Annotated in this window: 47 protein-coding genes and 2 tRNA genes (2 of these 49 only partly in view); 22 read left to right on the top strand and 27 right to left on the bottom strand. The window is 39.9% G+C overall.

What is annotated here, in order from left to right; all coding sequences use genetic code 11:
* The 3 genes from M1D52_RS15540 to M1D52_RS15530 form a co-directional block, all read right to left on the bottom strand.
* A protein-coding gene (locus M1D52_RS15540) for a retropepsin-like aspartic protease (protein WP_013666347.1) crosses the window boundary here: on the bottom strand, positions 1-513 show its 5' portion. It extends 339 nt beyond the left edge of the window; 513 of the gene's 852 nt are visible here — the first part of the coding sequence; the start codon lies at positions 511-513; its stop codon lies beyond the left edge, outside the window.
* A 15-nt stretch (positions 514-528) separates the two neighbouring features.
* On the bottom strand, positions 529-951 hold the full coding sequence (locus M1D52_RS15535) for a GNAT family N-acetyltransferase (protein WP_013666348.1): 423 nt from the start codon (positions 949-951) through the stop codon (positions 529-531).
* A 76-nt stretch (positions 952-1,027) separates the two neighbouring features.
* Entirely contained in the window at positions 1,028-2,299 is a 1,272-nt protein-coding gene (locus tag M1D52_RS15530) for a retropepsin-like aspartic protease (protein ID WP_437392933.1), read from the bottom strand.
* Between the two features lie 281 nt (positions 2,300-2,580).
* On the opposite strand from M1D52_RS15530, the gene M1D52_RS15525 reads away from it, so the two are divergent.
* From M1D52_RS15525 to M1D52_RS15505, 5 genes are all read left to right on the top strand, one after another.
* Complete coding sequence (locus M1D52_RS15525) at positions 2,581-5,751, top strand: TonB-dependent receptor (RefSeq protein ID WP_437392932.1); 3,171 nt, start codon at positions 2,581-2,583, stop codon at positions 5,749-5,751.
* 206 nt (positions 5,752-5,957) lie between these two features.
* Positions 5,958-8,111, top strand: a complete 2,154-nt coding sequence (gene pnp / locus M1D52_RS15520; protein ID WP_041388329.1) for a polyribonucleotide nucleotidyltransferase — start codon at positions 5,958-5,960, stop codon at positions 8,109-8,111.
* 95 nt (positions 8,112-8,206) lie between these two features.
* Complete coding sequence (gene rpe / locus M1D52_RS15515; RefSeq protein ID WP_013666352.1) at positions 8,207-8,878, top strand: ribulose-phosphate 3-epimerase; 672 nt, start codon at positions 8,207-8,209, stop codon at positions 8,876-8,878.
* Between the two features lie 354 nt (positions 8,879-9,232).
* The gene (gene serC, locus M1D52_RS15510) at positions 9,233-10,300 is read left to right on the top strand and encodes a 3-phosphoserine/phosphohydroxythreonine transaminase (RefSeq protein ID WP_013666353.1); all 1,068 of its coding nucleotides are present in this window, start codon (positions 9,233-9,235) and stop codon (positions 10,298-10,300) included.
* A 155-nt stretch (positions 10,301-10,455) separates the two neighbouring features.
* The gene (locus tag M1D52_RS15505) at positions 10,456-11,403 is read left to right on the top strand and encodes a D-2-hydroxyacid dehydrogenase (RefSeq protein ID WP_437392931.1); all 948 of its coding nucleotides are present in this window, start codon (positions 10,456-10,458) and stop codon (positions 11,401-11,403) included.
* Between the two features lie 361 nt (positions 11,404-11,764).
* Here M1D52_RS15505 and M1D52_RS15500 read toward each other — a convergent pair.
* The 6 genes from M1D52_RS15500 to M1D52_RS15475 all read right to left on the bottom strand — a co-directional run bounded on the left by M1D52_RS15500 (position 11,765) and on the right by M1D52_RS15475 (position 17,561).
* Positions 11,765-11,852: transfer RNA gene (locus M1D52_RS15500), tRNA-Ser, on the bottom strand.
* Positions 11,853-12,104: 252 nt separating this feature from the next.
* A complete protein-coding gene (locus tag M1D52_RS15495; RefSeq protein WP_437392930.1) occupies positions 12,105-13,079 on the bottom strand; it encodes a polyprenyl synthetase family protein in 975 nt (324 codons plus the stop codon).
* Between the two features lie 84 nt (positions 13,080-13,163).
* Complete coding sequence (gene rnr, locus M1D52_RS15490) at positions 13,164-15,299, bottom strand: ribonuclease R (protein WP_437392929.1); 2,136 nt, start codon at positions 15,297-15,299, stop codon at positions 13,164-13,166.
* Positions 15,300-15,401: 102 nt separating this feature from the next.
* Positions 15,402-15,854 (bottom strand): Fur family transcriptional regulator, encoded by a 453-nt coding sequence (locus M1D52_RS15485; protein WP_013666357.1) that lies wholly within the window; start codon positions 15,852-15,854, stop codon positions 15,402-15,404.
* Between the two features lie 34 nt (positions 15,855-15,888).
* Entirely contained in the window at positions 15,889-16,755 is an 867-nt protein-coding gene (gene lgt / locus M1D52_RS15480; RefSeq protein ID WP_242627321.1) for a prolipoprotein diacylglyceryl transferase, read from the bottom strand.
* Between the two features lie 101 nt (positions 16,756-16,856).
* Positions 16,857-17,561, bottom strand: a complete 705-nt coding sequence (locus M1D52_RS15475) for an LOG family protein (RefSeq protein WP_041388330.1) — start codon at positions 17,559-17,561, stop codon at positions 16,857-16,859.
* A 126-nt stretch (positions 17,562-17,687) separates the two neighbouring features.
* On the opposite strand from M1D52_RS15475, the gene recR reads away from it, so the two are divergent.
* The 6 genes from recR (at position 17,688) to trpA (ending at position 23,244) form a co-directional block, all read left to right on the top strand.
* Positions 17,688-18,302, top strand: a complete 615-nt coding sequence (gene recR / locus M1D52_RS15470; RefSeq protein WP_437392928.1) for a recombination mediator RecR — start codon at positions 17,688-17,690, stop codon at positions 18,300-18,302.
* Positions 18,303-18,367: 65 nt separating this feature from the next.
* Positions 18,368-19,183, top strand: a complete 816-nt coding sequence (locus M1D52_RS15465; RefSeq protein ID WP_437392927.1) for an SDR family oxidoreductase — start codon at positions 18,368-18,370, stop codon at positions 19,181-19,183.
* A 292-nt stretch (positions 19,184-19,475) separates the two neighbouring features.
* A complete protein-coding gene (trpD, locus tag M1D52_RS15460; RefSeq protein WP_130857401.1) occupies positions 19,476-20,480 on the top strand; it encodes an anthranilate phosphoribosyltransferase in 1,005 nt (334 codons plus the stop codon).
* A gap of 28 nt (positions 20,481-20,508) precedes the next feature.
* Positions 20,509-21,105, top strand: a complete 597-nt coding sequence (locus M1D52_RS15455; protein WP_437392926.1) for a phosphoribosylanthranilate isomerase — start codon at positions 20,509-20,511, stop codon at positions 21,103-21,105.
* Positions 21,106-21,250: 145 nt separating this feature from the next.
* Positions 21,251-22,435: a tryptophan synthase subunit beta gene (gene trpB / locus M1D52_RS15450; RefSeq protein WP_130857402.1), complete on the top strand. Its 1,185-nt coding sequence runs from the start codon at positions 21,251-21,253 to the stop codon at positions 22,433-22,435.
* A 23-nt stretch (positions 22,436-22,458) separates the two neighbouring features.
* The gene (gene trpA / locus M1D52_RS15445; protein ID WP_013666366.1) at positions 22,459-23,244 is read left to right on the top strand and encodes a tryptophan synthase subunit alpha; all 786 of its coding nucleotides are present in this window, start codon (positions 22,459-22,461) and stop codon (positions 23,242-23,244) included.
* Between the two features lie 42 nt (positions 23,245-23,286).
* On the opposite strand, the gene M1D52_RS15440 is transcribed toward trpA, so the two are convergent.
* Positions 23,287-24,489, bottom strand: a complete 1,203-nt coding sequence (locus tag M1D52_RS15440) for an MFS transporter (protein ID WP_130857403.1) — start codon at positions 24,487-24,489, stop codon at positions 23,287-23,289.
* Between the two features lie 430 nt (positions 24,490-24,919).
* On the opposite strand from M1D52_RS15440, the gene M1D52_RS15435 reads away from it, so the two are divergent.
* The 6 genes from M1D52_RS15435 (at position 24,920) to M1D52_RS15410 (ending at position 33,254) form a co-directional block, all read left to right on the top strand.
* Positions 24,920-26,290, top strand: coding sequence for a dipeptidase (locus M1D52_RS15435; protein ID WP_437392925.1), 1,371 nt, complete (start codon positions 24,920-24,922; stop codon positions 26,288-26,290).
* Between the two features lie 162 nt (positions 26,291-26,452).
* Positions 26,453-29,068, top strand: coding sequence for an alanine--tRNA ligase (gene alaS / locus M1D52_RS15430; RefSeq protein ID WP_437392924.1), 2,616 nt, complete (start codon positions 26,453-26,455; stop codon positions 29,066-29,068).
* A 25-nt stretch (positions 29,069-29,093) separates the two neighbouring features.
* The gene (locus M1D52_RS15425; protein WP_013666370.1) at positions 29,094-30,182 is read left to right on the top strand and encodes a peroxiredoxin family protein; all 1,089 of its coding nucleotides are present in this window, start codon (positions 29,094-29,096) and stop codon (positions 30,180-30,182) included.
* Positions 30,183-30,286: 104 nt separating this feature from the next.
* Positions 30,287-30,973 (top strand): response regulator transcription factor, encoded by a 687-nt coding sequence (locus M1D52_RS15420; protein ID WP_013666371.1) that lies wholly within the window; start codon positions 30,287-30,289, stop codon positions 30,971-30,973.
* 274 nt (positions 30,974-31,247) lie between these two features.
* The gene (locus M1D52_RS15415; RefSeq protein ID WP_130857406.1) at positions 31,248-32,453 is read left to right on the top strand and encodes a GAF domain-containing sensor histidine kinase; all 1,206 of its coding nucleotides are present in this window, start codon (positions 31,248-31,250) and stop codon (positions 32,451-32,453) included.
* Between the two features lie 63 nt (positions 32,454-32,516).
* A complete protein-coding gene (locus tag M1D52_RS15410) occupies positions 32,517-33,254 on the top strand; it encodes an RluA family pseudouridine synthase (RefSeq protein WP_013666373.1) in 738 nt (245 codons plus the stop codon).
* An 87-nt stretch (positions 33,255-33,341) separates the two neighbouring features.
* On the opposite strand, the gene M1D52_RS15405 is transcribed toward M1D52_RS15410, so the two are convergent.
* Entirely contained in the window at positions 33,342-34,244 is a 903-nt protein-coding gene (locus tag M1D52_RS15405) for a 3-hydroxyacyl-CoA dehydrogenase family protein (protein WP_013666374.1), read from the bottom strand.
* Between the two features lie 36 nt (positions 34,245-34,280).
* Positions 34,281-35,051: an XRE family transcriptional regulator gene (locus tag M1D52_RS15400; RefSeq protein ID WP_437392923.1), complete on the bottom strand. Its 771-nt coding sequence runs from the start codon at positions 35,049-35,051 to the stop codon at positions 34,281-34,283.
* Positions 35,052-35,151: 100 nt separating this feature from the next.
* Here M1D52_RS15400 and M1D52_RS15395 point away from each other — a divergent pair, with 100 nt between their 5' ends.
* Complete coding sequence (locus M1D52_RS15395) at positions 35,152-35,496, top strand: GIY-YIG nuclease family protein (protein ID WP_013666376.1); 345 nt, start codon at positions 35,152-35,154, stop codon at positions 35,494-35,496.
* A 48-nt stretch (positions 35,497-35,544) separates the two neighbouring features.
* On the opposite strand, the gene M1D52_RS15390 is transcribed toward M1D52_RS15395, so the two are convergent.
* From M1D52_RS15390 to M1D52_RS15330, 13 genes are all read right to left on the bottom strand, one after another.
* The gene (locus M1D52_RS15390) at positions 35,545-38,565 is read right to left on the bottom strand and encodes a basic secretory protein-like protein (RefSeq protein WP_437392922.1); all 3,021 of its coding nucleotides are present in this window, start codon (positions 38,563-38,565) and stop codon (positions 35,545-35,547) included.
* Positions 38,566-38,750: 185 nt separating this feature from the next.
* On the bottom strand, positions 38,751-41,081 hold the full coding sequence (locus M1D52_RS15385; protein ID WP_437392921.1) for a transglycosylase domain-containing protein: 2,331 nt from the start codon (positions 41,079-41,081) through the stop codon (positions 38,751-38,753).
* A 186-nt stretch (positions 41,082-41,267) separates the two neighbouring features.
* Positions 41,268-41,879 (bottom strand): HAD family hydrolase, encoded by a 612-nt coding sequence (locus M1D52_RS15380; RefSeq protein ID WP_013666379.1) that lies wholly within the window; start codon positions 41,877-41,879, stop codon positions 41,268-41,270.
* A gap of 99 nt (positions 41,880-41,978) precedes the next feature.
* Positions 41,979-43,304 carry an ABC transporter permease gene (locus M1D52_RS15375; RefSeq protein WP_437392920.1) on the bottom strand — a complete coding sequence of 442 codons (1,326 nt, stop codon included), beginning with the start codon at positions 43,302-43,304 and terminating at the stop codon, positions 41,979-41,981.
* A 7-nt stretch (positions 43,305-43,311) separates the two neighbouring features.
* The gene (locus M1D52_RS15370; RefSeq protein ID WP_289552950.1) at positions 43,312-44,223 is read right to left on the bottom strand and encodes an ABC transporter ATP-binding protein; all 912 of its coding nucleotides are present in this window, start codon (positions 44,221-44,223) and stop codon (positions 43,312-43,314) included.
* A 114-nt stretch (positions 44,224-44,337) separates the two neighbouring features.
* A complete protein-coding gene (locus M1D52_RS15365) occupies positions 44,338-44,940 on the bottom strand; it encodes an acyloxyacyl hydrolase (RefSeq protein WP_130857413.1) in 603 nt (200 codons plus the stop codon).
* A gap of 381 nt (positions 44,941-45,321) precedes the next feature.
* Positions 45,322-46,467 (bottom strand): molecular chaperone DnaJ, encoded by a 1,146-nt coding sequence (gene dnaJ, locus M1D52_RS15360; protein ID WP_013666383.1) that lies wholly within the window; start codon positions 46,465-46,467, stop codon positions 45,322-45,324.
* 2 nt (positions 46,468-46,469) lie between these two features.
* The gene (locus tag M1D52_RS15355) at positions 46,470-47,084 is read right to left on the bottom strand and encodes a nucleotide exchange factor GrpE (protein WP_013666384.1); all 615 of its coding nucleotides are present in this window, start codon (positions 47,082-47,084) and stop codon (positions 46,470-46,472) included.
* A 152-nt stretch (positions 47,085-47,236) separates the two neighbouring features.
* Positions 47,237-47,920 carry a cell division ATP-binding protein FtsE gene (locus tag M1D52_RS15350; protein ID WP_013666385.1) on the bottom strand — a complete coding sequence of 228 codons (684 nt, stop codon included), beginning with the start codon at positions 47,918-47,920 and terminating at the stop codon, positions 47,237-47,239.
* A gap of 1 nt (position 47,921) precedes the next feature.
* Positions 47,922-48,125 carry a hypothetical protein gene (locus tag M1D52_RS15345; protein WP_013666386.1) on the bottom strand — a complete coding sequence of 68 codons (204 nt, stop codon included), beginning with the start codon at positions 48,123-48,125 and terminating at the stop codon, positions 47,922-47,924.
* Between the two features lie 290 nt (positions 48,126-48,415).
* Positions 48,416-48,901 (bottom strand): YdeI/OmpD-associated family protein, encoded by a 486-nt coding sequence (locus tag M1D52_RS15340; RefSeq protein WP_437392919.1) that lies wholly within the window; start codon positions 48,899-48,901, stop codon positions 48,416-48,418.
* 165 nt (positions 48,902-49,066) lie between these two features.
* A complete protein-coding gene (locus M1D52_RS15335) occupies positions 49,067-49,534 on the bottom strand; it encodes a VOC family protein (protein ID WP_437392918.1) in 468 nt (155 codons plus the stop codon).
* 72 nt (positions 49,535-49,606) lie between these two features.
* On the bottom strand, positions 49,607-50,452 hold the full coding sequence (locus M1D52_RS15330) for an AraC family transcriptional regulator (protein ID WP_437392917.1): 846 nt from the start codon (positions 50,450-50,452) through the stop codon (positions 49,607-49,609).
* Positions 50,453-50,619: 167 nt separating this feature from the next.
* Between M1D52_RS15330 and M1D52_RS15325 the strand changes: the two genes are divergently transcribed.
* Complete coding sequence (locus M1D52_RS15325) at positions 50,620-51,090, top strand: DinB family protein (RefSeq protein ID WP_013666390.1); 471 nt, start codon at positions 50,620-50,622, stop codon at positions 51,088-51,090.
* Positions 51,091-51,103: 13 nt separating this feature from the next.
* Here M1D52_RS15325 and M1D52_RS15320 read toward each other — a convergent pair whose 3' ends face one another.
* The gene (locus M1D52_RS15320; RefSeq protein WP_130857415.1) at positions 51,104-51,547 is read right to left on the bottom strand and encodes a DoxX family protein; all 444 of its coding nucleotides are present in this window, start codon (positions 51,545-51,547) and stop codon (positions 51,104-51,106) included.
* 179 nt (positions 51,548-51,726) lie between these two features.
* Here M1D52_RS15320 and M1D52_RS15315 point away from each other — a divergent pair.
* Positions 51,727-51,798, top strand: a tRNA-Arg gene (locus M1D52_RS15315).
* 334 nt (positions 51,799-52,132) lie between these two features.
* Here M1D52_RS15315 and ychF read toward each other — a convergent pair.
* Positions 52,133-53,233: a redox-regulated ATPase YchF gene (ychF, locus tag M1D52_RS15310; RefSeq protein WP_130857416.1), complete on the bottom strand. Its 1,101-nt coding sequence runs from the start codon at positions 53,231-53,233 to the stop codon at positions 52,133-52,135.
* Positions 53,234-53,438: 205 nt separating this feature from the next.
* Between ychF and M1D52_RS15305 the strand changes: the two genes are divergently transcribed.
* Both M1D52_RS15305 and M1D52_RS15300 read left to right on the top strand, forming a co-directional pair.
* Positions 53,439-54,626: an ROK family transcriptional regulator gene (locus tag M1D52_RS15305; protein WP_437392916.1), complete on the top strand. Its 1,188-nt coding sequence runs from the start codon at positions 53,439-53,441 to the stop codon at positions 54,624-54,626.
* Between the two features lie 103 nt (positions 54,627-54,729).
* Positions 54,730-57,671: the 5' portion of a SusC/RagA family TonB-linked outer membrane protein gene (locus tag M1D52_RS15300; protein WP_437392915.1), read on the top strand. 367 nt of this gene lie beyond the right edge of the window; the window shows 2,942 of its 3,309 coding nt (coding positions 1-2,942); it begins with the start codon at positions 54,730-54,732; its stop codon lies beyond the right edge, outside the window.

The following is a 57,671-nucleotide window of genomic DNA, read 5'->3' as shown; positions in this document are numbered from 1 at the left end:
ATATGTGAAAATATCTAAAGCCTTATCTGCATGGTTTGCTATTTGAATATCAATATACTTTTTTTTATCCTTTATATCCAGCTCGCCTAAAGAGATTGTCTTATTTTTATAGTCAATGGTAATGGGAGTATTCTGAAAAGCTTGAAGTGAAATCAAACCATCAATCCCATCCAGCGTTAAGTCGAACGTACTGTAAATTTGATTTTCGAATAGTTGATTGCCAATCCTTAAATCTTTGGCATAATAAATTGGTGTTGTTATAGCTTCGCCGGTTGCCCGATGAGCGACGAAGATATTATAAGAATCTTTTACTTGCAGCTTTTTGGCGAAATCTTTAAAAAACAGATGAAGGCCGGCACCGGTATCGAAGATGAATTTTCCTTTAATGCCATTCACCGTTGCCTCGATCACAAGGTGTCCGGAAGAAGTCAACGTAAAAGGAAGAATGTCTTTTGTTTGTGATCGAGCAATTAAGCCATTTAATAACAATAATAAAATCAGGATTCTTTTCATACTATGCGGAAATACTTATTTTTTTAAGAGGGCCATTCCTCGTGATGTAGGCCAAACCTCCTCGAAACCATATTGAGCGTATAGCTTATAAGCGTCGCCATCTGCCACTAAGCTAATATAACAAGAAGCAGGCAATGCATTGTCTATATATTCTTTTAGTTTCTTCATAATCCGCTTACCTAATCCGTTTTTCTGATGGGAGGGAAGTACACAAATATCAACGATTTGGCAATGGCATCCTTTATCGCCAATAATACGTCCCATACCCACCGGTTGATTATTATCGATATCTAACGCGATTACCGAACAAATTGAGTTTGCCAATCCTATTTGAGCTGCTTCCAATGTCTTGGCACTTAAGCCGCTTGCGGTTCGTAGGTGAATATAAGTGATGGGATCAAGGTCACCAAAGTCAACTAAATAGTTATCTGCTTTCATCTTTTTCAAACTTAACAAAAGGGTTGTTAATAAGCAATTGGAGGACTATAAAGCTATTGTTTTTTTGGGGACTTGGTTAATTGAAGTCTATATACATAGATTGAAAATTGATAGTCATTTTATTGAATTGATTTATAATGTCTTGACCGATGTTGCCATAAAAATGCGCATCAAAGTCGCCAACAGATTCGGTTAACACCGGCAAATTAGCAAGTGCCACTTTTTTGCCCTGAATAGTAAAAGTTGACAAAGGTATTTTGTAGACCTCAATTTTATGCACACCGCCTGCGCCGCCTCTACCGATACTGTCGATCTTGCCTTCGCTTTCCACTTTTGATTTGTTAGCATCATAATATTTTTTAAAGAGCTCTGTTTTCATTGCTCCGGTGTCGAAGTGGCAAAGTAAGGTGTCATCTCCTACTTGCAATTGAATAACCGGAGTTAGCTCGTCTAAGAATAGGTTTTGACCAACATTGGTAGAAACAGATGGAGGGATATAAAATTGGCCATCTCGTGCAATTTGTACTTCCCGTAAAAGGTTCATTACCGGAAATCCGATAATCCCGTGAATAGCAAAGTCGAGTTGAGGGAATTGCAAGTTTTTATCAGGAAGAACTAAAAAAACCACATTTTTTAACTCAGTTTTATCAATAAAAATACTTGGTGCAATGGCGAGCATAGCTTGGTTTTGTATGGAAGTGCTACTTCCCAAATCGATGCTTGTTGCTATGATTTTCAATTTCAGCTTTTGCGCATAACTTAAACTAATAGTAGATAAGTTCGCGCCTGTATCAAACACGAAATCGCTCACTTGATTTCCTATGCGGATTGGAATATTCATTAACCCTATTTTGTCTCTCGTCCATTTTACACGACTTTCTACTTTCGTAATCTGCTGAGGGGGGACATTCTCCAGTGCACGCCATAGTTTTATTGTATTTTTCAAATCGGCAACTTTGGCTGAGTCTAAAAAAGTGCTATAAGAGGCAAGGATTTGCTCGCCCACTTTTGCCGCTTTGCGATACGCATTCAATTTAACGAAATTGTCCATCTGTACGTTTAATAATGGAGGTGCAGTCTGCGGTGTCAGTTCACTTTTATGGTATTTTAGTAGACTTTCAATTTTTTTCGCAGATTGTGTACAGCGGTTTGAAGCATTGTCAATAAATGCTCCGTAATATAGGCTGTTGAGTTCAGAAAGCGTGTCCTTTTGTTGTCTGTAGCTTGCTTCTAGTTTTAAAAAGTCTTTCTCCTGAAGAAATTTTTCAAGAATTGACGTTCCCGTCTGTTGAGCGAGTGCATAGTTACTAAGGGAGAGAAAAAAAACTGAGAGCCATTGTGTTTTCATTGCCTTGAATCGATGTTTTGAACTAATTGCCTTAAGACGTAGAAATACCCTAAAAGGTTGCATAAGTCGCTAATTTTTCTGATACGAATTAGCGAAAGTAAGAGGTTATCGGTTGAGAAACTAGCAGCGGATCCTGCTGAGTGCTTGAGCGGTTATACTGATGTAAACAGCCAAAAGAGCTGACTCGTCTAAATCGCGCTGATGATTTGTTAATATAAAAGCATTAAAGAATTAACACAGAGAGAATAGTTTTGTCGAATACTATATCGCAAAAAATTGAGATGAAACAGCTAATTCTTCTACTATTTATTTTTTTAATTGCTAAACAGCCGATCCTTTCACAGACTACGCAAGCCTCTATCGCCGGAAAAGTCAGTGACGAAACCGATCAACCCATAGCGGGTGCCTCGGTTCAGGTGCGAAATGAATCAACCGGATTTACGACAAAAACGTCTACCAGCACAAGCGGTGATTTCAATTTTAAAGAACTGCCACTGGGAGGACCCTATACGGTACGTGTACAATTTATAGGTTATGGCGAGCAAATCCGTACAGGGTATACCCTCAATCAGGGAGATGTGGTTCGTATTAGTGTAAAAATGGCTGAATCTTCCCAAAACTTAGATGCGGTAGAAATAACTGCTGCCACCGGTTTGAAGGATAAGATTGAGAATCTGGGAGCGGCAACCGCGGTTAGTGCTAAGGATGTGACCCGCTTGCCGGTTAATGGGAGGAATTTTACTTCACTTACCGATTTATCGCCCTTGGCAAGTGGAGGAAGCATCGCCGGGCAATTGGGCTCATCAACCAACTTTACAATTGATGGGATGAATTCGAAGAATCCCACCTCGGCGGGATCTACAACCAGTCGAAGCGGTGCACCCTTTTCAATTTCCATTGAAGCGGTACGCGAATTTAAAGTTGTGACCAATCAATATGATGTTACATTGGGGCGCGCTGGAGGTGGTACTATCAGCGCTGTAACCAAAGCTGGTACGAATACACTGAGTGGTAGTGCCTGGAATTACATGCGTGCCGACTGGTTATCGAGTCCTTATGACATCCGTGGCAATAAACGCAACGATGATTTTTCTACTTATCAATATGGTTTTACCTTGGGAGGGCCCATTGTTAAAGATAAGGTTCACTTCTTTGTAGCTTGGGATCATCAGCGGGATGCAAGACCTTTAATTATTGCAGATATCAATTCCCCTACAGATGAAAGACGTTTTAATGTTACACAATCGACATTGGATGAATTTGTCGAAATCGGTCGTTCAAAATACGGTTTAGGTGCTGGTCCGCAATACGGTTCTTTCGGTAAAAAAAGAGGATCCGACGCTGTTTTTGCTCGTATTGATTGGCAGTTGAATGATCGTAACTTATTAACAATCCGTGATAACTATACCAACGACCGAAATAAATTAGGTTTAGCCGATAACACGCGAATTAATTTGTATGAGTCTTATGGAGATGATAAGAATATTGACAATAGCTTTTTGGCTACTTTACGTACAACACTAAGTCCTCGACTTACAAATGAGTTGAAGGTACAGCATTTATATACGCATCAAAAAAGTAGTCCGGGTAGTCAATTACCGGAAGCCAATATTCCACGTGCTATTGTTGAAAACGTGGCTTCCCAGGTTGGCGAAGACAACTTGTTCACCAACATTCAATTAGGTGGCCATCGCTTTGCGCAAGAAGGGTTTACAAATAATGTGATTCAATTGATCGATAACATTTATTATAATACCGATAAAATCAATTATACATTTGGCGTCGACTTGATGTATACGCATGCCAAATCATTATATGGTAGTGAGGTGAATGGACGTTTCCAATTTAGGCCAACAGCGGCAACGGAGACTACCCCCGGAGCTACGGCTTTAGAGAATTTTAATAATCTCGCTCCTTATGCGTTCTACCGTGAAGTCCCTTTGGTAGCAGACCCAACTGTTGTTGGAAAGATTTTTAATGCAGGTATATACGGACAAATGCAAACAAAGTTAGCCACAGGTCTGGAAATGATGGCCGGTTTGCGTGTGGATTACGGGCATTATCCAAAATCACCTTTAAACCAGGAATTATACGATGCCTTAGGCGTACGTACCGATCATAAGTTGAAATCTTTTGTAATACAGCCACGCTTCCAGTTTACCTGGGATGTTAATGAGGAACATAGGGATTATATTCGCCTAGGAGCAGGTGTCTTTGCTTCGGATATCAATAATTACATGACCATTAATAATTTAACATTTGATGGTCGACATTTTGCTACGGTGGATGTAAGGGATGCTTCTATATTAAGGCCCGATTTCATTGCCTATAGAAATGACCCGTCTACTATTCCGACTTATGCAGACTACCAGGTGCCAACCATTAATACCTATTCGTCAGATGCAAAAATTCCAATTGTTTACAAGGGGAACATCTCTTACACCCGTTTTATTACCGATAAACTGAAAGTAGGTGTGACGGGTTATGCTACATTAGGAAGAAACAACTATATGTATGTAGATCGTAATATGGTAGCTGATCCGTTTTTTCGCTTAAGTAACGAAGATAACCGTGGCGTGTATGTACCAGCGAGTGCCATCGTCAATGGGGCTGCCGATTGGAAAGCCGGGCGAATTAGTGATCGCTTTGGCCGCGTGCTCGAATTGAATAGCGAAGGGAAAGTAAATCAATTTGCGGTGGTGGTTGACGGTACCTATCAATACTTTAAAGATGGAGAGATATCGGTAAGCTATACATGGAATGATGCCAAGGATAATACATCTTATAATGGAAATGTGGCAAATTCAGCGACCTTATCCCTTCCGGTGAAAGATGATCCGCGTGATCTTAGCGTGATGAGTTATTCGAACAGTCAGTTTAGGCATAAGGTGGTTTTCTATGGTACCTCACCTAGTTTCCATGGTTTCAATATCGGCATTCGTTATTCCGGTGTTGCAGGTACCCGCTACAGTCTTCTGGCTGGTGGTAATACCAATGGTGACTTTGTTACCAATGACAATGACTTAGCGTTCGTTTTCGATCGGAACGACCCGAGCACTGCCGAACAGATACGTACGGGTTTACAAGCTTTATTGGATAATCCGGAAGCAAGCCAAAGTTTAAAGGATTATATCAACAAGTATTCGGGTAAGATTGCGGAGCGAAATGGTGGTGTTAATGGGTTCTATGGAGTGATTGATTTAAGGGTAACAAAAAAGTTTATGCTCTACAAAACACACTCTTTGGAATTATCATGTGATATTTTTAATGTCGCTAATCTGTTTAAAAAGACTTGGGGAGCAAACGAATCTTTAGGAAATCAAGCTTTGTATGCCTTGACTGGTTTTAATGCAGCAACGCAACAGTATAACTACCGTGTAAACAATACAGGCATTGTGAATCCTTCAGGAAATCCTTACCAATTCCAATTAGGTGTACGTTATGGATTTTAATTGCAAATACAAATATTAAGAAGCTTTTATGGCCGATCGAGCCCATAGTTATAATGAGGGTCCGATTGGTCAAATCCCTATACATTTTACAGAAGCCACACTATAAAGTGATGGCTTTTTTTATTTACCTTTGTGGCAAAATAAGAGTCTAATAATTAAAAATGGATGCGTTTTTTAAGACGACCAACGCATCACTGAACGAAAACATGAGTTATAACGCAATTAAAAAAACATTCGATATTGGCGATGGCCGTCAGATCGAAATTGAAACCGGTAAATTAGCGAAACAGGCTGACGGTTCCGTTGTGGTTAAGATGGGGAACACCATGCTTTTAGCCACCGTGGTATCCGCTCAAGAAGCAAAACCAGGAACTGATTTTCTACCTCTATCTGTTGATTATCAAGAAAAATATGCGGCAACCGGTCGCATTCCCGGCGGATTTTTGCGAAGAGAAGCACGCTTATCCGACTATGAAATTTTAATTTCACGCTTGGTTGACCGAGCGCTACGCCCTTTATTCCCTGATGATTATCATGCAGATACACAGGTTATGATAACACTGATATCAGCTGATAAAGATATTATGCCGGATGCATTAGCGGGATTAGCGGCATCCGCAGCTTTAGCTGTTTCCGATATTCCTTTTAACGGACCCATTTCGGAAGTCCGCGTAGCAAAAATTGACGGTAAATTCGTAATTAATCCATTATTAAGTGACTTGGAGAGAGCTACGCTTGAGTTTATTGTTGCAGGTTCGGCCAACGATATTGTGATGGTAGAAGGCGAGGCTAAGGAGATTTCCGAAGAAGAAATGGTGGAAGCCATTGCTTTTGCCCATGAGGCTATTAAAGTGCAGGTACAAGCACAACTCGAATTGGCAGAAATGGTTGGTAAACTTGAGAAAAGGGTTTACAACCACGAACCTAGTAACCCGGAATTAAAAGAACGTGTTTACGCAGCTACTTACGACAGTGTGTATGCCGTTGCTAAATCCGGTTTGTCTAAAAAAGAGCGATCAGCCAAATTTGCTGACATTGCAGAGGCTTTTGCCCTTACATTGGGCGAAGATGTGGATGAAGAAACCGTATTCTTAGCAAAGAAATATTTCCATGACGTACAATATGATGCTGTGCGAAACCTCATTCTTAATGAAGGTATACGGCTCGACGGACGTGATGTGCGTACCGTGAGACCTATTTGGAGTGAAGTCGATTATTTACCTGCCGCACACGGATCGGCAATTTTCACCCGGGGTGAAACGCAGTCGCTTACTTCAGTCACACTAGGAGCGAAGGAAGATGAGCAAATGATCGATGGTGCATTTATTAATGGCTATAGCCGATTTATTTTACACTATAATTTTCCTGGTTTTTCCACCGGTGAAGTGAGACCAAATCGTGGCCCGGGTCGTAGAGAGGTTGGACATGGTAACTTGGCGATGCGTTCATTAAAACAAGTGCTGCCCAGTCAAGAGGAAAATCCTTATACGATACGAGTTGTTTCTGATATTTTGGAATCCAATGGTTCGTCCTCTATGGCTACCGTTTGCGCCGGAACATTGGCACTTATGGATGCAGGTGTAAAAATCACAGCGCCTGTATCAGGAATCGCGATGGGACTTATTACGGATGAAAAAACAGGTAAGTATGCGGTATTAAGTGATATTCTTGGTGATGAGGATCATTTGGGAGATATGGACTTTAAAGTCACTGGAACTAGCAAAGGTATCGTTGCTTGTCAAATGGACTTGAAAATCAATGGGCTGAAATGGGAGGTTCTAAAAGAAGCACTATATCAAGCTAAGGAGTCACGTTTACATATCTTAAACGAGATGCTCAAAACGATCGAAGCTCCTCGTGAAGATTTTAAACCACACGCTCCGCGCATTGTGAGCTTAACAATTGATAAAGAGTTTATTGGTGCTATTATCGGCCCCGGAGGCAAAATCATCCAGGAAATGCAAAGGGAAACCGGTACTACCATTTCGATCGAGGAGATTGAAGGTAAGGGCATCGTACAAGTCTTTGCAGACAATAAAACTTCTATCGATGACGCTGTTAGGCGCATTAAAGCGATTGCAGCAAAACCGGAAGTAGGCGATGTTTACGAAGGCAAAGTGAAATCTATTATGCCTTTCGGTGCCTTTGTCGAAATCTTACCGGGTAAAGATGGATTGTTGCACATTTCTGAGATCGATTGGAAACGTTATGAAACCATGGAAGGAATTTTTCAAGTCGGTGAAATTGTTAAGGTTAAACTGTTAGATATCGATAAACAAGGTAAATTGAAGCTTTCCAGAAAAGCACTTTTGCCTCGTCCCGAAAAAAAGCAGGAACCGGAAAATAAACAAGAACAATAGTTAAATACTAGAAGCCATTGCTTTCTTTGCGTTTGAGCATTTAGCAATGGCTTTTGCTTTTCTACCGTTTTGGTCCTTCACAAAAGATTTTACCAATGAAACATTTAGTAGCTCCTTCAATTTTGTCTGCCGATTTTGCTAATCTTCAACGCGATATTGAAATGCTCAATAAAAGCGACGCTGATTGGATCCATGTAGATATTATGGATGGTGTATTTGTTCCCAATATTTCTTTTGGGTTTCCTGTTGTAAAAGCCGTAAAGCAACACGCCCTTAAACCTTTGGATGTGCATTTGATGATCGTAGATCCGGATCGTTACTTAAACGAATTTAAGGAGGCTGGCGCAAACAACATTTCCGTTCATTTTGAAGCCTGTATCCATTTGCATCGCACTATACAAAAGATTAAAGAATTGGGATGTCGAGCAGGGGTAGCGATTAATCCTCACACACCGATCGCCCAATTGAGCGATATTGTTGAAGATATTGATTTAGTCTGTATGATGTCCGTGAACCCGGGTTTCGGGGGGCAAAAATTTATAGAGAGCACCTACCGGCGCATTCGCGAATTGCGTTTGCTTGCTCAGGATAGAAATCCAAATCTGTTAATAGAAATTGATGGCGGTGTAAACCATCAAAATTCGTTATCTTTATTGCAAGCGGGGGCCAATGTATTGGTGGCTGGTAATACTGTTTTTGGCGCAGATGATCAAATGGCGTCCATAAAACAACTTAAAGACGTGTCGATAACAAGAAAAGCCGTTTAAAGACAATACAAAATGTAAAGGGGGCCGATGGCCCCTTTTTAGTTTTTGGATAAAATACAGAATTTAATTTTGTTATCTATTTAAGCCAACGAAAAGATTGTCATTATTTTGACAATAAAACCTCAAAAACTTTGAATTTTTTTTATAAAAAGTTTACATTTGCCAAACATAGATGAATTCGTTTATATGCAGTATCTACTGCATTGACATGTAAAATGAATCTGTTTAATTTTCCTCTGCCATTGAAGGCATTTTTATAGAGGAATAAAATGATTTATTGCTATACCAGTATAAAAAGCTATTTTAAGTGAAATTGTTAATTAATGCTCATTTTTTAAATCTATAGAAAGAATAATGAAACACAATTTTGGTGCGGGGCCATGCATACTTCCTTCAGAGGTCTTCCAAGAAGCTTCTCAAGCAATAATTGATTTTAATAATTCCGGTTTATCCATTTTAGAAATTTCCCATCGTTCCAAAGCCTTTGAAGCCGTTATAGAAGAAACTGAGGCGTTAGTAAAGGATTTATTATCTGTCCCCGATGGGTATTCGGTGTTGTTTTTGCAGGGGGGGGCTAGCCAACAGTTCGCAATGGTGCCGATGAATTTACTTCCTCAAAATGGAAAAGCAGCTTATTTAGACTCAGGAACCTGGGCGTCAAAAGCTTATAAAGAAGCTCAGAAATTCGGAGCTATTGAGGTGGTCGCTTCGTCCAAAGATGCGAATTATACCTACGTTCCTAAGGAGTATACGATACCGGCGGATGCGGCTTATTTTCATTATACTTCTAATAATACAATTTATGGAACTGAGCTCTTCGAAGCACCACAGTCGCCTATTCCATTAGTCTGTGACATGTCGTCCGATATCTTAAGTCGTAAGATTAACGTTGCTGATTACGGACTCATTTATGCAGGGGCACAGAAGAATATGGGGCCTGCGGGAGTGACGCTCGTTATTGTTAAAAACGATATTTTAGGAAAAACCGGTAGGGATATCCCATCAATATTCGATTATCGTAAACATGCAGAAGCCGGATCTATGTATAATACACCGCCGGTTTATGCTATTTATGTCTCCTTATTAAATCTCCGTTGGCTGAAGGCGAAGGGTGGTATAGAGGAAATCGAACGTGAGAATATTATCAAAGCAAGAACATTGTACGATGAAATCGATCGTAATCCATTGTTTAAGGGAACAGCCAAGCTAGAAGATCGCTCAAGAATGAATGTTACTTTTGTTATGGAAAACGCTGAACTGGAAAAATCATTCCTTGCCCTAACGGAAGAGCGCGGGTTAGTCGGGTTGAAAGGACATAGAAGCGTAGGTGGTTTCCGGGCATCTATTTACAACGCGCTTACTATTACTAGTATTAATACATTAGTTGATTTGATGCAAGAGTTTGCTGAGAAAAATGCTTAGTGAACATAACTGCCCAAATTAATGATGAATGGCATATAGATAAAGGTTTTGATAAAATTGCTGCCGAATTCTCTATGCTATGTTTAAATTATTTCCTTGTTTGTCAACATGGACAGCAGGAGTTTTATGAATTTTTATAGATAGAATATCATAGTATGAAACTATTAGCAAACGACGGTATAGATCCACTAGGAAAGGAATTGTTAGAAAAAGCTGGATTTACTGTTGATACTAACCATATCCCTCAGGATGAGTTAGCTGTGAAATTACAGGCTTATGATGCCATAACGGTTAGAAGTGCAACCAAAGTCAGAAAGGATTTAATCGACGCTTGCCCAAATCTAAGATTGATTGGTAGGGGAGGTGTAGGCATGGATAATATTGATGTCGAATATGCAAAATCAAAAGGGATTGCCGTTGTCAATACTCCTGCAGCGTCTTCACAATCAGTAGCGGAGCTTGTCTTCGCACATCTTTATAATGGTGTTCGATTTCTGTATGATGCTAATCGCAAAATGCCTGTAGAAGGAGATACGAATTTTGCCGGATTAAAAAAGGCTTATGCAAAGGGGGTTGAACTGAAGGGGAAAACGCTAGGTGTAATTGGTTTTGGCCGTATTGGTCAGGAAACTGCAAAAGTAGCACTGGGCGTTGGTATGAATGTTATTGCCAGTGATTTTGTGGCTATACCCAAGGCGTTAACTTTAACGTTATCAGGTGGTATTTCTGTTGATGTGCCGGTAAAACAGGTAAGTACTGATGAACTGATCAAACAAGCAGATTTTATTAGCTTGCATGTGCCTTTCTTAGATAAGCCGGTTTTAGGTACAGCTGAATTTGCCCTGATGAAAAATGGGGTAGGTGTTGTTAATGCCTCTAGAGGTGGTACGATTGATGAATTAGCTTTAATCGAAGCATTGAATAATGGGACGGTTTCGTTTGCAGGTCTTGACGTTTTTGATAGCGAGCCGACGCCAAGAAAAGAAATACTTACTCATCCAAGAGTATCGCTAACACCTCATATTGGTGCTGCAACAAACGAGGCGCAAGAAAGAATCGGAGAAGAATTGGCCAATATCATAATTGGATATTTTAAAGGGTAGTTTAAACAACCATTCATTCTTAATTATGAGAAGGGAAACTAAAAACGTTTCCCTTTTTTTGTTTGAAGCCTTCCTTCCAGGATTACCTCGCTTTGCTCGGTGATCCCTGGGAGGAGGGCTTCAAAGCAACATCAACGACTCACTGCGTTCGTCACACTTTGTTGTTAATAGGCTTTTGTTTGAGCAAGCTCACAAAAGGGATTACCTCGCTTTGCTCGGTGATCCCCGGGAGGAGGGCTTCAAAGCAACATCAACGACTCACTGCGTTCGTCACACTTTGTTGTTAATAGGCTTTTGTTTGAGCAAGCTCACAAAAGCCTATTAACAACAAAACCCGGCTGTTGCCGGGTTGATGTTGCTTTGGCGGAAAGTGAGGGATTCGAACCCCCGGTCCTGTTACAGACAACGGTTTTCAAGACCGCCGCATTCGACCACTCTGCCAACTTTCCGGGACAAAAGTACAAACTCCATCCGTTTTAACAAATTTAATTTTACCTTTTTTCGTTCATTTAAAGTAACTCCTTCATTTCTTGTAAATTAATTTTATGTAAACAAATCGTGCCTAAAAGTAAACCATATAAAGGAAGATTGATATAAGGCCTATGATTGTCTAAATCCGATCTTTTTACCGTTTTTTTATAAAGAAACGACCTCACAAAAAGGTCGCTTAACCTATTTTTAACGAATTTCTAAGTAAATTATTAGTGCTCCCTAATCAACAGGGTTTCGGTAAATTCAATTAAAGAAAGTTTTTTCTCGCGTGCGACCGCCATTGCTTCTAAGGCTTGATAGGCTTGCTCAGCAAAACTCATTTTTTTCTTATGAGCTAACTTTTCTATGCCAAGATCGTTGTATATGGCCGTTACACGATCTATTTTTTGTTGCTGATCAAATTCGTTAATCTCAGTCCAATGGATTAACTCTTGTTTATCTGATCCTTTAGCTAATTGTAGCGCATTGATAAGTAAATAAGTTTTTTTATTTTCAATGATATCACCCCCAACCTGTTTCCCAAATTTACTAGGATCTCCATATACATCCAATATGTCGTCCTGTAGCTGGAAAGCGATTCCTATATTAACGCCAAAGGTGTAAAGGTTCGATCGATCCTGCTTGTCTGCTCCTCCCAGAATGGCCCCAATTTCTAAAGCCGCACCCAATAATACGGACGTTTTTAGACGAATCATATGGAGGTATTCTTCTTCGGTTACCGTCGCCAGTTTTTCAAAATCCATATCCAGTTGCTGGCCTTCGCATACTTCCTGAGCCATTTTGTTAAAAACTTTCAGCAATTCAGCAAGCAACTCAGGTTTGCACTCAGCAAGCAATTGATATGCCCGAATCAAGGTTGAATCCCCGGATAAGATAGCGGTATTGATATCCCACTTTTTGTGGATGGTCTCCCGTCCTCGTCGCAGTGGGGCTTCATCCATAATGTCGTCATGCATTAAGGTGAAATTATGGAACATTTCGATAGCCAAGGCCGCTGGAAGGCCTTCTTTTATTGTTGCCCCAAATAATTCAGCTGCCAATAAAGTGAGAACCGGTCTTAAACGCTTGCCTCCGATTGCCAAAAAATATTTGATCGGTTCGTATAGGGTATTTGGATTGTCTGGAAAATTTCTTTCTGTTAAGGCCTCGCCAATAATAGTCTGTAATGCTGCTATAGAATGCATGACACGAAGATAGAAAAATTAGTTCACATCACCTTTCATGTGTTACTATTAAAGAAATCCTTGCCTTAAAAGCGAAACTTGTGCTTAACTCATGAGTGTAAAGTCAATCTGACGTTTTGCTAAGTTGACCGTTTTCACTTTTATCTGTACCTCATCGCCTAGCTGATAGCGTTTCTTTTTGCGCTGGCCAATAATAGCATAATTCTTCTCGTCAAGCGAATAAAAATCATCTGTAATATCCCGCAGTCGCACCATCCCTTCACATTTGTTTTCTTCGATTTCAACATACATTCCCCACTCTGTGACGCCTGAAATAATGCCGGAATAAACACTGCCGATCTGATCCTGTAAAAATTCTGCTTGTTTATATTTTACGGAAGTGCGCTCTGCATCTGCCGCTTTCTTTTCCATTTGTGATGCGTGGGTACACATCTTCTCGTACATTTCTTCATTTACAGCCTTTCCATCTGCCAGATAGTGCGCTAATAAGCGATGTACCATCACATCCGGATACCGTCTGATAGGTGAAGTGAAATGTGTGTAATAGTCAAAAGCCAGTCCGTAATGACTATGCTTTTTTGTAGTGTAAATGGCTTTTGCCATTGATCGGATGGCCAAGGTAGTAAGGACATTTTGTTCTTTGGTACCTTCAACGTCGTGCATTAACGTATTTAAAGATTTTGCAATCTCTTTTTCTGATTTAGTACTGACTTTGTATCCAAAGCGAGCGGCAAACTGTGCAAACGATGCCAAACTTTCTTCATTGGGCGCATCGTGACTCCGATAAACAAAAGGCAATTTATTCTTTCCTTTGCCTTGTTTGCCTATGAATTCCGCCACTTTTCTGTTGGCTAGAAGCATAAAATCCTCAATCAATTTATGGGCGTCTTTTCGCTCTTTGGTATAAACACCTAGTGGTTTGCCGTTTTCATCGAGTTTAAATTTAACTTCAGTTGATTCAAAATTGATCGCCCCCTGTTTAAATTTACGATCACGAAGAATATATGCGAGCTTGTTGAGAATCAGAAGCTCTTCGCTAAACTGGCCTTCCTTGTTCTCAATAATCTCTTGTGCCTCTTCATAGGTAAAGCGTCTGTCCGAATGAATGATGGTTCTTCCGAACCATTGCTCTTTCACGTGAGCTTGATCATCGATGATAAATACGGCAGAAAAACAGAGTTTATCTTCGTTAGGTCTTAATGAACACAAATTATTTGATAACCTTTCGGGTAACATAGGAATCACACGATCTACCAAATAAACTGACGTTCCTCTTTCGTATGCTTCCTTGTCTAAGGCGCTGTCCGGCTGAACATAGTGTGTTACGTCGGCAATGTGCACACCTACTTCGTAATTGCCGTCCGGCATTTTTCGGAAAGAAATGGCATCATCAAAATCCTTTGCGTCGGCTGGGTCGATCGTAAAGGTTAGAACGCTTCGGAAATCTTTCCTTCTACTTATTTCGACTGGACTAATAACCTCTTCTATTTTGTCTGCTTCTTGCTCTACCGCTGTTGGAAATGCTAAAGGGAAACCAAAATCAGCAAGGATAGCATTCATTTCAGTGTTGTTTTCCCCTTGCTTTCCTAGTACATGCTTTACACGGCCAACGGGATTTTTGCTGCCCTGCGGCCAATCAGTAATAGTAACAACGACTTTATCCTGATCTTTCGCTCCATTTAAATCCTCAATAGGAATGTAGATATCATGAAGCATTTTTCGGTCATCGGCAATTAGGAAAGCAAATCGTTTGGATATGCTCAGTATACCGGTAAAATCACTTCTAAATCGTTCAATTATTTCTACAACTTCGCCTTCTTTTTTGCGGCCTCTACTTTTTTCATAAACGTAAACTTTTACGGTATCCCCATGCAGTGCATTCCGAAGCTTTCTAGGCGCTACAAAAATGTCCTCTTCGAATTCATCTTCGGTAACAATATAAGCAGAACCATCGGCTGTCATATCTACTTTGCCAACGATGAAGGTATGCAACTCCCGCAAGGTAAATTTGCCTGTTTCAACTTCTTTAAATAGACCTGATTTTGATTTCGACTCTTCTTGAAGGATCGATAATATAGTGTTTTTTGAAGTTGGGTCTGTAATATTTAGTTTAGCAGACACTTGTTTATAATTTAAGGCTTTATTTCCTGACTTTTCGAACACATCGGCTATCAGTTGGGAAAGTACCTGCTTAATTGCATTTGCTTTTTTTGTAGACATATAACAGCTTTTAAATAGGATTGCCTTAGCTTAAGGTAAAATCTATGCTTATTAATTACAATAACATTCGAACTACTCGATAGTTCTAAAATTATATCAAATTCAGGCGTCAGAAGCGTCCTTTAACGTTTTGCATTTATTGCATATGCCGATGGCATTAACCGACACCTGCTCTATCGTAAAACCTGATGGCGTACTGATGTTTGGCAACGTGATTTCCTCTAAGCAGTACACACTATTGCAATTCGAACAAGTGAAATGTACGTGTTCATCGTGATGCTCGTGACTCTTACACTGTGTTGAACAAAGGGCATAGGTGGCTGTGCCATGTAAATCGAAAATTTTGTGAATAATACCTTTTTCTTCAAACGCGCTTAAAACCCGATAAAGCGTAACCCGATCAATATCCTCTCCAATTGATCTTTCCAAATCGGGTTGGGAGGTCGCGGTGTCTTTGTTGAAAATCTTCTCCAATACTGATAGCCGCGGGTGGGTAACTTTCAGGCCATGTTTTCGCAAGATATTTTCAAACGTCTTTATTTTATCTTCTCTCATCACTGCTTGTATTGAATAATAGAAAAAACAACACCTATTTAGTCTTTAAGCCTGTTTGGTCTCTTTTTCTAAAAATGAGATATAAACCAATAGCCACAAAAGGTAAGCTTAACAATTGTCCCATATTGAATGCCATGCTGTTTTCAAAGGCTTCTTGATTTTCTTTGACGAATTCAACTATAAAGCGGAGCCCAAACACCAAGACCATGAAACAGCCAAACAAAAAAGCAGGTTTGACATGTTTCCCTTGTTTATACAAGTTTAATAATAAAATAAATATTATTAAATAACCTATTGCTTCGTAAAGTTGCGCAGGATGTCTAGGAATGTTGTCGACCTGCGAAAAAATAACTGACCAAGGGAGTTGACTTGGTTTTCCAATAATTTCGGAGTTGAAAAAATTGCCAGTTCGAATAAAGGCGCCCGAAAGCGCAGCAACGATTACCAGGCGATCGGCTATCCACCAGAAATTTATTTTTGTTTTGCGGCAATAAAGCAATAAAGCTATTATGATACCAATAGCCCCGCCATGGCTTGCTAGACCCTGGAAACCTGTAAAAGTAATATGCCCGTTTACATTCCTAATAGGGAGTATCATTTCCAGTAGATGGTTTTTGTAGTAATCGAATTCATAAAATAAGCAATGGCCTAAACGAGCTCCTAATACCGTTCCTATAAACACATAAATGGTCAGCTGATCTAACAAGTCTTGTGGCTTTCCCTCTTTTTTGAAAATCCTTAGTAATATTACATAACTAAAAAAAAACGCCAACATAAAGCATAACGTGTAATAACGAAGACCGAATCCACCGATGCGGAAAATCTCGGGTTCGATATTCCAATGTATGCTTGATAAAAAACCGAACATAGGGATCTGTGTGTTTATGTGATGTACAAACATAGATAAAATTGTTCAATATGCAACCTTGTTTCCTTGTTTGGAAACTCAATATTCGTTACCGATTATGGCAGGCAACGAATATAAAGCTTATAAGCTGCTCGTTAGAAGTTAGGTTTAAGTAAATACTTGTCGTAGAATTTGAATATATGGCCCGCAGCTTCTTCAGCCGTATCCACCAAGCGATATAAATTAAGGTCTTCTGCACTGATTTTCCCCTCTTCCAACATTCTATCTTTTATCCAATTGAACAAGCCGCCATAGTATGATTTACCAACCAAAACAATCGGGAAGCGAGCAATTTTGCCTGTTTGTATCAACGTAATGGCTTCAAATAACTCGTCCATGGTTCCAAAGCCTCCAGGTAGCACAATATAGCCTTGGGAATATTTCATAAACATAACTTTCCTTACAAAAAAATAATTGAATTCCAGTAACTTATCTCGGTCAATGTACTTGTTGTGGAATTGCTCAAAAGGAAGTTCAATGTTCAGGCCTACAGACTTTCCGCCGGCTTCGTAAGCACCTTTGTTGGCCGCTTCCATGATACCTGGGCCACCACCGGATATTACACCGTAACCTCTTTCTGTAAGTAAACGGGCACACGCTTCGGCAATTTTATAGTCATTATGATCCCTCGAAGTCCGAGCGGATCCGAAAATCGAAACACAGGGGCCTATTTTTGCTAATTTTTCAAAACCTTCTACAAATTCGGCCATAATCTTAAAAATCTGCCAAGAATCTTTTACCTTAATTTCTTGCCAGGTTTTATTCTCAAACGCTTTTCTTATCTTGTCTTCACTTGTTATCATACGCTTATATTTCAGTAATAAATAGTCTCTTCATACGCTAGAAACTGTTTTCTGCTAATGTAATGAAATTTTTTACCTTTTTATCTATGAACTTTTCTGTCAGTTTTCGCTTACCTTTGTGTTATGAACTTTTCTTCTAAGCTATTAGAGAACGCGGTTAATGAATTCAGTCGTTTACCTGGTATAGGACAAAAGACAGCTTTGCGTTTGGTATTGCACCTGCTAAATCAACCTGCCGATGATGTTACTAAATTTAGTGACGCGTTAACTAAATTGAAATCAGAAATATGCTATTGCGCTGTTTGTCATAATATCGCTGACGAAGCGATCTGTGAAATTTGCAACGCCACCAAAAGGGATAAGGGATTGATTTGCGTGGTTGAAGATACGCGAGACGTAATGGCAATCGAAAATACGAATCAATTTAACGGAGTGTATCATGTTTTGGGAGGGCTAATCTCACCAATGGATGGAGTTGGGCCTTCCGATTTGAGTATTGATAGTCTGATAAACCGTTTACGTGAAAATGATGTCCATGAAATCATCCTAGCGCTGAGTGCAACAATGGAAGGGGACACGACGATTTTTTACCTCTATAAAAAGTTGAAGGATTTTAATGTTCAAATTAGCACAATAGCACGGGGAATATCCTTCGGCGGTGAATTGGAATATGTTGATGAAGTTACACTGGGTCGATCCATCGTTACCAGAGTACCCTATGAACGCAGTATAGCGTAAAATAATGTCATTTCCGTGATTATAAACTGAGTTTACAAAAAAGTGCCTACTGCCGTATAACGATAATGATGACAAATAAAACGATTATTATAACCGGCGCCTCATCTGGTATTGGACTGGCTTTAGCGAGAGAAATGGCCAAACGAGGTGCTAACCTGGTGCTGGCTGCTCGAAAATATGTTGCCTTATGTCAGATTGCGCAAGATCTTGAGAAAGAATTTCATGTTCAGGCAGTTGCTATTCAATGCGATGTGGCTAATGAGGAGTCTTGTAAACAACTCGTCGCGCAAGCCTTATTAACCTTTAAAAAAATAGATGTCCTGATCAATAATGCCGGATTGAGCATGAGGGCTTTGTTCAAAGACCTGGATTTATCCGTGTTACATAATCTAATGAATGTAAATTTCTGGGGTACGGTTTATTGTACGAAATATGCATTGCCTGCATTGCTAGAATCTAAAGGTTCAGTTGTAGCAGTCTCTTCAATAGCCGGTTATCGGGGTTTACCGGGACGCACGGGTTACTCAGCTTCTAAATTTGCGATGAATGGCTTTATGGAGTCGTTACGCGTAGAAAATTTAAAAACCGGGTTGCACGTAATGCTTGCTTGTCCGGGTTTTACAGCCTCCAACATTAGAAATACGGCGCTTAATAAAGATGGCGTGCAATTCGGAGAAACAAGTATGGAGGAAGAAAAGATGATGACCGCCGAGGAAGTGGCTACACTTATTGCAAATGGAATTGCCGCAAGAAAACGCACCTTGATTATGACAACTCAAGGAAAGCTTGCTGTATGGATGAATAAATTTTTCCCTGCTTGGGTGGATAAAAAAGTGTTTACTCTTTTTGCAAAAGAAAAGAATCCTCTAATCAAAGCTTAAAGCGTAATGCCAAAAATATTTGCAAATATTAATCTAATTATTCATATTTGCTTTAGAAAGTATGAATACAACATTTGCTCATATAAATTGGTGGTGGCACGAGGGATAATCGTGGCAAAACCATTTTGTAGTGCATCTAAATAAGAAATAACAAAAAGGCTTGCCATATCGCAAGCCTTTTTTTATGGCTTAAAGCAAACTGATTTGGATTAGTTTCTTCACAGATAAAATTGCGCGAAACTATCTTTTAAAAAGGTAAAAATGGCGTGCAGTATATAAAAATTAACATTAGATGAAAAGAATATTAACACATTTGTTTGAAAGTAAAACTTTTACAAAGGAAGAGGCTTACGAAATACTAACCAATATTACTTCCGGTAAATACAATTCATCACAAATGGCAGCATTTATGACGGCATATTGTATGCGCAATATTACGGTAGAGGAATTAGCCGGTTTCCGGGATGCCATGCTTGACTTATGTCTAAAAATAGATTTTAAAGACTATAAACTGATTGACTTATGCGGAACGGGGGGAGATGGAAAAAACACTTTTAATATTTCAACGCTTGCTTCCTTCGTAGTGGCCGGAGCTGGGTATCAGGTTGCAAAACACGGCAACTATGGAGTATCTTCGGGATGCGGCTCCTCTAATGTCATGGAATTTTTGGGCTATCGTTTTACAAATGAACCTGGCGAAATTTATCGAAGCTTGGACGAAGCCGGCATTTGCTTTTTACATGCCCCCTTATTTCATCCGGCAATGAAAACTGTGGCTCCTATACGAAAAGAGCTAGGCGTGAAGACCTTTTTTAACATGCTTGGGCCGCTAGTTAATCCAGCAGAACCAATTTACCAATCGGTTGGTGTATTTAGCTTGGAATTAGCTAGGCTTTACGGGTATCTTTATCAGAAGACCAACAAGAGATATTCAATACTGCACGCTTTTGATGGTTACGACGAGATATCATTGACAGGCGATTTTAAGGTGATTGGAAACAAGGGAGAACAGTATGTGTCTTTGGAATCTATTGGATTTGATAAGGTACGAGCCAATGAAATAAATGGAGGAGAAACGATTGAAGAGGCCGCACGCATTTTTATGGATGTTTTAAATGGTACGGCATCCTTTGCGCAAAAAAATGTAGTGTTGTGCAATGCGGCTATAGCGATACAAACCATTTGTCCAAGTAAGTCTTTTGCCGATTGCTATTATGAAGCAGAGGCATCTTTATTGTCAAAAAAGGCGCTCCTTAGCTTTAATCGATTGGTTAAAAAAGAAAAAGCAATTTATTAATATGCAAGCTAAGCTGAAAATTTGCGGCATGAAATATCCTGCAAACATAGAGGAAGTCCTTTTGTTAAAGCCGGATTACCTAGGTTTTATATTTTATGAGCAATCGAAACGTTATATTGCTGATCTATCACCTGAATTTTTGAGCGCTTTATCGTCGGTCAAAAAGGTAGGTGTATTTGTCAATGATTCGACCGAGCGGATAAGGGCAGCAAAAAATAATTACAACTTGCAGGCTATACAGTTACATGGAAATGAAAATCCTGCTTTTGTGAAGACTTTAAAAGATTTAAACGTGCCGATTATTAAGGCCTTCGGTATTTCGCAGGATTTTGATTGGCAACAATTGGACGCATACGAAGCTTTAGTTGATTTTTTTCTTTTCGACACGAAAAGCCAGGGATACGGAGGAACAGGACAACTTTTCGACTGGTCGCTAATCGAACAATATAAACTGGAAAAACCTTTCTTTTTGAGTGGTGGTCTTGGTCCGGAAAACATCGCGAGCGCCTTATCTTTAAACGATCCGCGCCTTTATGCCCTTGATGTAAATTCAAAATTTGAAGAAAGTCCGGGACTCAAGGATTTAACGCTACTGCGATCAATATTCTCTAGTAGCTGCTGTTAAAATGTTGCAGTACATGCACCTTAATCAGACTTGTTGTTTATTACGATGAGTGCTTCCAACAAATCCAAATTGGTTCCCCTCTACCATTGTGGACTTATTTTTATAGAGGATACAGTATAAAAAGAATGTAAATTGAAAGAATAAAATGAGTAGTTATCAGGTCAATGAAAAAGGATATTATGGGGATTTCGGGGGGGCGTACATCCCGGAAATGATGTTCCCGAATATAGAGGAGCTACGGCTTCGTTATTTGGAAATTATGAACGAAGATGGCTTCAAAAAAGAATTCGAGCAGCTGCTGAAAGATTACGTTGGAAGACCTTCTCCGCTTTATTTGGCTCAGCGGCTTTCTGAAAAATACAGTGCCAATATCTTTTTGAAGAGAGAAGATTTGAACCATACAGGTGCTCATAAAGTAAATAATACCATCGGACAGATTTTGCTGGCAAAGCGTTTAGGAAAGAAACGCATCATCGCTGAAACCGGAGCGGGTCAGCATGGTGTTGCCACCGCCACGGTATGTGCACTGATGGGAATTGAGTGCGTGGTTTATATGGGCGAAATAGATATCAATAGGCAAGCGCCTAATGTAGCCCGCATGAAAATGATGGGAGCAGAAGTCCGTCCCGCAACGTCAGGAAGTAAAACCTTGAAGGACGCTACAAATGAAGCTATGCGCGATTGGATTAATAACCCGGTAGACACGCACTATATCATTGGCTCTGTAGTAGGCCCACATCCTTATCCTGATATGGTTGCAAGATTTCAAGCGGTCATCTCTGCCGAAACTCGTAGCCAACTCTTAGAAAAAACCGGTCGGGAAACACCTGATTATGCGATTGCCTGTGTAGGTGGAGGAAGTAATGCAATGGGAATGTTCTACCATTTTTTAGACGATGAGCAGGTACAGTTGATTGCCGCAGAGGCTGCCGGGAAAGGGGTAAATAGCGGCCACTCGGCAGCAACTTCCGTGCTTGGAAAAGAAGGAGTTTTACACGGTAGTCGAACTATTTTGATGCAGACTAGTGATGGGCAAGTGATTGAACCTTACTCTATTTCCGCTGGCTTAGACTATCCGGGTATTGGTCCTCAGCATGCATTTTTACATAAAATCGGCCGTGCAAAATATGTGAGCATAACGGATGATGAAGCGATGCAAGCGGGACTCTTATTAACCAGATTAGAAGGGATTATTCCAGCCATTGAAAGTGCTCATGCTTTGGCACAGTTGGAAAAAATGTCATTTAAACCTTCGGATAATGTAGTTGTATGCCTGTCGGGTCGCGGAGATAAAGATTTGGACAATTATATGAAATATTTCAATTTTTAGATAAGCATAGAAAAAGCACTAGAATGAACAGAATAAAACAATTATTTGATAACAAGGGCGATAAAAAATTGCTTTCTATTTATTATACTGCCGGTTATCCGCATATAGATAGTACCATTGCGTTAGCTAAAATATTGGAAGCATCCGGTGTTGATTTTTTAGAGATCGGTTTCCCGTATTCTGATCCGGTGGCTGATGGTCCCGTAATTCAGCACAGTTCGGAAGAAGCTTTAAAGAATGGTATGTCACTTGATCTTTTGTTCAACCAATTAAAAGAGTTAAGGAAAGAGGTACAGATTCCGGTATTGTTAATGGGATATGTAAATCCAATGTTGCAGTATGGAGTGGAGAGGTTTTGTCGGGCTTGCGCGGAAGCGGGTGTCGATGGGGTTATTGTTCCCGATTTACCAATGTATGAATACGAAGAGCTTTATCAAGAAGTTTTTAAGAAATATAATATTAGTAATATCTTCTTGATTACACCACAAACCTCGGAAGAGCGTATTAGAAAAATCGATGAATTAAGCACGGGCTTCATCTACATGGTATCTTCATATGCCACTACAGGTAAAAATCTTGTAGTATCTGAACAAACGGCGCATTATTTTCAACGCGTCGACGCCTTGAATCTTCGCAATCCCTTGGTTGTTGGCTTTGGCATTACTGATCAGGCAAGTTTTGATCATGCATTACAGTATGCAGACGCGGCCATCGTGGGCAGTGCTTTTGTTCGTTTGCTCAGTCAAAAGGATTATTTAGAACAGATTCCTTCATTTATAGGAGGTATAAAGGGAAATGTTGCTGTATAGTCAAGCGCGGAGGTAGCAAACATCAATGAAGCGTTGTGCTTTTCAACGCTTCATTAACCGGAATACCCATAAAAACCCAATAGCTGTGATTACTGTCATTGCTCCGGTTCCCCACCACAAGGCAGTGAAACCATAAGTAGCAGCGATATGCGTTCCAATGTAAGGAGATATAATATGCGCTCCGGAAAACGCCAAAGCATTTAATCCCATATACGCTCCCTGATTATTTTTGCCACTTCTATTGGCAGTAACCGTTGCCATAAAAGGAATAGCCAAAATTTCAGATAAGCAAAGAATGAAAATGGAAAAATATAATATCCACTGGCCGGTGTGGTGATTTAAAAGCACGTAGGATACGCCGCATAATAATGTGCCAACTATAATAACGCTTGCGGTCGATAGCTTTTTTTCGGCAATATGTACTACCAGCATTTCCAGGGAAAAAACCACTAAACCGCTAAAAGCGAGTATCCGTCCAATTTGTGATTCGCTCAATTGATAGACAGAACGGTAGAATAAGGGAAGCGTATTAAGCAATTGAAAGAAACAGATTGCGTAAAGCGTGCATAGAATGCTAAATAGCATAAAAGGTGTGTCACGATAAGGTGAGCGTCGAGGAAAAGTATGCTCAATGTTATTTTCTCTTTTCTTTTGGTGGCCCTTTTTTCCTTTGAAATAAAAGAAAAACAAAATACCGGCCACTAAACAGGTGATGCCATTTCCATAAAATAGAAGATCATAAGAAACGGAAGCCAGGAAACCACCTAGGGCAGGACCAATTGAAAAACCTAAATTAATAGCCATTCTATTGAGGGAAAAGGCTTTTGTAATGTTTTCGGACTTCGCATAATGGGTAATGGATACTGAATTGGCAGGTCGGAAAGTCTCTGATATCAGACTCAATGAGAAAATTCCAAAAGCCAGTGATTCCATGGATTGTAATTGAGGCAAAATGAAAAAAAGTGGAGCGGTTAAGAATAAGCTGCACGTTTGTATCCTGAAATGCCCAAAACGATCGGTTAGCCACCCGCCAAGCCAAGAGCCACTAACCGCGCCAATACCAAAACAACTTAAAATGATTCCTGCATCTTCTATAGAGTAGTTGAGCTTGTTTGTCATATAGACACCTAAAAAAGGGAGTACCATGGCTCCACTTCTATTGATAAACATGACAAGTGCCAGCATCCAGGCCGGGCGGGATAAACCACGGTAGGCATCTAAATAAATTTGTAAGAAACGAATCATTACAATATGTATATGTTGTGATAAAAAACGCTTAAGAATATTCGGAGTTAGCCCTTTTAAGGGTTGGGAAGCGACAATGCAAACTTAATTAAAAGCAAGATGAGTTTACGAAATATTTATACTTTAATATCCAATCCTTTGAATTTTGTAAAATTGATAGAATTGGCTTAGATTCGTATTAGTCTCCCTGATCTAATCTTAAATCTTCTATCTCAATTTTCGAATCCACGTCAAGTCCACGTGAAGTCCACCTTATTTCCACCTCAGGTCCACCTGTCATTTAGTATGTATCCGCTTTCGCTTCTTGTTTTCTTGCATTTCTATATAGCCGATATAGTGTGAATATAGTATGGAACTAACATGGAGACATCGTGAGCTTACATGGGATTTTAACCGATTTTATGTAGGTTTGCAACAAACACAATAAATTATGTCACACATTAAAGACTATATTGAAGCAAACAAGCAACGATTTTTGGATGAATTGTTTGAATTGCTACGCTTTCCATCTGTTAGTGCCGATCCAAAGTATAAAAGCGATGTCTTAAAAACGGCCGATTATATTGCTGAAAAACTAAAGGTTGCCGGTGCGGACAATGTAGAAGTTTGCCCGACAGCTGGCAATCCAATTGTTTATGGGGAGAAAATTATAGACCCAACTAAACCTACTGTTCTCGTATATGGACATTATGATGTGCAACCACCGGAACCACTGGAATTGTGGCACACGCCACCGTTTGAACCTACCGTGCGCGACGGCAAAATTTTTGCCCGTGGTGCTTGTGATGATAAAGGACAAATGTATATGCATATAAAGGCTTTCGAAGTTATGCAACAAACGAGTGGACTGCCTTGTAATATCAAGTTTATGATCGAAGGAGAAGAAGAGGTAGGATCCGAAAATTTAGACGTTTTTGTTAAAGCAAATAGAGAAAAATTAGCCGCTGATGTTATCCTAATATCGGATACCGCCATGATCAGTTTGGAAACCCCATCACTCGAAACCGGCTTAAGAGGACTTTCCTATTTAGAAGTAGAAGTGGTAGGTCCCAATAGAGATCTTCATTCCGGCGTTTATGGTGGAGCTGTGGCAAATCCGGCGACCATCTTAGCAAAAATGATCGCTTCACTTCATGACGAGAATAACCATATTACCATTCCCGGGTTTTATGACGATGTCATTGAATTAAGTGCGGAAGAACGAGAAGCACTAAACCAAGCTCCTTTTAATGAAGATGAATATAAAAAAGATCTTGGAGTTGAGGAGCTATGGGGTGAAAAAGGTTATACAAGTATTGAACGCACGGGGATTCGCCCTACTTTGGAAGTTAATGGAATCTGGGGTGGTTATATCGGCGAAGGGGCAAAAACAGTTCTTCCATCAAAGGCATCAGCAAAAATTTCGATGCGACTGGTACCCAATCAGCAGTCTGCTGTTATTACGAGTTTATTTCAAAAGCATTTCGAAAGCTTAGCTCCGAAATATGTAAAAGTGAAAGTGACACCTCATCACGGTGGAGAACCGGCTGTAACACCAACAGATAGTACGGCCTACAAAGCTGCCGAAAAAGCAATTGAGGAGGCTTTTGGAAAGGCACCGATTCCATGTAGAGGTGGTGGCAGTATTCCAATTGTTGCCTTATTCGAAAAGGAATTAGGATTGAAGACGGTTTTAATGGGCTTTGGACTAGATAGTGATAATCTTCATTCACCAAATGAAAAGTATGATATCGCTAACTATTTTAAAGGTATTGAAACCATTCCTTTGTTTCATAAGTATTATGCGGAGTTAAGCAAATAATCAATTTTGATTTTGTCTAGTAAGCTGTCTGGAAGCACATGGTAAGTGGTTTTTGGACAGCTTTTTTAATAAGAGCCGATTCTGTTAGCGATCGTGCTTGAAATAGCTTAACTTTGTGCATCTTTAAGATAGCCGTTGGAACATATTTAATTATTCTAGTGAATGACTAGTAGAGAAATAAGACAAGCATTTTTAAATTTTTTTAAAAGCAAGGGACATGAAATAGTACCTTCTGCACCGATCGTAGTAAAAAATGATCCAACCCTGATGTTTACCAATGCCGGGATGAACCAGTTTAAAGAACTGTTTTTGGGTGAGGCTCCCATTAAGTATTCAAGGGTTGTAGATACGCAACGTTGTTTGAGGGTGTCGGGGAAACATAATGATTTAGAAGAGGTTGGTATCGATACGTACCATCATACTATGTTTGAAATGCTGGGCAATTGGAGCTTTGGTGATTATTTCAAAAAAGAGGCAATAGCCTGGAGTTGGGAGCTCTTAACCAATGTTTACAAAATAGATAAAGACCGATTATATGTTACTGTATTTGAAGGAGACAGTGAGGAAGGTTTACCGGAAGATACCGAAGCCTATGGTTATTGGAAAGAACATATTGATTCAACCCGTATCCTGAAGGGAAACAAAAAGGATAATTTCTGGGAAATGGGGGAGACCGGACCGTGTGGGCCCTGCTCTGAAATACATGTGGATTGTAGAAGCGACGAAGAGCGTCGGATGATTGATGGGAGCACCTTGGTCAATGCTGATCATCCGCAAGTAATTGAAATATGGAATAATGTCTTTATGCAGTTTAATCGTTTAAAAGACGGTTCCTTGCAACCTCTTCCTGCAAAGCATGTGGATACGGGTATGGGCTTTGAACGCCTGGTACGTGTATTGCAGAGCAAAACTTCCAATTATGATACGGACATCTTTCAGCCGCTTATCCAGTTAATTGCGAAAGCGGCGAAGGTACAATATGGCGAAAACGAGCAGCAGGACATTGCGATGCGCGTAATGGCTGACCATATTCGTGCCATTTCGTTTGCTATTGCAGATGGACAGCTTCCGTCTAACAACAAAGCGGGATACGTAATTAGAAGGATCTTGCGGAGAGCCGTTCGTTACGCTTATACATTTTTAAATTTCAAAGAGCCCTTCTTAAATACATTAGTGATTCCGCTGGCTCAGCAGTTTGAAGGCGTATTTGATGAACTTTACAAACAGCAGGATTTCGTACAAAAAGTTGTTTTGGAAGAAGAGTTATCTTTTTTACGAACTTTAGTGACCGGTATCCAGCGCTTTGAAAGCTATCACACTGATCAGGGACTGGTTAGTGGGGATTTCGCTTTTGAATTATATGATACTTATGGATTTCCGATCGACTTGACTGATTTGATGGCTCGGGAAAAGGGATGGAAAGTAGATATGCCGGGATTCGAAAATGCGTTAAATAAACAAAAGGAGCGCTCACGAGCTGCGACTGCGATTGATACGGGCGATTGGGTTACCGTAAATGAAGATGGAGAAACACACTTTGTAGGATATGATAACTTAGCAACCGAAACGAAGATGCTTAAATATCGCAAAGTTTCAGCTAAGGGAAAGATTCAATACCAATTGGTGTTGTCGCAAACACCATTTTATGCGGAAGGTGGCGGGCAGGTAGGAGATACCGGGATTTTAATACATGAAACATCGAAAGAAACGATTCAGATTGTTGATACGAAGAAGGAAAATGGATTGATTATCCATTTTTCTGATGAACTCCCTTCGCATCTTGAAGGTGTTTTTTTTGCGAAGGTAGCTGAAGATCGGCGTCGGGATATCCAAAGTAATCATTCAGCGACCCATCTGTTACATGCAGCACTAAAGCAAGTTTTGGGAGAACATGTAAATCAAAAAGGATCTTTAGTAAGCGAAGAGGTGCTCCGTTTTGATTTTTCCCATTTTGCTAAAGTTTCCGACGAAGAATTAAGAAGAGTTGAACAAGTTGTCAATGCAAAAATCAGAGAAAATTTAGCCTTGGATGAACGAAGGAATGTACCGTATAATGATGCCATTGATATGGGAGTGACAGCCTTATTCGGTGAGAAGTACGGTGACTTTGTACGGGTGATAATTTTCGATGAAAACTTTTCAAAAGAATTATGCGGCGGAACGCATGTCCAATATACCGGAAATATCGGCTTCTTCAAAATTCTGAGCGAGGGTGCCGTTGCCGCAGGTGTAAGACGCATTGAAGCTATTACCGGTAGACGGGCAGAAGAAATTATTGATAGACAGGATGAGTTGATCAATGAGTTGAAAAACTTACTTAAACAGCCTAAAGATCTGAGTGCCGCTATTACCGGTCTTTTACAGGAAAACAGTAAACTGAAAAAAGAGGTAGAAAAATCATTGGTGGAAAAGGCCCAACAGTTAAGGCAGGTACTTGTAGAAAAAGCAATTGACATTAATGGAGTGCGTTTTATCGGTGAGCAAGTGGAGTTACCAAATGCAGATGCTGTTAAAAATTTAGCTTTTGCTATAAAAAAGGCAATCGATAATGGTCTGTTTTTAGTATTAGCCGCTGATTTTGATGGTAAACCTAATTTAACCGTAGTATTATCGGATGATTTAGTGAACCGTGGCTTGGATGCGGGAAAAATTGTTAGGGAACTGGCAAAAGAAATAAAAGGCGGTGGTGGTGGTCAACCTTTTTATGCAACAGCAGGAGGAAAGGATTCTTCAGGTTTAACCGTTGCTCTTGAAAAAGCGAAATCTTTTGTTGGTTAAATGAATTTGAACTAAATATTTACGGATGAAGAAGATATTAGGAGCTTTAAGCATTTTTGTTTTGGCTGCTTGCAGTAATAAGGATCAGTTTGTCTTGAACGGCGAGCTTATCAATAACGATCAGGTCAAAAAAGTTTTTTTATATGAAGGAGGGGAGGTTGTAGATTCAGCTTTTTTGAATGACGATAATAAGTTTCGCTTTCGGAGAACGGCACCTATCCCGCAGTTTTACAATTTAAAAGTTGGAGAAAATAATTACTTTTTTGTTCTTTCCAACGGCGAAGAGGTGAGCTTTAAGGCCAATATCAAAGATCCGAGTGGAAATTACGAAGTTATTGGTTCCGAAATTTCTAGCAAAATAAAGGAGTTTAGTGAAATTAATACCCGTTATTCTGCCATATCCAGGGAAATAGAAGGTGAATTTCAAATGCGATTAAAAAAGGAGCCGTCAAAAGAAAAAGAGATTAGGGATGAACTGTTTGTGAAATATAAAAATAACCTGGACCAATTTTCAAAAGAGGTATTGGCCTTCGCTAATCGAAATGTTAACAATTTAGCGGGCTTCTATGCGATAAGTTCATTAGATCCCGCAGAGTACGAAGCGGAAATGATGGCCTATGCCGACACTATAAAGGATAAATTTCCTAAAAATGCTGCCGTGCGAGATTTTGTTACCCATATGGCTGAATTGAAACCGCTAATGGTGGGGCAGAAAGCGCCCGATTTTGAATTAATGGATCAAAAAGGGAAGACAGTCAAGCTGTCGGACTTCCGTGGTAAATATACCCTTGTCGATTTTTGGGCATCTTGGTGCGTGCCTTGCAGAGAGGAAAACCCCAATATTGTAAAACAATACAATACTTATAAAGATAGAAATTTTACGATATTAGGAGTGTCCTTGGATAATAATCAAGCTGCTTGGCTGAAAGCAATAAAAGATGATCAGTTAACTTGGACACATGTATCAGATTTGCAGGCGTGGAATAGTAAAGCTGCAGAATTATACAAAATTTCAAGTATTCCTGCGTCTTTTCTGCTTAATCCGGAGGGTATTATTGTTGCTAAAAATCTAAGAGGACAAAAACTGGCAGATTTTTTGGAAAAAACGCTATAATTTTAACTAGATGTCAAGCAATGGGTGATCATTAACAATTTGTTAATACTGTCTTAACTTTTATTTGCAATTAAGTACATAATTTAGGCCTAAAATTATTGAACATGAGCAGTGCTAAATACAAGATATTGGTCGTTGACGATGAGCCCGATATAGTCGAACTAATTGAATATAACTTAAAGCGTGAAGGATATTCGGTTTTTACGGCCACTAACGGACAGGAAGCTGTATCAACGGCACGGAAGATAAACCCGGATCTCATTATACTTGACATCATGATGCCGAAAATGGACGGTATTGAAGCTTGTCGGATTATGAGAAGCATGCCGGAGTTTAAAAACACTTTTATGGTATTTCTTACAGCAAGAAGTGAAGAGTATTCCGAAATTGCAGGCTTTAATGTTGGTGCTGACGACTATATCGCGAAGCCTATTAAACCAAGGGCGTTGATTAGCAGGATTAATGCAATTTTGAGAAGAAACAGCAAAGGAGAAGAGACTTTAGAAAATAAAGTTGAAATCGCCGACCTTGTAATCGATAGGGAAACCTTTTTGGTATATAAGAACGATGAGAAAATTGTTCTTGCAAAAAAAGAATTTGAATTGTTATACTTATTAGCTTCTAAACCTGGAAAAGTTTATACTAGAGAAACAATATTGAAGAGTATTTGGGAAGATTCTGTTGTGGTAACTAACAGAACCATTGATGTGCACATTCGAAAGCTGCGAGAGAAGATAGGGGATGATTATGTTTCTACCGTAAAGGGAGTTGGGTATAAATTTGATGCCTAATTCATTATATTTCTAAAGGGGGTGCTTAGCCCCTTTTCCATTTAATCTTTCTGCGGCGCCCTTTGAGATTTCGAATTTTACCTGATCCTTTCATTTTCGGGATATATAGGAAGTAAAGTCATCCGGCCTTACAAATTTTTCCTTTACCGAAAAGACGTCACCCATTTTTTGTATCTTGCAATTGTGTCAATAAAAAATCATCTTAAGGGATATCAATGATCTCAAAGAAGATAGTTGAAATTATAATTATAGTTTTGCGACATAATTGCTACCTATGGGAATCTATCGTCAGTGGCTCAATATAATTCCTCCGAACGAGCAGGACCGTTTGCGGAAGCTGTATAAGTATGATATTCTGAATACGCCGCCGGAAGACGCGTTCGATAAGATTGCGAAGTTGGCTATGGAGTTTTTTGAAGTTGCGGGCGCATTTATATCCTTTGTCGACGAAAAAACGGTATTCTTAAAATCAGATACTACAGGCCATTTTGAACGCTATACTAACCGTACTGATAGTCTTTGTTCTTGGGCGATTTTACAGGACACAGTAGCCGTGATTAATAATATAGAAGAGGCTTCGGAGATACTTGAAAATCCGGAACATTTAAAAGCGCTTGGTATCGGATTCTATGCTGCTGCGCCACTTCAGACGCCTGATGGGTATAAAATCGGCGCACTTTGTGTTAGTCATCCTACAGCTAAATATCCGTCAGAGAAGCAGTTGGAAATGTTGAAGAGTCTTGCGTCCATAGTAATGGATGAGCTGAAATTTCGTTTAGCTACACGCAATGCGGTACGGGTACAAACTGATTTAATGAACGCAGCCGTTCATGACCTTAAAAATCCGCTAACATCCATCAAGCTTTACGCGCAGTTGATTCAGCGAGAGGCAAAGGAGAATAAAGGGACGCAGGCAATGACCGAGCGAATTATCAAATCATCCGATTTTATCCTTTCGAGCTTGAACGATCTGTTAAATTTATCGCAGATAGAAGATGGCGAAATGAAGCTTAAGATAGAGCCGTGTGTGCTTGATTCATTGCTTAAAGATCTTTTGACGGATTTTGAGATTATTGCCAACCAAAAAAAACAGCGGGTAGTTTTCGAAAATACTATTCAACGGCCTGTCGCCGGTGATAAAGCACGATTACGCGAGATATTTGAAAACCTGTTAAGTAATGCTTCCAAATACGCATATGCTGATACAACGATTAATTTGATAGCTAAGGAGGTAGATAACAAGGCTTTAATTGAAATTCGAGATCAAGGGCAAGGCCTTTCTGAACAGGATATGAAGAAACTGTTCAAAAAATTTGCCCGTCTAAGTTCTGTGCCAACGGGCAAAGAAGGAAGTAATGGCTTAGGACTATCGATCGTTAAAACCTTGGTGGAACTTCATAGTGGAAAGATTTGGGCAGAAAGTCAAGGGAAGGAAAAAGGATCCTCTTTTTTCATTGCTTTACCTTTGGCGGAACTTTAAGCCTAAAGTAAATGATCGCTCTTTGACGAACATGTCGTCCTCTTTTTATACCTTTGCACTTCTATGGAAGAAAAAGCGCTTAATTTTAAATTTCCCAAGTTCAATCAGCTCATCATTTTCGAAGATGATAATCTAATCGTCGTAAATAAACCACCATTTATTGCATCGCTGGATGAAAGAGAGGGGCGAGAAATTAACATACTTCGAATGGCGAAGTCATACCATGCGGACGCGCAAGTTTGTCATCGTATCGACAAAGAAACTTCCGGTTTATTATTAATTGCTAAAAATCCTGATACCTATCGCTCTGTTTCTATCGAGTTCGAGAAGAGAAGAGTGAAAAAGATTTATCATGCTATTATTGGGGGAACTCACATCTTTGAGGACCTAAAGGTGGACCTTCCCATTCTGAATCTGGGTAATAAAAACGTTACCATTGATAAAGCGAATGGCAAATTAGCCGAAACGTGGTTTAAGTCGCTTGCTTATTTTAAGCATTATACTTTGGTGGAGTGTAGGCCAATAACGGGTCGCATGCACCAAATTAGAATTCACCTCGCTACGCAACATGCATCTATTGTAGGAGATAGCCTTTATAAAGGCAAACCCGTTTATCTCTCACAGATTAAACGGGGCTATACATTAAGTAAAGGACAAGAAGAACTCCCAATTATGAAACGATTTGCTTTACATGCTAGAGCATTGAGTTTCTCTATAAATGGAAAAGACTATAGTTTTGAGGCCCCGTATCCTAAAGATTTCGCAACTTTATTAAAACAGTTGGAGCGATTTGATAGCTAAACTGATGAGCCAGCCGTTGACAGAACACACTACCTTTCAACAATCTAAAGGAGTGAAGAATTTATAAGTCAGTGAATCAGGAAAATATTAGAATCTCGAGTTCGAAAACCTGCTAGCAACTATAAGTTCCTTGGCATCAGATTGTCGATAATCATAAAATCCAATAGTTGATTTTTTTCCCAGATGGCCCGCAGCTACCATATTGGTCAATAGCGGGCATGGCGCATATTTAGAATTTCCGAAACCTTCGTGTAATACCTTTAGAATAGCTAAACATACATCCAAACCTATAAAATCTGCTAATTGCAGTGGGCCCATTGGATGCGCCATACCGAGCTTCATAACCGTATCAATTTCCATCACACCGGCAACGCCTTCATATAGGCTGTAAATTGCTTCATTAATCATCGGCATGAGGATTCTATTGGCTATAAAACCAGGGTAGTCTTGTACAATGACAGGTGTTTTTTGAAGTTTGGCTGCCAAAGTAAAAATTGTATTGGTAACTGCTTCACTCGTACGATAACCCCTTATCACTTCAACCAGTTGCATTATTGGAACCGGATTCATAAAATGCATACCAATAACTTTATCCGGTCTTTTTGTGTTAGAAGCGAGTTGTGTAATGGAAATAGACGAAGTATTAGAAGCTAAAATGGTAGCATCAGCACATAGGTCGTCCAATTCATTAAAGAGGCGCGATTTGACAGCCTCATTTTCTGTTGCCGCTTCAATGACCAGATCCGCCTCGGCAACGGCTCCTTTTAAATCTGTAAACGTCGTTATATTATTTAAAGTAGCGATTTTTTCATTTTCAGTTAGTTTACTTTTACTAATCTGTCTATCTAAATTTCTTTGTATAATATCTATGGCTTTTGTTAAGGCCTGCTCATTTAGGTCTACAAGAGATACCGAATAGCCATGAAGAGCAAAGGTGTGCGCAATACCGTTACCCATGGTTCCTGAACCAATTACCGTTATGTTTTTCATCTGTTATATTGTTTTTTCGGTTTGATGAACAGTATTTTATTCGGTTTTCATACCACTTATTGTTTTTTGCATTTGTGCCATCATGGTGGTAAGAGTTTCTAAGCTTGGCTCTGCCGTCGGTTCTGGAAATTCTGTACTAATAAATGCTTTGGCTTTCCATATTTCTAAAATATCCGGTGTTTCTACCCAGTAAGGTTCATATACTTTGTTGTCCGAAAGCAATTTCAATCCTTTCTCTTCCTTAAATTTATGCGCTATCCTTTTATAAACAATTCCATCGGATTTCGAAATAATGACGTAAGTCTGATTGGGTTTAACATCAAACCAATCTTCAACGTACTCGCAAATAACAACCGTACCAGGTTGTAAAGGAAGCATGGAATCTCCCTTCAATTCAAATGCGCGGTAAGTTCCTTGTTTAAAGAAAGGCAATCTGAATTTTGGCAATTCACTAATATAGTCCGGATCGGCATAGCCATTTAGATAACCTGCGCTCGCTTTAACCGGTACAAGCTCAATATTTTCACGATCATCCTCATTGACTGTAATACTTAAAACACGGACACTGGATGAATCACCCTTCGGAGTAGGCTTCCATTTATCGTCAATTTTTTCATTGACAAGCTCGTCCATAGTCAACTCATAATAGGATGCGAATTTTTTTAGCAACTCGTATTTTGGTTCCGCACGATCTTCCTCATAAGCGCCAACAAGAGAACGCTTAATTTCCATTAAATCAGCGAATTGCTGTTGTGTATACCCCTTTTTTCTTCTGAGGTATTTAAGATTTGATGCGATATTGCTCATTTTTAAAATAATTTTGTTTTTACTAAAATTGTTAGTATCATTGTGCCAATAAAGTTAGTAAATAAAATTCAATTAGCGAAAAATATTAGTGTATTTTGTTATGAAGCGATTTGTATATATATTGACAGACTGTAACCGACAATATTTACATGTAGGATTAACCGATGATTTGTTTAAAACGATGACATTTTATAAGGAGCATAGGCAACTTTTTTTTGATACAGCTGCCAAGGTTTCCAGATTGGTTTATTTTGAGGAAATTGATACAGAGGAGTTAGGTATTGCTCGCTTCAATGTGTTATCTGCTTTTACGCGTTCTCAAAAAGAACGTCTTATTAGAGCAAAAAATAAAGATTGGCAGGATCTAAGCTTATGTTTAGGCATAGATAATTTAGTTGCTAATCCACAACAACCTGTTCGCTTTTCCTCGATGAGAGCTTGGTGATGATGGGTGTGCATGAAGCCAGTGTAAGGTCAAATCAATTAAAACAATTTACCATCCCGGCGCGAAGTTAAGACCAAAAGTACCAAATTTTAGATCCTTTCTGTTAAAAGGAACAGCATAATAAGGTTCTAAAACAAAGTAACCAAAGATGTTAACCCGTAAAGAGACTCCGGCACTCATAGCAGGAACTCGTTCGTAGATGTCAACAGTTGATCCATCTGGGTTAACCTGTTCGCCAATTTTATCCGGATTACTTTTGAAAGCAATCTTATCTCCGGCACTCCAAGCGAGTCCCATATCAAAAAATACATTTAAATCAGAGAATAGTAGCCCGGATTTAATGGCTGCCAGCTTTTCCGGGCCTGTAAATGGTAACCTTGCTTCTAGATTCACTACCGCTATTCTGGAACCCATCAATTGATTCACATTGTACCCTTGATAAACGTTGCCGTTATTATTGTAGAATGACGCAGATTCATAGCCCCTGATGAGAAATGGATAGCCTATATAGAGCGGATATAATTGATCCTCACCACTACCAACACGCATGTATGTGTAAGCACGCGCAGCCAGGGAGATAGGCTTAATACGGTGATACTTGCGCAGGTCAGCGGTGTAGGCGGTAAAATTAAAATCGCCGAAATACTTTTCGGCAGCTAATCTATACCGATAACCACTTAAAGGGGCAGCTACACCAAAATAAGAATTATCACCAACAAAGGCCGCATTTAGTTGCTGCAAGGTAAAAGAATTAAAATTACCGCCATAGGTTCTGCTCGCTTCTTCTTTTGATAATTTTCTTCTGTCACTGCCTAAGAAATAGAATGTATTGGGGTCATAATAATTAGAGAAGCGATCAATCCGATAGCTGTAGCGGGCTACTGCGCCCCCCAGTTCAAATCTAGTTGTTCTCGATAGGGGATAAGCGGCAAAAGCGTCTATCTGTGTTTGGAAAGTACGTATAATATCCGTATTCTCCGTAAAATAGGTGTTCCCGTTAATTTCCTCATTCCCATAGCTCATCAATCCGGACATAAAAGGAATATGAGAAATAGACCCTCCCCAACTGATTCTTCCCTTTTGATTGATATAGGCAAATTGACCGCCAAAATCATAAACCTCCCCATTAATAGCAACCCCGGCAAATAATTGATTTCGTCCTAAAATATCGGAGAAAATACCTTGGATCCCACTGGATAAGCCCGCGCCATATCTACTGCCAACGGCTACGCCGACACCACTTCCCTGTAAATAGTCTAATTGAAATTTTGGTTTGTATGGTACCGGTTTTATGAGCGACTTACCAATACGCTGAAAAATATTGTAGTTTCGAAGGTTACTATTAACTACATCTACACCCAGTGATTGAGGAGGTGGCAGTAGCGCTGCGTTAAAATTTACTTCGTTATTTGGCACCTCCTTCGCCGTAAAGTCGCTTGGTTTAGCATTGTAGATGGTATATTTTTGCGAACGGTAATATGAGTAGAGAATATCATCGTTTGCAGATACACTTAAAGCGGGTGAATATTCGGTGATTCCGCTAATTCCTGTAAAATAATCGGTAAGCTGTTCAGTTTTTCCGGACGAAAACGTGTAACGGTATAGATTCCTGAAACCATCACGGTTTGACAGAAAATAAAGTTGCTTATCATCGGCCGAGAACTGGGGGTTTAGGTTATTAGCGCCCGGAAAGACATCAATTTTCCGGATTTCTTTTGTACTTATATCGATAATGGCTAAGCCCAATGGAATATCAACTCCTTCGTAACCACTTTCTAAGCTTAAACGATCGGTACTGAAAACAATTTTTTTACCATCTCTTGAAAAACTCGGATGGTAATCGGAATACCAGTCGTTGGTAAGTTGGGTCAAGTTCTTACTTGACAAATCATATAAGTAGATATCACTATATCCGTTTTTAAGTCCCGAGAATGCCACGAGGTTTCCGTCGGGCGACCAGGTTATGTTAGCAAACTCGCCGATATCTCCCATGCTTTCTGTAGCAAGTGTTTTACCGGTCTCCACGTCGACTATCAACAATTTCGTGCGCCCTTGGCTAAACACACTAAACGCAAATTTCTTGCTGTCATGGGAAAAGGATCCTGCACTTTCTATATAACTGAACTCATCAATGTGCGAATTATTCTGTCGACTACTCAGCTTTCGTATGATTTTACCCGTTCCGGCATCCGCTAAGAATAAATCAATACTGAAGAGATCTTTTTCTGATAAGAAAGCGACGTATTTACCGTCGGGGGAAATGGTTGGGGAAACATTCATATTACCCCCGTTTTTATTATTAATGATCATTTGCCCCCTTGGTACTTGAGCCGTATCGATTAGAAGCGGTTTATAGGCATTTTCGATACTTGTACGCCATAAATTTGACAGCGTAGGTTCGTCATATCCAAAGGTGTATTTAATCGCCGCTTGATATCCATACTTAGCGGTGTTTTTGAAAAAAGGCACAATCACTGTATCCCCGTAAGTAGAACCGATGTAAGCCCAGAATGCTTGACCATAGCGGTAAGGGAAATACTTATTGCTTTCTGTTAAGTCTCTAAGGCTCGGAATATCCTTATTTAAATAAGCATCTCGCATCCACATGGCGGTAAAAGCATCCTTTTTTCCGACGGATAAATATTCGGCCATTCCTTCCACCATCCAAAGAGGAAGATTTCCTATATTTTCCAGCTTGGTTGAATCGCCTTCAATAAGGGAATGATATTGAAAGGCGTGGACCAACTCGTGCCCCAGAACATGGCGTGTCTGGTTATTGATTTGCATAATCGGCATTACTACGCGATTCTTGAGCCCTTCTGTAACACCTCCCGTACCTATACTTATTTCTCCGCCAATAGCAGTAGTTTGTTGAAAGTCCGGATGGTTATTATAAAGTATGAGGGGATTCTTCCGAAGAAATGTATCTCTAAAAACTTGCTGATGCAGTTCGTACCAAAGCTCACTTTCTTGCATGAAACGAGTTAATAGACTATCGTTTTTTAGATAAGTATAGAAATCGAAATGGGGTGATTGCTTTACTTTAAAATCCAATGCTTTATATCGCATCTTATTTTGGCCAAAATATTGTCCAAAAACGGTAGGTATGAAACAAAATGTAAAGGCTATTGCCCAAATAATTTTGTAAAATCTCTTTTTTGCCGGAATAAGGTGCTTCATATGATGCTTAGGTACAATTTGGGATACTAATTTAGCGTTTAGAATTTATTTGCGCAACTTAAACTCGGTTTCTTCTATTCATTCGGCTGTTGTTTAAGCTGTTCATTGATTCGTTGAAGCTCATCTTCACTGTGCGGTTCCAAAATCGGACTCAGAACGGAAGGGAGGCTATCTGCTCGTGTGCTGTCCGGAATCCGTATCCGCGGGCTTGGGCACTTATATTCGCGTGTAATCGCCACAGTTGGCTCGGGAAGGGGGCCATAAGTATAGCCGCTTTCCGGGTCGTGGTATAATTTTTCCATAAACTTAGCAAAGATTGGAAGGGCCGTGCGCGAACCTTCTCCGGTGGCCGAATTTCGGAAGTGTATGCTGCGTTCATCATTTCCAACCCAAACACCGGCCACTAAGTCTTTCGTGATACCCATATACCATCCATCCACATAGTCGGAAGAGGTTCCCGTTTTTCCGCCTATTTGATTACCCTTTTTCCACAGGTCCCATTCCCATAAGGCTTGCGATGTCCCTCCCGGTTCTTCCATCGTCCCGCGAAGCATATAAGTCATCAACCAAGCGATTTCTTCACTAATGACCCTTTTTGTCTTTGGTTTAAATTCTGCTAAAGAATGACCATCTTGGTCTGTGATACGCTTGACCAAAATGGGTTCTGCATGATTCCCTTTATTCAAAAAGGTAGCATAGGCGCTTACCATCTCATAAACCGTTACATCATTTGATCCCAAACTTACCGACGGCACCGATTCTAAATGGCTGGTTATGCCGCATTTGTGGGCAGTCTTTACCACATTATCCCAGCCAACTTTTTCTGTTATTTGGGCCGTTACGGAATTAATGGACCTACCCATAGCCCAGCGTAAAGACATATTGATGCCCGAAAAGGTCCAATCGGCGTTTTTCGGTTCCCATGTTTTTGCTTCACCGTTCTCAACATAATTGATTTTTACCGCCTTGTCCTGAAATTTATCGCAAGGTGACATCCCCTGTTCCAGGGCGGTTAAATAGGCAAATGGTTTAAATGTCGACCCCGCTTGGCGCTTCGCTTGATTAACATGGTCATATTTATAAAATTGATGATTAATACCACCCACCCATACTTTTATCTCCGAACTATAAGGGTCCATTACCATCATGCCGGTGTTAAGCATTTTCGCATAATGTGCAAGCGAATCCATCGTGGAATACTCAACTTCTTTCATACCGTCCCAAGTGAAAACTTTCATCAGTTTTGGTTGATTCAGGTAAAAAAGAATACTGTCTTGGTTGTGCTTGAATTTCTTGTCAAGAAAAGAGTAAATTGGAAGCCTTTTTGCCAAATTTTCCAAAAAGTTTTCAATTACTTCTCCTTTGGAATCGCGCCATGGTAGCTCTTTCCCCCAAGTATTTTCCAACCTTTTTTGTAGAACGGCCATTTGATCGTAGGCTGCTTCCTCCGCATAGCGCTGCAATCTGGAATCAATGGTTGTATAAATCTTAAGCCCATCTTCGTAAAGGTCATAACCGTTCTCATCGCACCATTTTTCGATAAACCGCTCTACCGCACCACGCAGATAAGAATCTTCCTTCCCCACTTCATCTACTGTACCCAAGCTTAGATCAATAGGTGATTGACTGTATTGTTTAAGTTGTAAAGGTGAAATGAAGCCTGCCTTTTGCATTTGAGATAGGACGATATTCCGTCTTTCTAAAGAGCGTTTGGGATTTCGTACCGGATTATAAAGAGTGGTTGCTTTGAGCATGCCTATTAAAAGGGCTGCCTGGGGCGCCGTAACATCATTGGTGTTTTGATTGAAGTATCGTTTTGCCGCCGTTTTGATACCATACGTATTATTGCCAAATGACACCGTATTTAAATACATTGTCAGGATTTCCTCTTTGCTGTAGCGACGCTCCAATTTGATAGCTGTAAACCATTCTTTTATTTTAATGATTAGCATTCGAACACCCGGAATATTACCTAATAAACCGGCCGATTGATTATAACGAGTCCGAAAGAGATTCTTTGCCAACTGCTGGGTAATGGTACTGCCTCCGCGTTTATCTCCTTGTGCAGTAGATAATAGACTGGATGCTACTGCAATAAAGTCGACACCGTTATGTTTAAAAAATCGTATATCCTCTGTGGCGACTAAAGCCTGTGTAATGCTTTTTGAAATACTATCGTAAACTACGGGGGATCGGTTTTCTTTAAAATAACGACCGATTAACTTACCATCCGCTGTATATAATTCGGAGGCTACGTGAAGCGTAGGTGCTTTAATATCTTGTGCAGTAGGGGAATAGCCGAAGAGACCTAAAAAATTTAACTCGATCGCACATAAGAAGATTATGACGAAATAGATGAAAATCAATAAGTAACGAAGAAACCTACTCTTAATTCTTCTAAACATGCGGTAAATATCTAAAATGAATAGTTAAAATAAATGTAAAAAAATGTTAAATAGCTTTTCCGGTTAGTCTGTCGAGCGTTAATACTAGACCTGTCAAGCAAATCTCTATAAAAAATCTGAAGTTTTATTGTGGCAGCGTAAACTTTATTAACATTAAAACAGATGCTAAACAGGGAATTCTTTACATCAAATTTTGTCAATTCGGACCCAATCCATGCCGGCAGCTTCTGCAGCGGCTACTCCAGGATCACCATCTTCGAAAACAATGCAGTCTTTAGGCGCCACTCCTAATTTTTCGGCGGCGGCGAGAAAAGGATCCGGAAAGGGTTTTCCATTAGGCGTTTCGCCGGCACAAACAAGCACTTCTATGTAGTCTGTCAAACCGAGTACTGATAGCGTCCGCTGTACGGTAGTGCGCGTACCTCCTGATACAACACCGATGTGTACATTGCCTGCATTTGCTTTTAAGTGCTCAGTAACGTAAGCGATAGGTTCGGTTGTATCAATGTATTTTTCGAAGAATACCGCCGTCTTTTCTTTGGAGAACGTATCCGGCAACATCACATTATAACGTCTACTGATTTCATCGGCAACAAGTCTGGTTGGCCAGCCGGCCAGTTCATCGATAATGTCGGTGTCCAAATTTATTCCATATTTAGCTGCGGCCTCTTTGTATGACAATTTATGAGCAAGCATATTGTCTGCTAAAGTTCCATCGCAATCATAAAGGAGCGCTTTATATTTACCGCTTGTTTTTTCATTAAGTATGTTTAGCTTATCGAGCGTTTCTTGATTCATCTATATAGTATTCAAAATAAATAGCGCAAAGTTGTCCTTTATTTGTTTTGTTTCCTAATGGAATTGCAAAAATGACAAAACTAGCGTTCGAAAAAGCGTTCAACCTTTGTACCTAAACCATTTGAATAGCTCTTTATAGCTTGCCTTTTTACCATACATTAAAATTCCAACGCGGTAAACCCTCGCAGCTGCATAAGTTGTTAACAAAAAGCCAATAACCAACAAGGCGATCGACAGCAATAGTTGCCAAACGGGGACGCCAAATGGAATTCTAACCAACATACCGATAGGTGAGGTGAAGGGAACCATGCTTAACCAAAAGGCCAAGGAACCATGTGGATTATTGATTAGTACGGAAAAAGAAAGCATATAGGTAAACAATAGCGGCATGATAATGGGCAGCATAAATTGTTGGGTTTCCGTTTCGCTATCTACCGCTGATCCTACCATGGCGAATAGGGCACTGTATAGCAGATAACCGCCAATGAAATAGATCAAAAAACAACCTAATACGTAAGGATAATCAATGGCTTTGATCTGTTGTACAATAGCCTCCATTTTTGACTGCCTTTCTTGATTGTTTTGCTTTACCTCACCGTTACCAACCCCATCTTGCATCTTAATGGACGTATGCATTTCGGGTTTTGAATTGATCATTACGGCAGAGGTTGCGGCCATGAAGCTTACAGAGAGAATAATCCAAAGAACAAATTGGGTAACTCCGACCAGGCCAACGCCGATAATTTTACCCATCATCAGCTGAAAAGGTTTTACTGAGGAAATAACTACTTCGATAATCCGGTTACTCTTTTCTTCTATAATGCCACGCATTACCTGATTTCCATATAAAAACAGGGATATGTAGATTAGGATTGATAAGCCAAAGCTAATTCCGATGGCCGTCCCAACATGGCTGTCCTTTTCTCCATCCACCGTAAGTTCTTTTGATTTGATGGACACAGCCGGCTTTATACCGTTTAAGGTATTTATGTCAATTCCTGCGTCAGCTAGAGCTTTCGCTCTTAGTATGTCATTTAATTTTGACTCAAGCGTGTTGATGGTACCGATACCTTTTTTTTCGGTGTCGTATAGCTCAACAGTTTGGGAGGTCGCCACACCGGCCGGGACAACCAGGAGTAGCGAGCTTGTTTCACCACGTTCCATTTTCTTTTTCAAGCTAGCAATTGATTCATCTGTGCTTAGAAATAACAGATGTTCCGTGTCTTCTAATTTGTTCGCCACAAAGCCTGACTGATCTACTACATAAACCGTTGTAATAGGTTCTCGATTGTTTAATGCGACATAAAAAATAAGCGCGTACATAGCGATAAACAAGAAGGGAACAAGGAAGGTCGTCACTAAAAATGATTTCTTTTTTACACGGCTTAAATACTCTCGTTGTATAATAAGAACTATTTTATTCATTATGCTGCTAGTTGGCGTTGATAGACGTTACTTCTTTTATAAAAATCTCATGGATGGTAGGAATGATTTCTTCTACATGTTGTATTTCAACCTGGGGGATTAGGTAGGAGAGCATATGATTGATCGTTTTTCCCTCTGCTATTTTTAGATACAGTGTGGTTGCATGATTATCCGTAAGTCGTTTTTCCACGGTAAATAGCGTATCATTTGGATCGATAACCTGCGCGCCTATATATGTTATTTTATATTTGTTTTCACGATAACTGTTTTTTATGTCAATAACCGGGCCATCCAAGATTTTTCTGGACTTATTAATGAGCGCAATATTATCGCAAAGTTCTTCTACTGATTCCATACGATGAGTAGAAAAAATAATGGTGGTGCCATTGCTATGTAGTTCCAGTATTTCTTTTTTTATAATTTCAGCATTTACCGGGTCGAAACCGGAAAAAGGTTCATCCAAAATCAGTAGCTCCGGTTGATGAAGTACCGTTGCAACAAATTGTACCTTTTGTTGCATTCCTTTGCTTAGGTCTTCCACTTTCTTACTCCACCAAGACTGCATTTCCATCTTCTCGAACCAATGTTTGATTCGTTTTTTCGCCTCTTCTTTTGACAAACCTTTCAGTTGAGCCAAGTAAAGCAATTGATCACCGATCTGCATTTTTTTATAGAGCCCGCGTTCTTCCGGTAAATAACCTATCTTGCTAATGTGTTCCGGTTGGAGCACATCACCATTGAACATTATATATCCACTATCAGGAGCGGTAATCTGTGTGATAATTCGAATAAGAGAAGTTTTTCCTGCACCGTTCGGACCGAGTAATCCAAAGATGGTGCCCTTTTCAATATGCATGGACACGTCATCTAAGGCTCGATGCTCCGCATATTGCTTTACGATGTTGTTGATTGACAGCATGAGCATTTTATCTTGTACCGTTTAGATAGGCGAGGTGCTTATTTGTTACAACATATGATATATAAAAAAAGGGATGTGCTTTGCACATCCCTTTTGGTTTCGCTGCGTAAAAGTTTAGAAATAAAATTGTACTCCTAATTGAGGTGCAAAGAAATCACTAGCTAAACCAAAAGAATTGGTAATTTGCTTAGATCCGGTCGCCTCATCTTTAATCCTGTCATTACCGTAGTAAAGACCACGTACACTTAATTCAATACCTACATTTTTATGTGGAAAGAATGCTAAACCGGGAGAAAGCTGTGCTCCGAAACTAGTTGTGCTAGACACTTTTGTGCCATCTACTTTTGTGCTTCCAAAAGCCATGGGAACAGAAAGTTGACCAAAGAATTTGAACATTTCATTTCCTTTATAGGCACGAGCAAAAGGTGCGACTACAAAAGCTCCTTGCTTAACTTTCAAATCCACATCATTTGCACCGTCAGTGTAGTACTGACCATAGCGATAACCGACACCGGTACCAATTGCGAAATTATCGCTGATAAAGTATCCTACATTAGGAACAATGTTGAAACTCTGGTTTGAATGGTCCGTGCCATTCACTTTGTTGTAATTATAACCAACAGATCCTCCTAGGAAGAGTTTACCTTTTTCAGTTTGTGCGTTGGCTGTAAAAGCTAGTGCTACAGCGGCAGTTAGAGTTAAAAATAATTTTTTCATGTTTAATATAAATTTGTTAACGTTATAGTCAGTGCTTCGACTGACTTTCACCGTGCATTAGTCAACTTATGTGCCAAATATGACGTAGAGCTTGTATAAAGTTGTATAAGCAACCAATCTTAAACTTCTATGACAATTAAACGAAAGTGCAATTTTATTTGCTTTTTTGAATAATTATATAACTTACTCGTTTACTGATCGTATGTTTTTTAAATGACAAAATCGATTATGCGGTATAAACTGACTATTTGTCTATTTTTGTCAACATTGACAATGACAGTATAGAGATTGGCAGGCATAAGTTAAAATAGGTGGTTACCAAGAAGCAAAAAAAAACGCCGAACCATTGCGTTCGGCGTTTTTTTATTTTATGCTAACATCTTATTCGAAGAATTCTTTTACACGTTCGAAAAAGCTTTTTTCATTTTTCCCGGGTTGGGGCTTGAAATTCGGCGATTCTCTTAATTTTTCTAATTGCTCTCTCTCTGTTTGGGAAAGCGCTTTTGGCGTCCACACATTTACGTATATTAGCTGATCCCCTTTGTGATAAGAATTTACCTCCGGAATGCCTTTGCCTTTTAGACGAAGAATTTTACCTCCCTGCGTGCCAGGATCTATTTTTATTTTCGCTTTACCGTCGATAGTTGGTACTTCTATACTGGCGCCAAGCGCGGCATCTACGAAACTTATATAAAGATCATATATAACATTATTTCCGTCACGTTTCAAAATCTCATGCGGAATTTCCTCTATCAATATGATGAGATCGCCCGGTACACCTCCGCGAGGAGCGGCATTTCCTTTACCGCTCATCGATAACTGCATGCCTTCGCTTACACCTGCAGGGATATTGATGCTGATGGTTTCTTCTCCACGTACCAATCCTTCGCCGTGGCAGGTAGTACACTTAGCTGTGATCTCAACTCCTTCACCGTTACAGGTAGGGCAAGTACTTGTTGTTTGCATTTGCCCCAAAATGGTGTTAGTCACCCGTCTTACACTCCCCGTACCGCCGCATGTGCGGCAAGTAGAAGTTGAAGACCTATCTTTAGCACCGCTGCCATCGCAAGTTTTACAAACAACTTGCTTGTTTACCTTGATTTTCTTCTCAACGCCTTTTGCGATTTCCTCCAAGGTAAGCTTTACCTTTATGCGAAGATTCGTTCCTTTTACAGCTCGCCTTCCTCCGCGTGATTGCCCCCCTCCAAAGAAACTTTCAAAGGGGTTGCCTCCTCCAAAGATATCCCCAAAATTACTGAAGATATCTTCCATATTCATACCTCCTCCATAACCGCCGCTCGCACTGTTCCCGGCATGACCAAAACGATCATAGCGTTGACGTTTCTCCGGATTACTTAACACTTCATAGGCCTCGGCAGCTTCTTTAAATTTCTCTTCCGCTTCCTTGTTGTTTGGGTTTTTATCAGGGTGATATTTTATTGCCAGTTTTCTATAAGCTGATTTTATTTCAGCTTGTTCTGCATTTTTTGATACACCTAATACGTCGTAATAATCTCTCTTTGCCATCTTTATAATGATTCGCTACCTACTACTACTTTGGCGTAGCGCAGAACTTTATCGTTAAGGAAATAACCTTTCTCTACCTCATCGATTATCTTTCCAACCAGCTCGGGTGTTGGGGCAGGAATTCGCGTTATTGCTTCATGTAGATCAGCATTAAATTCTTGTCCAACTGACTCCATTTCTTTTAATCCTTTTCTGTTAAGGATAGACTTAAGCTTTTGATAAACGAGTTCGACACCTTCTTTTACAGAAGGGATGTCCTGCGCATTTTCCATTGATTTACGTGCACGCTCGAAATCGTCCAATACCGTCAATAAGTCGCCGATAACTTCTTTACCCGCTGTTTGCAATAGCTCCACTCGCTCCTTGGAGGTCCGGCGCTTATAATTATCAAACTCTGCGTACAAACGAAGATATTTATTGTTGGCTTCTGTCAATTCTTGCTGAAGTTTTTCCTCTTGCTCCACTTCTACATCCGCTTCGGCCTCTTCTACATCATCGTTAAGACCTGCTTTCGTATGTTGGCGCGCTTCATTCACTGATTCCAACTCTTCCGCGATATCCTTGTTCTCGAGATTTTGATTTTCCTCAATATTTTCCTTTTTGCGTTGTTCTTCCATAATTCTAAAAAGCAGTTCAAAAATATTTTTTTCAGCACAAAACCTCTGCCAATGCATAGCAGACAGCCAGTCTGTCAGTCTTTGTTACTCAATACGAACATAATGACGCATTATGTCAACGATTGTCAGTAGGCAGCTAAAGCAAAATGTCGCTAGGAAATGGTTACGTTATCATGTAGTATACCGGATTCTGTTTTAACAATGCGGGAAGGCATGTTGCGGATAATCTGATAATCATGGGTAGCCATTAAAACGGCTGTACCTGCCCGACTGATTTCTTTTAGCAATAAGACAATTTCTTCTGATGTATTAGGATCTAAATTACCTGTAGGTTCGTCGGCAAGAATGATTTCCGGATCGTTCAGTAACGCACGGGCGATTACTACCCGTTGCTGTTCACCGCCGGATAATTCATGGGGCATCTTCTTCAATTTTGAACGTAAACCAACTTTATCTAAGACATCAAACATACGTTCTCTTATTAAATTCTTGTCTTTCCAACCAGTGGCTCGCATTACAAATTCCAGATTCTTTTCAACTGTGCGGTCAGTCAGTAAATGAAAATCCTGAAAAACAATCCCTAGTTTTCTTCGTAAGAATGGAATGTCTCTATCATGTAATCGACCAAGGTCGAAGCCGGCAACTAATCCGTCTCCTGTCGATATGGGAAGATCGCCATAAATAACTTTCAGTAGGCTACTCTTTCCCGAGCCGGTTTGACCGATCATAAAAACAAACTCGCCCGAATCAATCTGTAAATTTACATTTGACAGTACAAGATGCTTCTGTTGATAGATATCTATATTTTTAAGTTTGATAACGGTACTTGGAATCATGTTACAGTTCTATTTCTTTTATTTTTCCAAAAGGTAACTCCTCAACTATTTTCATTATGTACGATGCTTTATCGCCCAGTCCTATTTTTTCTAATGACTTATCCGGTCGGTCTACACGAAAATATGCTAAGAGCGTAAAATTTTCATCTCGCAGCTGTACATAGTCCGGAATTTTTGCTACACCTTTTACCTTAATGATATACATGGTACGCCAAAGTTAGTACATTCTACGAAATATCATCTTTTTTCAACGCACATTTTCCCTTTATCGTGTGTTGCACTGATTTGTTGAAAGAAGATTCGTTGGGAAAGACAGGGATTACAAACGAGAGGAAGCACGGGATTTCAGTATGTTATAGCCGCTGCTGCTAGTTCTGAAATATCTTTTAGAAGTTTATATTTTCAATTTACAGGGGAATGCAGGTGTAACGCCAATAGGACGCTATGAGCAATTTGTTGTCCATTCATTTTTTGAATAAAAAATGGGCGGCCTAATTATTTGCCGGACCTATCGTACCGGCTCCGTTCATAAAGCGCGTTTACAGAATCGGCTATGCGAGCAATTTGCGCCTCTTCGTTTTTTGTTTCATTGATCCAATCGAGATATGACTGCTTTTCCGTGTCCGCTAGTGCAGCATAAAACCGGAATGCAGCCGGCTCATCCGCTAAAATTTCTATGAAATCCGTTTCTGTTATCCGAGCGGATTTGTTCAAATAGATTTTGATCTGTACGGTGTCGCCTACTTGCTTCTGCAGCTGTTTGCGAATACCGGCATTAAGTGGTAGAAATAATTTGCCGTCGCCCATAGGCATGAGGATCACTTTGTCAAGCACGTAACTGTCAATAGATCCGCTTACTTTTACTTGTCCGAAATGGTTACGATAATCGGGCGATATCTCCGGAATCAAAATATATGACCATCCTCCTTTGCCGGGAAACCGTTCAATTAAAGCCTCTCGATTTATCTGTATGCTTTCCATAGTGGTGATCGCAATAACAAACGCTAACTTGTATTACCTAAAAAGGGCTTTCCTATCCTTAAAATTTAAGGGCATCTTTAGCAATGCCAAATTTTCAGCTAAAATAGAAAATATATTGGTTTGCATAAAATGTGTTAAAAACGGACAGACAGATAAAAATGCGGGTTAGTTTTTTTGTTCGGTATACTGTACTATATCGACTCCGATACCATTGGGATCCTGAATTGCAAAATGTCGATCACCCCACGGCTCTTCACGCAAGTCTATTTTTATTTCTACCCCCTTGCTCTTCAATTGTCGATACATCTCCTCAACATTATCTACTTCTATCGTCAGGTAAAGGCCTCTGCCATTAAATGGATCATGAAATAACGGTTGTTGACTGGCGTGATAAGGTTTTAAAAAGCTTATTTCTGCTGATCCATTTGGGGTATGCAACAAAAGATAAAAATCGTTTTCAAAAGTAATTCCAAATTGAAGAATTTCAGTGTAGAACGTTTTGCTCTCTTGAATCTTGTCTGTAATAATACCGGCGTTCAGTTTCATTGTTTTCAGATTGGTTTCTTTTGTTTGACCATTAATTGAAGATAAACCGCTTAGGCTTATGAAAATTGCTATCATAAAAAATTTCATATCGTCTCTTTTTAACAAAGATGCGAACTGTCTTCATATAGTCATTGTAAAAAACGGACATTTAACGGACATTTATTTGAATGCTTTAGCCGGTGTGAAACCACACATTCTTTTAAATTCTTTAATGAAATGGGCCTGGTCGTAATACCCCAACTCATAGAAAAACTTTTCCGTCTTTAGTGTCTCCACAGTAGGATTGAGGTTCAATAAACTTTGAAAACGCACTATTTTACTAAACGCTTTAGGCGATTCGCCAACATAGAACTTGAATAAGCGCCGTAAATGTCTTGAGCTTACCGGTACATTTAGGTGTTCAATATCAATGATACCTCTTGTATTTACTATTTTATCGAAAGCCAGTTTAAACCGAAAGTCGACTTCAGTCGCTTGCCTTGCTATTTGATTGAAAAAGGCGTTAAATGGTTCGATAAGTTGATGGAGATTAAAAACCATGTCGGGTTGGCGATAAGCTGCCTCCCAATGCCGAGCGATCAAATTGTTCAGACGCTTATGCAGTTCTCGGTTTACAAAATTTAACGGCTCGCAATAATCGGTTAATTCGCTCGCGTTGAACTTAAATAGGGATGAGAAAGCTGCGGGTAAAAACCGGATGCCAATGTAATGGAAATCGTGGGAGAGCGAAAAAGCATGGTATTTGTTGGAAAGTCCCATGATATCTATGTCCGACAGGGTATGTACATCAATGAAGATGTCAATACATCCATCTGAAACAACATAGTAGGGAAGAGGTGTCGACAATCTTTCAAGGCTTTTTAATTCCCAATAGCAATATATATACCCCCGTAAGCTCGGGGCCGGCATATATTCCTTATAAGAAATGTCAGCCCATTCATGTAAACTGCTCGGTTGAATCGGTTTAAAGCAATATGTCTTAGGGCCTTGTAGCATATTCGTCATGCGCTTTGGACATAAAATTAATCCTTCGCATCCTAAAATGCAAGGATGTAAGGAAAATACGGTCTACCTATTTGTAGCAGTTTAAAATTACAATTGACGGAAACTTCGAAATAAATTGGTTGATCGTATTAGAATGTTCATTTTTGTTATCTGTAAAAAAATAATATATGATGAAAATGTCAGCCTATTTTATCAAACTTTTTGGTTATGACAAGGCTACCAATTTAAAACTTATTGAATTGCTGAAAATAGCGAAGGAATGTGATGAAGCTATCGGACTAATGGCACATTTACTGGTTGCACAGCAAATTTGGTTAAAAAGATGTAAGGGGGAAAATACCGTTGGAGGGAGTTTATGGCCAGACTGGGACATCATGGAGATGGAGGCCATTGTGCTTAGGAATAATACCGATTGGGTAAACTTTTTAAATACATTGAACGAGCAGGATTTTGTTAAATCCGTTAGCTACAAAAATTCAAGAGGCACGGCCTTTGCCAATCGACTGGAGGATGTTCTTGCCCATGTCATTAATCATGGCACACATCATCGTGCCCAAATTGGACAGCATTTGAAATTATGCGGACATAACTTGCCAAGCACCGATTATATCTTTTATATACGGGAACAAGATGCTTAACTATAACAATCAATCAAAACAATGAGCGTTTTCTGTGTTTGCCCATTCTGTGTCGATAATAATCAACGGACAGTCTCCCCGCGCCACTAAAGAAGAGAGAAAGCGAGGCAGCGAGCATAAATAGCGCGGGAAAAGTATCGGAATAAGCATCCCCTATATGTGCAATCAAGATGGCTGAAATAAAGTTAACGACCATAAAAGCAGCGGCAAAGCGTTGATAATATCCGAGCACGAACAAGCACCCACTGATAAACTGAGCATATACTGATACATATGCTGCCCATGGATAGGGAAACTGATGCGCATTTAGAAAGGAAATAAACTCCTGCATCCGCGCCTGGCTGAGTATATTATCAATTACGCCCTGTACTAAGTGATACCCGGCAACCAGTCTTATAAACAGAGGAGCCCATTGTCCATGTTTTTTAAAAAGAAGATTAGGCCTATCGTATAACATAATAGAGGTTACCGTCCTGATTTAGCTATTCAAACATAGAAAAAATAAAGTTTTTCTCCAATTGGATGATAAATGATATTAATCGATTAACTGTCAGTTTACTATCTCAATATTTAAATAAGAGGTGTTTTTATGATTGCATATGATAACAATTTTATCTATGTTTGCCGAATATTTTTTCACCCGTAGTTCAATGGATAGAATGTCAGATTCCGGTTCTGATGATGGGGGTTCGAATCCCTTCGGGTGAACAAAGAAAGCCTTTCGAAAGAGAGGCTTTTTGTGTATAAGAAGGGATGAGAACAGTAGGGCAGGCAGGGTTCGAACGCTCTCTTGGCGGCCTTAAGTGCGGGGAGGGTGCGACGCCAACAATCCCTTCGGGTGAACAAAGAAAGCCTTTCGAGAGAGAGGCTTTTCGTGTATAAGAAGGGATGAGAACAGTAGGGGAGGCAGGGTTCGAACACTCTCTTGGCGGCCTTAGGTGCGGGGAAGGTGCGACGCCAACAATGTCTTCGGGTGAGCAAAAAAGGCTATCTCGCAAATGGAGATAGCCTTTTTTTATTGGGAGGGTCCGGTCTTCAATTCTTATACATTAAACCTAAAGTGCATGATATCACCATCTTCCACTATATAAGTTTTTCCTTCTACACTTAGCTTTCCGGCCTCTTTACAGGCATTCTCTGAACCATACTTAACAAAATCGTCATACTTGATGACCTCGGCTCGGATAAAACCTTTCTCAAAATCGGTATGAATCACACCGGCAGCTTGCGGAGCAGTAAATCCCTTATTGATTGTCCAAGCGCGAACTTCCTGCACGCCTGCCGTAAAATAAGTAGCTAAGTTCAATAGTTTATAAGCAGCCCGTATAAGCTTATGTACGCCCGATTCCGTAAGGCCCAAATCTTCCAAAAACAATTGACGTTCCTCGTAACTTTCCAACTGGCTGATCTCTGATTCGATTTGCGCTGATATAACCAAAACTTCTGCTTTCTCGTCTTTTACTGCCTCTCTTACTCGATCTACATAAGCATTGCCGTTAACTACCGACGCTTCATCTACGTTACATACGTATAAAACAGGTTTTACGGTGAGGAGACTTAAATCACCGATATACTCAAAATCGTCTTCCGTTATGGGAGCGGTCCGAGCTGATTTACCGGATTCGAGATGCACTTTTACGATGGATAAAATATCAAAGGTTTTTTTTGCGTCCTTATCACCACCGGTTTTAGCCATTTTCTCCACTTTCTGAATGCGCTTTAATACCGTTTCTAAATCTTTAAGTTGCAATTCAGTGTCGATAATTTCCTTGTCGCGAATCGGATCGACGGATCCGTCTACGTGAATCACATTACCGTTATCAAAACAGCGTAATACGTGTATAATGGCATTGGTTGTTCGGATGTTACCTAAAAACTGATTTCCTAATCCCTCGCCTTTACTCGCTCCTTTCACCAAGCCTGCTATATCAACTATTTCGATTGTATTGGGAACCACGCGTTGGGGATTAACCAATTCAGCTAGTTTATTCAAACGTTCATCAGGAACAGAAATAACACCGACGTTCGGTTCAATCGTGCAGAACGGAAAGTTAGCGGCTTGTGCTTTTGCATTTGATAAACAATTAAATAAAGTAGATTTTCCGACGTTGGGTAAACCAACAATACCACATTGAAGTGCCATTTGATAAGTGCTTTTTTCTTTTTTGTTACAATTGCGGCAAAGATAGGAAATAAAAAGCGTTTTAAAATATCTTCGTTTTGTTACAAAAAAAGCCATTTTTATTCTATTACCTATATAAGTATATTAAACTTTGATAAAAAAATTAATAAGTCTATTGCTTTTTGATATATACTTACTTATGTTTGCTACATCAATCTAAATTGTTGTGGAAGAAAAGCCTAAAAAGCAAAATGCATTAAAGCTAGATATTGTGCGGTATCTGTATTATCGGGGACCGATGGCTATTAATGAGCTCAGTAAGCTTGCGGGTAAAAGCTTACCTCTGATTACAAGCAATGTCAACCTCCTGAAGGAACAAGGATTGATAATAAATAGCCAATATGCACAGTCGACAGGTGGTAGGAGGGCTCATGAATATCAGCTTAATAGAGATTCAGGAAAATACATAATAGCGGTTTCTGTGGATCAGCTCATCACTAAAATAGCCGTATTCAACTTGCATAATGAAAAGATTAAAGAGCCTGACGAGAGGGTAATCAATCTTGAAAATGCCAGTGAATCGCTGAATGATCTCATCAACTTTATCAAAAAATATATAGAAGGACTTCCTTTATCTCTGGTTGATATCCTGGGGATTGGAATTGCAATGCCTGGTTTTGTAAACGCAGAGAGGGGAATTAATAATACGCACTTCGGTTTGGGCGACAAGAGCCTAGCCGACTATATAGCAAGACGGATCGGTTGTGAAGTCTTTATTGACAATGATTCAAGCGCTATTGCACTGGCGGAATTAAATTTCGGCGTGGCCCGAGGAATGCAGGACGTGATGGTGGTAAACGTTGGCTGGGGGATTGGCTTGGGTATGATTGTGAATGGGAAGTTATTTAGAGGACATAGTGGCTTTGCCGGCGAATTTAGCCATATCCCTTTAGCAGATAGTAATAATCTTTGCGTATGCGGGAAAAGAGGCTGCTTAGAAGTTGATGCTTCGCTGTTAGTGCTGACCGGAAAAGCCCGAAAAGAAATACAAAATGGGTATGCATCGAAAATGGAAGGCATGTTTTCCGGCGATGGTGCTTCCGATGTGGATGTTATTTTAAATGCCGCTAACGCAGGGGATCAATTAGCCGTTAATTTACTTTCGAAAGCAGGATTTCTTATTGGAAAAGGGATCGCTACGTTGATACACATCATGAACCCCCAAGGCGTCGTGGTAAGTGGTAGAGGAGCCGTTGCATCCCGGATTCTGATGGCGCCGATACAGCAAGCAGTAAATGAGTTTAGCATACCCATGTTAGCAGAGCAATGTACGATTTTGTCTTCATCGCTAAATAAAGAAGCCGAGTTATTGGGAGCAGCCACCTTGGTAATGGAAAGAACCGATCGATTTTAAAAAGCTAAATAATTGCCTATGATATAAAGTCAAAACCAAATCTAAATTTAAAATTAATCAAGAATCAATCAACTAAGTCGAATTTTAACAAACCAATCAAATCATGAAAGAAATCTATTTAAGAGCACTAGCTGCAGTGTTATTTTGTATGATAACGATCAGCAGCTTTGCACAGAAAGCGGTCACAGGAACCGTTTCGGATGCTCAAGGCCCCTTGCCGGGGGTCACCGTACGTGTAAAAGGAACCAGTAGGGCAGCCTCTACAGATGCAAAAGGTAATTTTTCCATTCAGGCGACTTCAGGCGAAACATTAACCTTTTCGATGATCGGTTATATCACGCAAGAAATAGCGATTACCAATCAAAGCAGTTTAACCGTTTCCATGCAGAATGATGAAAATGCACTGGAAGAAGTGGTCGTAACATCACTCGGTATTAAAAAAGAAGCCAAATCACTGGGATATGCAACGAGTACTGTAGGTGCGCAGGAACTAACAAAGACAGGTTCTCCCAACTTTGCTGGCGCATTATACGGAAAAGCACCAGGCGTGCGAATTTCAGCGGCACCAGGTGGAGCGACTTCAGGTATTAATATTAATATTCGGGGTATTAATTCAATCACAAAAAGTTCACAGCCCTTAGTGATCATTAATGGTGTCCCAATGCGCCAAACAGCTTTTAACAACTCCGATTATTGGGGCGATCAACGGGCTAGAGGTAACGGATTGGAAGATTTAAATCCAGAAGATATTGAATCGATCACCATCTTGAAAGGCGCTTCGGCTGCAGCGCTTTACGGTTCGGAGGCGATGAATGGTGTTGTGCTAGTTACGACCAAATCAGGAAAAGGAGCTGAAGGTTTCACTGTTGATTTCAATGCTACCTATACTGCGGATAGAATCGCCTATTTGCCTAGATTTCAGGATGTGCGCGGGCCAGGATATGATGTTTCCTACGCAGATATTGGACAAGCAGAGGATATGTTTTTTTATTATCCTGATGGTGTAAGAGGTGTCGCTAATACTAGTTTAAACTTTGGACCTAAATTTGATGGTCAGCCTATTCGTTCTTGGGATGGCGAGATTCGCCCCTATAATGCCCAAAATGCTTATAGTAAATTCTTTAATAATCCAAATAATACCATCTTCAACCTTGCTTTGGGACATACAGGAAAAAGCTCAAATACGCGTTTTTCCTTAACGCGCCAAGACAATCAGATGACATCTTTGGAATCCTATAATAAACGGAATATTGCCAGTCTTAATACATCCTTCAAACTTTGGGATAAATTAACCACCGACGTGGTAATCAACTATGTCAATCAACATACGCATAATCGGCCATTCTTGACAGATCGTTTAATTAACAATTTTACAGGAATGATTTCCACTTTCGATAATCCTGAGTGGTATATGAATAAGTACAGAACTAGTCAAGGTTATAAGTATGTGACAGGGACCAATCCAAGCCTGACACCAGAGGAAAACCTTACTTATAATGGTTATAAAACCGATGTATTGGATTATATGTGGAACACTTTGGCCAATCAGTCGGATGAGTATTCCAATAGGGTAATCGGATCGTTTACTAATACATGGCAAGTAACACCTGATTTATCTCTTAGAGCACGAATTTCAGCGGACATGACCTCTATGAAACGAGAAGATAAAAATCCGACAGAAAGGCCAATTTCAATAGATCCAAATACAGGTTCCTATTTCTTAGGAAACCAAAACGCCAATGTATACTATACCGATTTATTAGCGAGCTATAACAAGCAAATAACGAGTGACGTAAAATTAGGAGCTATGCTCGGCTATACCGCTTCTAAAACGGAGGATACCTATGTACAAAGGAGAACAGATGGCGGTTTAAGTGTAAGAGATTGGTTCGACTTGAACGCTTCGGTAAATCTAGCTAGATGGGATGATCGATATAACTATAGAAGAAATATGTTGAGAGATGCGTTATTTGGAACCTTAAATTTTAACTTAAAGGATTACTGGTTCGTGGAAGGAACATTACGCAGGGAACGCATTTCTACAATGCATCCGGATGATAATGTATTATATTATCCGTCAGTAAATTCGAGTCTAATTCTAAACGAGGCCTTTAAGTTGCCTGAGGTTTTTGACTATGCCAAATTAAGGGGATCATGGGGTATAGTAGGTAATTATCCTGACATCTATCAAAGTGCTCTTAGTTTAACGCAAACAAGTTTGGGCATTCAGGCAGAGGGGGGGCGACCTGTAACATATACTTTAGTGCCTACCTCAGCATTTGGTAATGAAGGAATAAAGCCAGAAACAAAATATGAATTTGAGTTTGGATTAGAAACTCGCTTACTAAGTAACCGATTAGGATTTGACATTACTTACTACAATGGTCAGGTTCGCGATCAAATCTTGAATTATACTTTACCTATAACTTCGGGGGCTTCTTCCATTTTAGCCAACGTAGGTACGTTGCGTAATTCAGGCTGGGAATTCGCAATCACAGGAGTTCCTGTGCAAACGGATAACTTCCGTTGGAATTCGGTATTGAATTTTTCGATGAATAAAAATAAGGTCGAGGCCCTGCCTGGGGGTGCTGATAGGTTAACGCTGAGAGACTATGACGGTGCCGCAGCTCAATTGGTAGCCAACGTAGGACAACCTATTGGCGACATTATGGTGCATCCTGTTGCAACGGATGCTAATGGGAATAAGATTGTTCAGGATAACGGTCTGTATCAATTAGACGCCGACACCTGGGTTAAAGCAGGGAACGCTATGCCAAAGGTCGTAGGAGGTTTGACCAATACGTTTACGTATAAAAACTTCACATTAGACGCCCTGATTGATTTTCGTTGGGGAGGGCATGTAATGCCAACAGGTATCAATTGGATGATCAGTCGTGGCTTATTGGAAGAAAGCTTAAATTATATGGATGCCGAACATGGAGGTCTTAGCTATTACATAGATGGTGAAAGAGGAGTTGCCTTCGAAGGGACTGTTGGTCCTAATGGTCAAAAGATATACCACGATGGAATGCTAATGGAAGGTGT

This window comes from Olivibacter sp. SA151 (genome assembly GCF_054130995.1).
Note: the sequence above shows the minus strand (reverse complement) of the source record. Positions and strands in the feature narration are given on the sequence as shown.

What these genes read in the sequence shown, in the direction of transcription:
- M1D52_RS15390 (WP_437392922.1), bottom strand. Translation starts at nt 38,565, where the DNA reads ATGCGATATAAAGCATTGGATTTTAAAGTAAAGCAATCACCCCATTTC.
- M1D52_RS15350 (WP_013666385.1), bottom strand. Translation starts at nt 47,920, where the DNA reads ATGATTCCAAGTACCGTTATCAAACTTAAAAATATAGATATCTATCAA.
- M1D52_RS15365 (WP_130857413.1), bottom strand. Translation starts at nt 44,940, where the DNA reads ATGAAAAAATTATTTTTAACTCTAACTGCCGCTGTAGCACTAGCTTTT.
- M1D52_RS15395 (WP_013666376.1), top strand. Translation starts at nt 35,152, where the DNA reads ATGAAGCGATTTGTATATATATTGACAGACTGTAACCGACAATATTTA.
- pnp (WP_041388329.1), top strand. Translation starts at nt 5,958, where the DNA reads ATGAGTTATAACGCAATTAAAAAAACATTCGATATTGGCGATGGCCGT.
- M1D52_RS15495 (WP_437392930.1), bottom strand. Translation starts at nt 13,079, where the DNA reads ATGCATTCTATAGCAGCATTACAGACTATTATTGGCGAGGCCTTAACA.
- M1D52_RS15400 (WP_437392923.1), bottom strand. Translation starts at nt 35,051, where the DNA reads ATGAGCAATATCGCATCAAATCTTAAATACCTCAGAAGAAAAAAGGGG.
- M1D52_RS15530 (WP_437392933.1), bottom strand. Translation starts at nt 2,299, where the DNA reads ATGAAAACACAATGGCTCTCAGTTTTTTTTCTCTCCCTTAGTAACTAT.
- M1D52_RS15330 (WP_437392917.1), bottom strand. Translation starts at nt 50,452, where the DNA reads ATGACGAATATGCTACAAGGCCCTAAGACATATTGCTTTAAACCGATT.
- M1D52_RS15420 (WP_013666371.1), top strand. Translation starts at nt 30,287, where the DNA reads ATGAGCAGTGCTAAATACAAGATATTGGTCGTTGACGATGAGCCCGAT.
- M1D52_RS15535 (WP_013666348.1), bottom strand. Translation starts at nt 951, where the DNA reads ATGAAAGCAGATAACTATTTAGTTGACTTTGGTGACCTTGATCCCATC.
- M1D52_RS15435 (WP_437392925.1), top strand. Translation starts at nt 24,920, where the DNA reads ATGTCACACATTAAAGACTATATTGAAGCAAACAAGCAACGATTTTTG.
- rpe (WP_013666352.1), top strand. Translation starts at nt 8,207, where the DNA reads ATGAAACATTTAGTAGCTCCTTCAATTTTGTCTGCCGATTTTGCTAAT.
- dnaJ (WP_013666383.1), bottom strand. Translation starts at nt 46,467, where the DNA reads ATGGCAAAGAGAGATTATTACGACGTATTAGGTGTATCAAAAAATGCA.
- lgt (WP_242627321.1), bottom strand. Translation starts at nt 16,755, where the DNA reads ATGTTTGTACATCACATAAACACACAGATCCCTATGTTCGGTTTTTTA.
- M1D52_RS15440 (WP_130857403.1), bottom strand. Translation starts at nt 24,489, where the DNA reads ATGATTCGTTTCTTACAAATTTATTTAGATGCCTACCGTGGTTTATCC.
- trpD (WP_130857401.1), top strand. Translation starts at nt 19,476, where the DNA reads ATGAAAAGAATATTAACACATTTGTTTGAAAGTAAAACTTTTACAAAG.
- M1D52_RS15335 (WP_437392918.1), bottom strand. Translation starts at nt 49,534, where the DNA reads ATGAAATTTTTTATGATAGCAATTTTCATAAGCCTAAGCGGTTTATCT.
- M1D52_RS15380 (WP_013666379.1), bottom strand. Translation starts at nt 41,879, where the DNA reads ATGAATCAAGAAACGCTCGATAAGCTAAACATACTTAATGAAAAAACA.
- M1D52_RS15525 (WP_437392932.1), top strand. Translation starts at nt 2,581, where the DNA reads ATGAAACAGCTAATTCTTCTACTATTTATTTTTTTAATTGCTAAACAG.
- M1D52_RS15505 (WP_437392931.1), top strand. Translation starts at nt 10,456, where the DNA reads ATGAAACTATTAGCAAACGACGGTATAGATCCACTAGGAAAGGAATTG.
- M1D52_RS15370 (WP_289552950.1), bottom strand. Translation starts at nt 44,223, where the DNA reads ATGCTGTCAATCAACAACATCGTAAAGCAATATGCGGAGCATCGAGCC.
- M1D52_RS15340 (WP_437392919.1), bottom strand. Translation starts at nt 48,901, where the DNA reads ATGGAAAGCATACAGATAAATCGAGAGGCTTTAATTGAACGGTTTCCC.
- ychF (WP_130857416.1), bottom strand. Translation starts at nt 53,233, where the DNA reads ATGGCACTTCAATGTGGTATTGTTGGTTTACCCAACGTCGGAAAATCT.
- M1D52_RS15455 (WP_437392926.1), top strand. Translation starts at nt 20,509, where the DNA reads ATGAAATATCCTGCAAACATAGAGGAAGTCCTTTTGTTAAAGCCGGAT.
- M1D52_RS15325 (WP_013666390.1), top strand. Translation starts at nt 50,620, where the DNA reads ATGATGAAAATGTCAGCCTATTTTATCAAACTTTTTGGTTATGACAAG.
- M1D52_RS15385 (WP_437392921.1), bottom strand. Translation starts at nt 41,081, where the DNA reads ATGTTTAGAAGAATTAAGAGTAGGTTTCTTCGTTACTTATTGATTTTC.
- serC (WP_013666353.1), top strand. Translation starts at nt 9,233, where the DNA reads ATGAAACACAATTTTGGTGCGGGGCCATGCATACTTCCTTCAGAGGTC.
- trpA (WP_013666366.1), top strand. Translation starts at nt 22,459, where the DNA reads ATGAACAGAATAAAACAATTATTTGATAACAAGGGCGATAAAAAATTG.
- M1D52_RS15425 (WP_013666370.1), top strand. Translation starts at nt 29,094, where the DNA reads ATGAAGAAGATATTAGGAGCTTTAAGCATTTTTGTTTTGGCTGCTTGC.
- recR (WP_437392928.1), top strand. Translation starts at nt 17,688, where the DNA reads ATGAACTTTTCTTCTAAGCTATTAGAGAACGCGGTTAATGAATTCAGT.
- rnr (WP_437392929.1), bottom strand. Translation starts at nt 15,299, where the DNA reads ATGTCTACAAAAAAAGCAAATGCAATTAAGCAGGTACTTTCCCAACTG.
- M1D52_RS15485 (WP_013666357.1), bottom strand. Translation starts at nt 15,854, where the DNA reads ATGAGAGAAGATAAAATAAAGACGTTTGAAAATATCTTGCGAAAACAT.
- M1D52_RS15375 (WP_437392920.1), bottom strand. Translation starts at nt 43,304, where the DNA reads ATGAATAAAATAGTTCTTATTATACAACGAGAGTATTTAAGCCGTGTA.
- M1D52_RS15410 (WP_013666373.1), top strand. Translation starts at nt 32,517, where the DNA reads ATGGAAGAAAAAGCGCTTAATTTTAAATTTCCCAAGTTCAATCAGCTC.
- M1D52_RS15415 (WP_130857406.1), top strand. Translation starts at nt 31,248, where the DNA reads ATGGGAATCTATCGTCAGTGGCTCAATATAATTCCTCCGAACGAGCAG.
- alaS (WP_437392924.1), top strand. Translation starts at nt 26,453, where the DNA reads ATGACTAGTAGAGAAATAAGACAAGCATTTTTAAATTTTTTTAAAAGC.
- trpB (WP_130857402.1), top strand. Translation starts at nt 21,251, where the DNA reads ATGAGTAGTTATCAGGTCAATGAAAAAGGATATTATGGGGATTTCGGG.
- M1D52_RS15345 (WP_013666386.1), bottom strand. Translation starts at nt 48,125, where the DNA reads ATGTATATCATTAAGGTAAAAGGTGTAGCAAAAATTCCGGACTATGTA.
- M1D52_RS15405 (WP_013666374.1), bottom strand. Translation starts at nt 34,244, where the DNA reads ATGAAAAACATAACGGTAATTGGTTCAGGAACCATGGGTAACGGTATT.
- M1D52_RS15355 (WP_013666384.1), bottom strand. Translation starts at nt 47,084, where the DNA reads ATGGAAGAACAACGCAAAAAGGAAAATATTGAGGAAAATCAAAATCTC.
- M1D52_RS15465 (WP_437392927.1), top strand. Translation starts at nt 18,368, where the DNA reads ATGATGACAAATAAAACGATTATTATAACCGGCGCCTCATCTGGTATT.
- M1D52_RS15320 (WP_130857415.1), bottom strand. Translation starts at nt 51,547, where the DNA reads ATGTTATACGATAGGCCTAATCTTCTTTTTAAAAAACATGGACAATGG.